A 57,671-nucleotide genomic window follows, 5' to 3' on the forward strand; every position below is an offset into this window, starting at 1 on the left:
GTTCAATTCTAATCTTCCTACATCTGTATTAGCAAGCGCTGCAGCTTTTTTTACAACTGCGAACGCTCTAATTAAACCTTCATGGATTTTGTATCCTGTAATTGGGAAGTTTTCAACTGCACGCATTGTTTGTACACCGTAGTATGCATAGTTTGGTACTTCTTTTTCACCTAAAAAATCTTTTTCAATTCGAACACCATTTTTAACTTCAGTTAATGTTGCCATGATTATTCACTCCTTAACGATTTCTTATGCTGCTTTTGTTTCTTTGACTGTTTCTACATATTGTTTTGCTTTCTCATTATCGAATTCGCCTTCCCACTTCGACATAACAATGGCCGCTAATGCATTTCCTAATACATTGACAGATGAGCGAATCATATCTAAAATGCGGTCAATTCCCGCAATTAACGCGATACCTTCTAGTGGTAACCCCATTGAACCTAACGTTGCTAATACAACAACGAACGATGCACCTGGAACTCCCGCCATACCCTTGGATGTTAACATGAGAACGAATAATAACGTTATTTGCTCTGTCAGTGACATGTGCACACCGTACATTTGTGCAACAAACAATGCCGCTAACGCTTGATAAATAGCCGATCCAGTCAAGTTAAATGTATAACCTGTCGGAATAACGAAAGAAGCAACTGCCTTTGGACAACCGAACTCTTCCATTTTTCTCATTATATTAGGTAAAACAGCTTCTGAACTTGCTGTCGTAAATGAAAGAATAAGTTCTTCTTTTAAAATTTTCATTAACGTAAAAATGTTTACGCCAACCATTCGAGCATTAATACCTAATACAATCACAACGAATAGTATAACAGTTACGTATACAGCTAGCACTAGTTTTCCTAAAGGAAGTAGTGTTGCTACACCAAATTTTGCAACCGTAACCGCAATTAATGCGAATACACCAAATGGTGCAAATTTCATAACTTGATTGGTAACCCAAAACATCGCTTCGAGTACACCTTCAAAGAAGTTAAAGACAGGCTTTCCTTTTTCCCCAATTGCCGCAACTCCTAAACCGAATAATACTGAGAAGAAAATAATCGGTAATAAGTCACCTTGTGCAATCGATTCAAATACGTTTTTCGGTACAATATGAACAATTGTCTCAGCAAAACCTTTCTTCTCTGTAGCATCAGCTGTTTGTTTATAAGAAGAAATATCGCTTTGCTGTAAGTTATTCATATCAACGCCAGTACCTGGTTGGAATATATTTGCCGCAAGTAATCCCATTAAAATAGCAATTGTCGTAATAATTTCGAAATAAAGAATTGTCTTCCCGCCTAGTTTCCCAAGCTTCTTCATATCACCTACACCAGCTACCGCAACAATTAATGCTGAAATAACAATCGGTACTACAATCATTTTAATTAAGTGAATAAATATATCCCCAATTGGTGTGATATAAGAAATCGCCGTTTTATTACCATAGAAGATTGCCCCTACTACAATCCCTAAAACAAGTGCAACAAAAATTTGTGTCGCCAATCCGAATTTTTTCATTTATGTTCATCCCCTTTATGCGAACGCTTTCATTTCGTATTTATAAAAGCTTACTCACACATCATATAAGTGAACCTACAAAATCATACAAAAACCTACAAGTTCGTCACAAAAAATTCGAAAATTTTTCTTTTCTTTTTCATTGACACCTTTTTATTAAAAAGAGATAAAATATACTTGATAAGTAATCAGATTGTTTCGTATAATCAAAAAGATATATACTTACAACAAATTGAAATGAAAAGGAGTCGATAGTATGAAAAATTATGTACAAAAATCCGTCTTATCTTCTTCTTTTCTTTTTCATTTTCTTAAAAAGGAACAAAGGCATTCGCCTTTGTTCTTTTTTATTGCGATCTATATAGGGGGAATTGTTATGAGGCCATATAAAAGAGTCTTAATTAAATTAAGCGGCGGTGCACTTGCCGATCAAACCGGAAATAGCTTTAACTCCAAAAGATTAGAACATATCGCAAACGAAATTTTATCCATTGTTGATTTAGGTATTGAGGTATCCATCGTCATCGGAGGCGGGAACATTTTCAGAGGTCATTTAGCTGAAGAATGGGGAATTGATCGTGTAGAAGCTGATAATATCGGTACGTTAGGTACAATCATCAATAGCTTAATGCTACGCGGCGTTTTAACAAGCAAAACAAATAAAGAAGTGCGCGTTATGACTTCCATCCCATTTAATGCTGTAGCCGAACCATACATTCGCCTACGTGCAGTCCACCATTTAGATAACGGTTATATCGTTATTTTTGGAGGCGGGAACGGGCAACCATTCGTTACCACAGATTATCCAAGTGTTCAAAGGGCTATTGAAATGAATAGTGACGCAATATTAGTTGCAAAACAAGGAGTAGATGGTGTCTTTACCAGTGATCCAAAACATAATAAATCAGCGAAAATGTACAGAAAACTAAACTATAACGATGTTGTTAGACAAAACATACAAGTAATGGATCAAGCCGCTTTATTACTTGCCCGTGATTATAATTTACCAGCACACGTCTTTAATTTTGATGAGCCTGGAGTAATGAAAAGAATTTGCTTAGGTGAGCATGTGGGGACATTGATTAATGATGATGCTTCATTGCTTGTGCATGAAAAATAAATATTTTTCATTAAAAAAGGGTGTCTATAAAAGACACCCTTTTCCATTAACCTTTATAAATAAAAATCCATCACCCCTGAAAATTTCTCCTTACAACGCTCCCAAAAAGATAACTTCTCAAAAAATTCTTTCGTCATTTCTTTTGAATCACGAAAATCCTCTGTTAACGTCTTATTCACTTGCCCTACAATAGGACCACCATGAATATAAAAATTCATTTCATCATTTATATTGAAGCTACGCGAAGTAAAGTTTGTTGTACCAATAACGGTTAATTCATTATCAATAAGCATTAATTTGCCATGGAACATTCCTTTTTTATAACCGTATACAGTAATCCCGTTATTAACAGCTTGGCGTATGTATGGATACGCCGCTTCTTTTATAAGAGGTAGATCTGGTTTATATGACCAAAGTATTGTTACTGTAACACCACGCTTTTGCGCCGCGATTAAAGTATTCATTAGTTCTTTATTTTTCGCTATAAAATACGGCGTTGCAATTACAATTGAGTGCTGAGCTTGTTTTATTAGCTCTATATATTTTTTAGCAACGTAATGCCCATTGTAACTGACCATAGTATGCAATGTATTCCCTTTACTAGCCTTATTCGTACTCCTCTTTATATCTTCTTTCGTATCTCGTTTCCAATCTAAAGCAAATTGTTCCTCTAAATCTTTTGCGCCTTCTCCTTTTATCCGTACATGATAGTCTCTCCAGTACCCAAAGTGCTTATCTTTCCCTAAATACTCATCTCCTATATTAAAACCACCCGTATAGCCAATCTCTCCATCAATCGTCGTAATGCGGCGATGATTACGATGATGAAGGGAATAAAACCCGAATGGTAATTCCTGTTTTCTACTATATGTAAAATGCACGCCATTTTCCTGTAATTCTTTTTTCATCTTTCTTTCAAATGATAAATCGTTAAGTAAATCGACAGATAAATATACGTTTACTCCTTCTCTCGCCTTTTCTTTTAATAAATTTAAAAAAGTATGGCTGCTTTTATCATCCGATAAAATAAAAAAATAAGTGTAAATAGATCGTTTCGCTTCTTTTATATCAGTAAATAACTGTTTATAAAATGACTTTCCTTCTACATATAATTGAAAATCACTATGATGAGGTGCATATTCTATCGGCATGTTTTTCCCGGTTTCCATTTTCCGTCCGAGCGTAACATCGATATGCATACAAATTAAAATAAAAGCGAAAATAGCAATAATAATAGAAGTAACTCGCAATATTTTTTTGATCATTTTAATTTCCTTCCGCTCGTTTTCTTTCCACCTTTCTATTTTGTCATTCCAATTTAGATTTCATGCTTCATACAAAAAAGGATGTGACTTAACGTCACACCCTTTTCATATTAAACAAAGTTCCTTGCATCATTATTTCTTCCAAACTTATAAATTGCAATTAAGAAGAATGCTATTGCAAAAGCAAATAAAATTAAAATATTTACATACAACTCTGAAAATGGAATTCCTTGTTGTAGTTTTGATACTGTGTCTAATAGCCATCTCTGCGGAAGAAAATCGGCTACTTTTTGCACTGCTTTCGGCATAATTTCATATGGGAAATAACATCCAGACAGTAAACATGTCGGTACAATAATCATATTTTGCATTGCATTTGCTGATGCTGAGTTTTTCGAAAAAGCAACAAGAACTAACGATATTCCAATCGCTATTAAAGCAAATAGCATGAGTACACCAATCATCACTATGAAAGGCATATTGATATTCGTATGAAAAATTTTCGTTAGGAATAGGATTGTAATTAGAATTTGTACTGTGAGTACCATCATATTGACCCCGACATTAGATAATATGAATTTCTTCCCATCTATCGGCGTTGATAAGAGTCTAAAATACGTTCTATTTTCTTTTTCTTTTAAAATATATCCTGATAAATTCGCTGCTGAAAACAGCATAAACATAATAAGATAGCCCATTGTTTGATTTGTCATATCTTTATTTTTCGAAGTATCTTCTAGCGTCTCAGTTTTCATTTTAAATGCACTTTTTTGGTACCCTGCGTACATATTATCAAACGTACTTTGATCTGTTCCTGCCACTTTACTAATAGCTGCTACGTTATCAATATAGTTGTATAAATATGATTTTATAAATCCTGTTACTTGATCACCTTTAATCGATGAAATTTCAATATGATCTGGCTTCCCTTCTCGAACACTTTTTGAAAAACCAGATTCTAATGTAATAACTCCATCAAGTTTTTTGGAAGTGAGTTTATCCTCTACTTCAGACTCCTTAACCTTACTCACGTTCACATTGTTTAATCCTTCTAAAAACTTTATCGTATCATTTGCTATCGGCTCATTTTCTTTATTTACAATCCCGATATTTAACGTTCCTTGCCCTACATTTCCGTATATCGAAAAAGAGATGAGCGTTCCGATTATCGGCAAACTAATAATAATGAATAACCCTTTTTTATTTTTCAAAAGTACAGATAACGTTTTTTGTATGAGCCATAAAATATCTTTCATACTATAGCCCCTCCCGTCTACGTAATGCAATAATCGCAATTAATAAAAAGAGTGCTGATATTCCAAGGTTTAAAGAAATGACTGGTAGTGCTGCTCCTACATCATTTGCATAAATAATTTTCATAACAGCTGTATTTGCCCACGTTAATGGTGATAAATTCGTAACGAAATTTTCTTCTACTACGAAATATGCACCACCAAAAATAGAAGCTAATTGTACAACTACAAGAATAATTGCTCTCGATGATTCTGCTGTTTTCGTAATATAGCCAATCCCTAAACCGAAGCTAATTGCTAGAAAGACTTGTGTTAATAAAATAATAAATATGATTCCAAGATGCTCGCCCCAATTCGCTTGAAAAACAAATTTACTAAATAACATGACGAGTAATATACACAGGGCATTTGCTACTAGACTACCAAGTATTTTTCCAATGAATATTTCAGCCTTACTTATAGGCGCAGCAATAAGGCGATCTCCTGTTTTACGTATTCGTTCTTCTCGAATTAAAGAACTCGCTCCCATCGCAGCATATAGTGCGATCATCGTTGTCATTACAACCGCATAATAGTCCATAGAACCTGGCTTTTTCGCAGCTTGTAAAGATGTTTCTTTTATATAATTATTATGATTTCCATTTGAAACAACTGTGCTCACCTTACTAGGATCTACTTTTGCAACTTCGGCCGCTACATTGTACTTATCAATAAATGTTGTAAGCATGCCCTCCACAATACTTCCCTCAATACTACTTTTGTCACTTCCGTAAAATTTTGCACCATCTTTATTTAATTCTACATAAGCAGCATATTTATTTTGCTTCACTTCTTCTTTCCCATCTATACTGTCGGAAGCTTTTTTAAAATGAATACCCGATTTATCGATTTCTTTCGTAAATGCTTCAAACGATTGAGAAAATGTGCTACTCGCTTCATCTTTATATAGCACTTGTATATCCTTAATCGATTGACTATCGCTATTAAATGCATTCGTTAATGCTGTCCCTAACACGAGCATGAGCACAATCGGAAATGCTAACATAAAAACTAAAGTTCTTACGTCCCTGAAATCTCTTTTAATATGCATAATTGCAATATTGAAGATGTTCAATTGATGAACCTCCCTTTACCTTTTCTTCATTTACCCTTTATTTATCTCGTAAGTTTCTTCCAGTCAACGTAAGGAATACCGTTTCTAAGTTTGGTGCCTGCTCCTCTAACGAACGAATTTCAATGCCATGATTAATGAAATGCTGAATAATTTTATTTAAATTATTTAATCCTGCATCCGAGTTTACCTTAATTACGTTCTCTTCAATTTGAACAGCTTTCACACCATTTATCTCTTTTAACTGTTCTACATCTAAATTTTCTACTGACTTTACTTCAATCCAAATGTCTTTCGTATCGGTAATAATCGCTTTTAACTGTTCTTTCGTTCCTTCTGCGATCACTTTACCATGATCGACAATTGCGATTTTCGTACAAATCTCTTCCACTTCTTCCATGTAGTGGCTCGTATAAATAATCGTGCTACCCATTTCATTTAATTTACGTACTGACTGCAGAATATAGTTTCTTGACTGTGGATCAATTCCAACTGTCGGCTCATCCATAATAATTAACTTCGGTCTATGTGCGATTGCACAAGCGATATTCAGTCTTCGTTTCATCCCTCCAGAAAAGTTTTTCGGGTAACTTTTATGTTTATCGCTAAGCCCCACAAATTGAAGTGCTTCCTCTACTCTTGCTTTTAGCTCAGCTCCTCTTAGCCCATACAATCCAGCAAAGAATTTCACATTTTCATAGGCAGTTAACTCTTCATAAATCGCAATATCTTGCGGAACGATACCGATATTCATCTTCGCAAATCGATTATGTTTCTTAATATTTTTTCCTAGTATACTAATTTCACCTTCATTGCTTCTTAACAACCCAGCAATCATATTAATCGTTGTACTCTTACCAGCACCATTTGATCCTAAAAAGCCAAATATTTCTCCTTCTTTAATAGATAAAGACATATTATCTACCGCGATGAAATCACCAAATTTTTTCGTTAAATTTTTTATCTCTAATGTATTCATCATTTCACCCCTATTTCGGTTTCTCTGCTTTTAGTATAAACAAAAAAAATGAACCTGCTCAGTGCAGAAGTTCACTCTTTTCACATGAGAATATTCACTTTTTTCCTATGAGATGATTCATCCTCATATTGGCAACAACATTGTTACCGAAAAACCATTTTTTCCATCTACAATAATTTTCCCGTTTACAGACGCTGTTCGCTCCTCCATCCCCATAATACCGAGACCTTTTTTCACAAGCGCTGCACCTTTTCCGTTATCCTTCACTTGTACTTTAACCATCTTGTTAAGCACATGAATATCTATGGAAATCACTGTTGCATCAGCATATTTCATTGCGTTTGTAAGTGCCTCTGTAACATTTTCACCGATAATCTTCCACTGAATCGGTGAAATCAAATCTAAGTTCCCTTTATATACGAAAGGAATATTTATATCATGCTTACTGGAAAATTCCTCTATGAATAATTTCATACGGTGAATACCAATTTGCTCAGTAGGTGGCTTCATATTTTTTAATGTAATACGAATGCTTTCAATTCCATCTTTAGAAATATGAATAGCATTTTGTAATAACTCCGCAGATTTTTCTTTATCTATTTCCATTAACCTCTTTGCTGCTTCCATTTGAATAAGTGCGCCCGTCATTGAGTGGCCAATTTTATCATGAATTTCTTGTGACAACCGATTTCTCTCTTCTAACTTAAATGTGTACTCTGATTGTCTTATGTACTCTTTATTTTCATTTAAACTTTTCGTCAGTCGTTGCAGATCTTTTCGCATCTTATCATTTTGTGATTCAAGCTTTACTACACGCGATATATACCGTTCTGCCATAGTTAATACGATGAAAGAAAATGCAACAATTAATCCATACGTCATTCGAATACTTTCATCTGTAAAGATAATAGGAATCATCATAGTGATAAAGAGCTGCCATTTCTTCTCTATATAACGAAATATAATTTCATATAAGTTCAATGGTAAAAACAAAATAAAAAACGGATGAATCTTCCATGTAAATAACATAACTACACCGATTGACACAGAAGTTAATATGTTTTTGTACGTGTTATTTTTAAATATAGAGATCAGCACGTTTACAGAAAGATATAAAAGCAAAGTAAGTATAATCCATGGTAAGTTTGCAACATTTAAATAAATGTAACTAAACACAATATATATAAAAACAATTAATTTACTTACAATTAACCAAAATTCCATATCTTTAATCTACTTTCCCTGTTAAATAATAAATCGCAATTTGTGTACGATGTTCAAGTCCAGTTTTCCCTAAAACTGATGTAATATAATTTGCAATCGTTCCTTCTGATATAAAAAGTTGCTTTGAAATTTCTTTATTCGAAAAACCTTTCGCAATTAATGCGATAATACTAAGTTCTCTTTCTGTAAAAAGACTTTTATCTATTTTACATTCTTCCTCTTTGCTTTCCATTAAATTGCACTTAATTTTATCAAGCACTACATCTTGCATAACTGTTTGACCGTTATATACTCCTTTTATCGCATCACGAATACGCTCTGGATCATTATTTTTTAATAAATAGCCTTTCGCTCCGTTTTTCACTGCGTCCAAAATATATTCATCATCATCGAATGTCGTTAAAATAAGCGGTTTCGTTCTCGTCTCTTCACAAATAAATTTCGTTGCCTCTACCCCGTTCATGTTTGGCATACGAACATCTAAAAGTGCAATATCGACTTCATGCTTCTTACAATATGCTACAGCTTCTTCCCCATCATTTACAGTATCTAATACTTCGAATTCTTCGTATGTATTTAAAATAATCTTCATGCCTTCTCTAATAAAAGAATTATCATCTGCTATTAATATTTTAATTTTCATGTTTGTTAGTATGGACCTTCTCCTACTAACATTCACATCCTTTCTCCGCGTAACATTTCCTCTTTGCTCATTATATACTTCTTTTTACCATTTTTTCACAATTTTTTTCATATAGCCTCCTTCCTAAAAATATATTATTCTTTTTTTACAACATGTGTAGGGTGACTTACCATTTCTTACGTCTATATAATAGAATGCGTCAAAAAGGAGGGAGAGACCCATTGAGGAAAAACAATTAATTGAAAAAGCACAGCAAGGAAGCGAACATGCCTTTCGTATTCTTGTACAAACCTATCGTCATTATATTTTTCAAGTTATCTTTTCTATTGTAAGACATGAAGAAGATGCGAAAGATGTTACACAAGAAGTATTCGTAAAAATTCACGCCTCTCTCCCTAATTATCAATTTCGCGGATTGAAAACATGGATGGCTCGTATTGCCACTAATCACGCTATTGATTATAAGAGAAAGAAAGCTAGAGAAAACGAAGAACTCTCCTTATGTAAAGAAACTGAGGAAAATATAAAATCCTCTCATAATATTGAGGCTTTATTATTGACGAAAGAGCAAAAATTACTCATTGCTCAAAAACTGCGAGAACTTCCCGAAAATTATCGTGACGTCGTTCTCGCACATTACTTAGAAGAAAAAAGTTATCAAGAAATTGCTTTACAGGAAAACATCGAAGTGAAAACAGTCGAAATGAAACTGTATCGGGCAAGAAAATGGATTAAAAAACATTGGAAGGAGGAAGAGTTTCTATGATGCATTATTCAAAAGAAGATTGGCGCAATTATACATTAGATCTTATAGAAAGCAATGAACGTGAATCTATGGAAGAACACCTTTATGAATGTGATCATTGTTTAGCACTTTATATGGAAAGTATTGATGAACAACAGGAAAACCTTCCAATGATAAATGATGATTCATTTACGAACGAAGTTATGAAACAAATTAATTTTGAAACACTACAACCTAATGAAAATATAAAAACAAACTCACTAAAGCGCACCATTATTCACTACATAATTGCGACTGCGGCTACAATTATTTTTATGGTAAGTGGTTTATTCCAATATATTTTCACAGCGACATCAAATTTCGAGAAATCTTCAAAACATAACGTGTCTTCTATCTCACAACAAATTGTAAACAAATCGGTAGACACATCAAAAAAGGACGGAGGTTCAAAGCATGAATAAAAATCCCTTTTTAGCACTTGTATTAGGGCTAATCCCCGGGCTTGGTCATTTATATGTAAAGAAATTTGGACGGTTTATTTTATATAGCGGAGGGGCTGTATTTCTATTTATCTTTGCAGCATTTTGTACAATAGCATTAGGAGAGCGTGATATTGCTTTTCTTTCTCTGTTTTTACTAGTCGTGTTATGGGCAATCAATTTATTAGATTTAGTTATCACTATTATTAATCAATCGAAAAAACAAGCAGCTGGAGAATTGACAGAGTCCTCTAAAGAGAGCGAACGTTTTTATATCATTCTCCTATCAATCATTCCTGGTCTTGGTCATTTTCAATTAGGACTTATGCAACGTGGACTTACATTTTTAGTAGCTTGTACAGGGATCGGGAGTATGATCATTTTCGTTGCACTTTTAACATCCCAAGAAAGCTTCCTTATCTTCCTTATTACATTACCTGTTTTATGGATTTATAATTTCTTCGATGTTGTTCAGCAACTACAGAAAAAAGAACGTGGTGAGCAATTAGTTGATCGTACTATTTTCGAAGATTTTGAAGAGCACCGTGAACAAGGAAAGAAAAGTAAAACATTCGCTTCTATTTTAGCGATGTTCCCCGGAGCAGGACATATGTATTTAGGCTTACAACGCCGTGGCCTTCAGCTTATGGCAGCCTTTTTACTTTCAATATATTTACTTGACTTATTAAGGCTATCTGCGTTTTTATTTTTAGTACCAATCATTTGGTTCTATAGCTTTTTTGACGCTTTACAGCAAACTTCAAAATACGGAAAAGAACGTGTAAATGACGAACCTATCATTGATTATTTTATCAATCATCAAAGATGGATCGGTATTGGGTTAATTACACTTGGTGGTTATTATTTATTAGATCAAACACTCCTTCCTATTTTGGACAATTATTTTGCAACTATATTTAACATTCATCTTAGCGAGCTGTATTATCGCTATTTCCAAACATCTATCGTTGCACTCCTCTTAATTGGCGGCGGCTTTAAATTGTTACTTGGAAATAAAGAAAACAAAGGTGGTACAAAAGAATGAGAACATGGCGCGTTGGAACATTTTCAATGGGGCTTTCTATTATTGCATTAGGTTGCTTCTTACTATTTTCAGTTATGAGAGGGACTCAGGTATTAGATTCCTTAACAGCATGGTGGCCTGTTTTACTTATTATACTTGGCGTAGAAATTTTACTATACCTTCTATTTTCTAAGAAGGAACAATCATTTATTAAATATGATATTTTTAGTATTTTCTTTATTGGCGTTTTAGGAAGCGTCGGAATTGCTTTTTACTGTTTATTATCAACTGGATTACTAGATGAAGTTCGTCATTCTATTAATACCACTCGCCAGACGAGTAATATTCCAGGTGGACAACTTGATATACCTGAATCTATCAAAAAAATTGTAGTGGATGCAGGGCATCACCCTCTGACAATAGAGGGAAATAATACAAATCAAATTCACCTTCTTGGAACATATGAAATGACGACGAAAGCTAATGAAAAACTTAATTTAAAACAAGAAGATTTCCTTTCCATTCAAACAGCTGGTGAAACGATGTATGTAACATTAAAATCATTACCAGCTCAACATAAGTTCTTTAACTCAACACCAAAAGTGACACGGACACTTGTACTTCCGCAAAATAAAAATGTAGAAGTTCGTGCTTCAAATAACGAACTATCTCTTTATCCAGGTCAATTACAAAATAATTGGTTTGTACAAGAAAGCTCAAGGGTGTCTGTCCATCTTGCAAAAGAGAGTGATGTATCTTTAACAGCAGTAACAAATCAAAAAGAAACACATGGAAACACACCTTGGGAACAAGTTGAAGATGTAACGAAAAAAGAAGATACTACTTCAGAAGAAAATCCAGAATTCAACGGGCAAGAACATTGGTATAAAAATTCGATTAAAACCGGAAATGGGACACACAAATTAAACATTGAGAAAGCTTACAATTTAAATATGAGTGTTATTGAAAAATAAGAAACCTTCCACAATTGTGGAAGGTTTTTCTCATATAATCGCTTTAATTCCTTCTAACACTAATCCAATCATAAATCCGCAAACAGCCCCGTTTACTCGGATCCACTGTAAATCTTTACCGACGTTATTTTCAATCATTTCGATTAACGTTTTATCATCTAACTTATCAAGGTTTTCTTGTACAAGTTTTCCGATTTTCGAATGATTCTTTTCAACAAGTGTGACAACTTGTTTTTGTAACCAATCTTCTATTTTTTGAACAGTCACTTTGTCATCTTTTATTTTATTCATCTGTGTTTGTAAAAATGGAATAACATATTTATCAGTAAATTCTTCGTTATTTACAAAGGTAACTGCTCTTTGTTGTACTTGCTCAAGCATTTCTTTTATTTTGTCAGTACCATCCCAATTTGCAATCCATTTTTCTTTCCAATTTTCTAATTCTTGTAGTAACGCTTCATTTTCTTTTACATTTATAATTTCTTGACGGATTTTCGCTAATATAAGTTGTCTTGTGCTATTATCAGCGTCTTGTAAGCTGTTAATATTGCTAATAATAAACTTCTGCAAAATGCCACCAATTTTATCTTCATCTACAATATTCATAAATGATTTCAAAGTAAACTGCAAGAATCCATCTACTTTTATATTTTCCATCGCCTTCATACCTAAGCTTCCGAGCTGATAACGCGCTTCATCTTGCGCTGTCCAATCTTTCACTTTTACTAATATGTAATCAAGTGTCTTTTCATCATATTCTTGCACAACTAATTGATCAACAAGCACTTGTAAAATGTTACTTGTATTAATTGTATGCAAATATGTTTTTAATTCTTTTTCAATAATAACAGCTAACTTTTCTGTATCTATTAAAACAATCGCTTTCTCAGCAATCGTTACAATCCCCTTTTTCACAGCATCAGACTGCATTTCTCTCTCAGCAATTTGCAGCACCATTTGTGCTAGCTGCATTTCTTTTACTTTATTCGTAATACTTTCTTTCGTTAGCCACTCATTTTCTAACGTATTGATGAGCCCTTTCGTCACTCGTTTACGATTTTTAGGTAACAAAGCTGTGTGTGGAATTGGAATTCCCATCGGATGACGGAATAATGCTGTAACTGCGAACCAATCCGCAAGTCCACCAACTAACCCAGCTTCAAATCCCCCTTGTATAATCTCACCAGCTACCGTTCCTTGAAAAGGGATAGAAGCCGCAAATCCTACTCCCATAACCCCAAGCGAAATACCCGCTATATATTTAGTCTGTAATGACATCGTATACACATCCTCTTATTATGTAAAATAAAGCTTTTTGTTGTATTTATTTAATATTAGTTATCCTTTATATATACTATAAAGAACTATTGTGAAAATAACAAAGATTTTTATGCACATGAAAAAATGAGGCTACAACTAGCCTCATTTTTCTAATATTGTTAATGCCTCACCTGTTTTATAATACCCATTCATCACATCTTCTGGAACCATACTACCGCCCGTTCCCCACACAATATGAGTACCTTTTTTCATCTTCTCCGTTAACTGTTGCTTTTGTAAATACTCATCTTCTTTACATACTTTCACTGGCCCTAACATACCCGCTAATGCAGAAGGCTCTAAATAAATATTTTCCGTATCTGCTAGCTCTTTTAATAATCTATATAACTCTTCATCACTTACTGTGTAATTTCCACTCAAAAATGGTTCCATCGTTTTCCCAACAAACCCAGAAGGTCTTCCTACCGCTAGTCCGTCTGCGTCTGTTACATTATCAATCTCGATATCTTGAACGGCAATTTTATCATGAAGTCCTGTCATTAACCCGAGTAACATACATGGTGAATGTGTTGGCTCTGCAAAGAAACAATGGACGTTGTCTTTATACAATAACTTTAAACCAAATGCTACTCCGCCAGGTCCGCCACCTACTCCGCACGGAAGATAAACGAATAAAGGATGTTCTTCGTCTACTACAATCTCTAACTCTTCTAATTGTTTTTGTAAACGCGATGCTGCGACTGCGTATCCTAAAAATAAATCATGTGAGTTTTCATCATCTACAAAATAACAGCGAGGATCAGCATCTGCTTGTCTTCTTCCTTCTTCTACAGCTTTACTATAATCAGCTTCATATTCAATAACGTTTACACCTTTACTTCTTAATAAATCTTTTTTCCATTGTTTCGCGTCTGCTGACATATGAACAGTTACGTTAAAACCTAGTTTCGCACTCATAATCCCAATGCTTAGCCCTAAATTTCCTGTTGAACCGACCGCAATTGAATATTTTGCAAAAAATGCTCTACATGTATCACTATCTAAAATGGAATAATCATCTTCTTCTGTTAACATACCGTGCTGCAAAGCTAATTGTTCAGCATGTTTCAACACTTCATAAATGCCGCCTCTAGCTTTAATTGATCCTGATATCGGAAGATGACTATCACATTTTAATAATAATTCTCCTAAAATAGGTTGCTTGTAATTTTTCTCTAGAGCTTGTTTCATAGAAGGGATTTTCAATAAAGGTGATTCAATTATGCCTTTCGTCTCTTTCGTTTCAGGAAAAACTTTCACAATGTATGATGCAAAACGCTTTAACCTCTCCTCCGCATCTTTTACATTCTCTTCACTGAGTGGCGAATCTTTTATTGCCGTTTCATACTTTTCCATGTTCGGATTCACCCAAAACACTTCTTCCGTTGCGATTAATTTATTTAATAGTGGATATCGTTCTTTTAATTTCTCTATTTCCTTCATTCCTCTTCCTCCTCATCACCTTGTAGCTTACGATTTAATAAACTATAATTAAATTAATTTTAATATAGTTTAACACAAATAATTAATTTAAGTTAATTTTAATTTAATTTATTTAAATATAATTTAATAATAATCAAGGAGATTTTCAATATGGAAAATATAGATATTGGTAAAAAGATTGAAAAACAAAGAAAAGAAAAGGGCTTAACTAGTAAAGAACTAGCAAAGATGGCCGATATTACACCATCTATGTTAAGTCAAATTGAACGCGGATCTGCTAACCCTTCTATCCAAACATTAAAAGTTCTCGCTAAAGCTCTTGATGTTCCAACATTTAGCTTTTTACTTGAAGATACAAATACAGACGATTTAATTGTACGTTCTCATAAACGCAAAAAAATGATTATCGATAATTTATCATATGAAATGCTATCACCCAATTTCACAGGAAATTTAGCAACAGCGATTATGACCATCCCGCCGAATACAGCTTCATCAGAAAATGTACTAGAACATAAAGGTGAAGAATTAGCATTTGTATTAGAAGGGAAAATCACATTACATTTAAATGAAGAAGAATACATATTAGAAACGGGTGATAGTGTAAAAATACCCGCTTATTTAAAACATAAATGGGTAAATCAATTCGAGAAAAATGCTATTGTTTTATTTTCTGTTACTCCACCGATTTTTTAATAGATGTAATAAAAATAGCCACGTGCGGATTTCTCCGTACATGGCTATTTTTATTTTTTCGGCACGAACAAAATCCCTAAACTCATAACACAAAAACTGAGTAATTGCTGAACTGATAAACCAAATAGAACCGAATTCTGTTCACTAACAAGTGAAATAATGATATGAGCTAACCCCTCAACAATTAGAAAAACACTTATATTCTTTCCATTTCCTAGTCTTTCATCTTTCATCCATAGCAAGCCCATGATACAAAGGGCAAGGATGATCTCGTATGCGAAAATGGGGTGGTATAAAAATTTAGATTCATATATTTTCATTCCCCAAGGCAATGTCGTTTGTACACCTACTTCTTGGTGGAATAGAAAATAAAAAATAAGACTCATACATAGTCCATAAGGCAATGTATCAAGTAAAATACGAAGCGAGAATTGCTCCTTTTTACTTCTCCAAACAATGTATACAATCGTAAGTATGCATCCTACTACAATGTGTTGCATACTGCCTACAGCTAATAACGCTTGCATTGGTGACCTAATAGCCCATACTGGATTTAATATTGCCGGTGCAAATTTCCATACAAATACGATGATAAGAAAAGCATTTGTTACTGCATCCATCATTTTTTCATATGGTACACTTTGTTTCTTCATCTTTCGTTTCATCAACATAAATCCAAATAAACTTCCAATTATAAGAGATACTGGTTGTAACCTCACGATCCACTCCATCACTATGAAATCCCTTCTTAACTCTCAATTAATTTCTTAAATTTCTCTTCTAATTGATCTGGAGGTAATACGCCTCGTACTTGCTCTACGATAATTCCATCTTTATTAACAAAAAATGTCGTTGGTAAAGAAAATACTTTATAATCTAATCCAGCTACTCCGTCCATATCTAATAAAACAGGAAACTTAAATCCGTGACGATCTGCAAATGCGCTCGCTTCTTGTACTGGATCTCCAATAGTTGCATTTACCGCAAAAATTTCAACATCTTTTTTATATTTATCATACATATGAACTAAGTCAGGTGCCTCCATTTCACATGGACCACACCATGATGCCCAAAAATTAATAAGATACGGTTTTCCTTTTGCATCATTTAACGAATGCAGCTTCCCGTCTAATCCTTTTAACGTTATGTTTGGTGCTTTAAATCCTACTTGTGGTAGTATTTCTGTTTCTTGTAACTCCGCTTGTTTTGCTTTTCTTTCTTTTTCTTCTTTCTTTGTATTATAAAAGTTAACTCCGGCCCAAATTAGTGCCCCGGCCAGTATAATCGCAATTAGTTTCTTCACTTTTCTTCCTCCTCATTATTAAAAGCCTGTAAATCCACCGAATAGACGAATAAAGAATGCTGTAATCTTCGTCATTTGATTTGTATACAATAAAATACCTGTTACAATCATCATTCCACCGCCAATTTTCATCATGACATTAGCATATGTAACAATCCATTTCACCTTCCCAATAAAGAATGCCATCACGAAAAATGGAACCGCAAACCCAAGAGTATACGCTGTAATATAAAGAAGTGCCCCTTCAGGATTCGTTGCGCCAAGCATGAGTACAGCTGAAAATATCGGTCCAACACATGGCGTCCAACCCGCTGCATATGTCATACCGACTAAAATCGAGCGAATATATCCAGTCGATTTACTTCTATACTGCACCTTTTTCTCTGCCATAAGCCACTTAGGCTGAAACAAGCCCGTCATAAATAGCCCCATTAAAACAATAAAAATCCCACCAATTTGTTGAATCAATTTTTGGTTAGATGAAAATGTTATTCCAATCCAACTTACCGATAAACCTAACGCGTAAAATATAACCGAAAATCCAATCATAAAAAATATGGTATGTATAATCGCTGATTTTTGCATAATCCCACGATTTTCTTTTAAATCTTGAATAGACACACCTGTAATATAAGATAAATAAGATGGATATAGCGGTAAAGAGCACGGTGATATAAATGACAATACTCCCGCCCCAGCCACAAGCCAAATTGTTAAATCTGCTGCATTCATTTTATTCCCCCTAAAACACTACAATAAGTAGTGTTAATTCTTAAAAAAAGAGGCTATATGCACTCTCCGACAATAAGTACAACCGACATACAGAATAAACCTGCTGTTACATATACCGAATTCGTATGTAACGGAATAGTAAGCTTAACAACCTTTTCATTTAACACTTGCTCGATTCGTAAATTTATTGCTGTTTTTGCAAATGAAGCTGTAACACATCGATTTTCCATTGTCTTTATTTTAATTAATTTTAATAACGCGCTACCTAACTCAAATGAAGATTCCATTTTTTGCATCGCATATTTATCAGCAGCTAGCTCCTGATACGTGTGATACCGCTGTAACAACCCTTTTAATATCGGTATGTACATCATTCCTTCTGCTAATAGCGTAAAACAAAATAATTTTAAAGGATCACGATTATTTTGATGATATTCTTCATGGAAAATAATTGCATCCATTTCTTCATCTGAAAATGTTTGAAGCATCCCTTCTGACATGACAACTTTCGGACGAAATAACCCAATTGTAAATGCCGCAACTTCTGCGGTCGGCAATATATATATGTGTTTTCCTTTTCGAACGCAAGGGATAAGTACTTTTTGTAATCTTTTACTATAGAAAAATTGTCGCCAAATTCTTTTGCACACGATTAATACAGTAAGTAATAATAATCCAGCGATTATAATACGAATGAGCGATAATTCTTTCATATGTTTTTCTAACTGGAACAAGCAAAAATTTGAAAGAAAGAGCATCTTATTTTGAAACAGAAATGGATATGTAACGTAATACACTAACATACTGAAAAAGAGGGTACTAACAATTACTGCTAACAATACGATTTTACGCATTTGCCATTTCATTTCATGAATCCTCTTTTTTTAACTGACTCAATTTATCTTCTAACTTTTTTATTAAAGTCGGATCAGCCTGCTCTAACTCATCTAGCATATGATTTACAACTAAATCTCCAAATTCCCCCATCAATTCCTGTGTCATTTTCTTCGTTTGATTGGATAAGAATTCTTCTTTTGTTTGTACAGCACGATATATGCCACTTCTTTTTACAGTCTGTTTTTCTAAGTGTAATTTCTCTACTAACCTGTTCATAACTGTCATAACAGTGTTAAAATTCACAGGTGATTCTTCACTTAATTTCTGCTGCACTTCTTTAATCGTAATACCTTCGTTAGACCAAACAATCTCCATAATTTTCGCTTCAAGCGGTCCAAAGAAATGATTTAACCCTTGCTCATTTAACTTATAGTTTTGAGTAAACATAGTATAGCTCCTTTCACACTACGAATTGTAGTATAAATTAAATGAAAGGTCAAATGTGAATGAGATACACTAAAATTCACTACCTATAAATACATAGGCCATTCCATTCATTTTAAACCTAATTTTTCTCCAAATGTATCAAAGAGATACTGCTCTAATATTTGTACACTAAACTTCTCATTACGCCCAAATGCAAACAATTCCCGATCTTTCGCTACGATAGTATCTAACGGGATAACGACATTATCCACTATTTTTGTAATTTCAATGATGTTACTTTTTACATTTACCTCTGTTTTAAATTCAATGTTTTCTAATACGATATGCGAGCGTCTTCCTGATGCAAAAAAAGTAAAGTTAGGATTTTTATAAATACCAATTTCACTCTCTAGCGGATATAAATACTGAAAAATGATATCTCTATGTCCATCTTTTATTATTTTTTCATCCTTCTCATCATCCAAGTATTCTTTCACCTTCGTTGTAAATTCGAATCGAAAATCCACTTTTTTCACGCTCCCTCTTTGTATTTTTATATTAAATAAATATATTGAAATAATTTTACCATATTGTAATACAAGTTCCTATTAAAAGTAAAAACTCATTTGTAAAATCTCTATTATTTCCCATTCCTTTTTAAAGTATAAGCACTCATTCAATATGAATTCAAGCTTCTTTATATCCATTTAAACATATTGTTTCCATATTTTGAAACAATAGTATGAAGTGTTATATATCGATAAAATGAAACTTTAATCATTGGGGGTTTTTGATCCCCCGTCTAACTCCTTTACTTTCACTGAATTTTGAGTTGGGGGTCTTACTGCCCAGCAAATAGCGGGATAAACTGTTTCTAATTCATTTTTCTATATAGCTATCCCCCCTTTACTATTCCGATATATTTAAACTATATTTTCTACTTAATCATTACATCACAGAAGGAATGTAACTCTCTTCTATCGAATTTTTATATAACAAAAATGATTAGGTGGTGCTTTACTATGAAATTAGCTGTCATTGGTGGCGGTGATTTACAAGATTCAAATCACTTGCCTATTAATGAGCGACTTATAGAATTAACAAATAAACAGTATCCAAAAGTATTATTCATTCCAACAGCTAGTCATGATGATGAAAGTTATATAACATTATTTTTAGACACGTTCGAAAAACAATTACACTGTGAAGTACAAATTTTACGTATTATAGCCGATACACCTTCTAAATATGAACTAGACGAAATGATTCAATCAGCCGATTTAATTTATCTTGGCGGCGGGAACTATATTCAAATGATTACAGAATGGAAAGAACATAAACTCGATGAAAAATTACTATTGGCTCTGCAGCAAGGAACTCTCATTGCCGGGTACAGCGCTGGTGCTATGTGTTGGTTCACCTCTAGCATCCGATCAGATTATGAAGGTTCTGGTTATATAGAGAGCAACGGCTGGGGGATTGTGAACAAAAGGTTTTGTCCACATTATAATCAATTAAATAGAATGAACGCCTTCCATTCCTTTTTACAAAATCATCAAGGTAATATAGAAGGAATTGCACTAGAGGATAATTGCGCTTTATATATTACAGAAGAATCTTTTGAAATTATCGGTGAACCAGAGAAAGCGTGGGAGTTTTATATGAGTGATAACAAACTCATTAGACAACATTTTGATATTACTTTAAAAAGCTATTTATAAAGATACCTTTACAAAAAATGTCCCTAAGTAAAATAACTTAGGGACATTTTCAATGTTTAACTCACTAATCGTGTAATTCGTTTCTTCTGCCATGAAAGCTTATAATATGCATATTGTAGTATTAAGCTGACAATAAACGCTGCTGGGTACCCAATCCATATTCCTTCTATGCCAAGACTTGTATGGTAAGAAAGGTAATACGCTACAGGTACTTCAACAAGCCATATTGATACAACGCCGATAACAGTTGGCCATAATACTGTACCACTTGCTCGCATTGTCGCACTAATAATTTGCGCATGACCGAAGATTAAATAACTCCATAATGTAATCATAACTAGGCTATGAGCAATTTCAATTGTAGTTTGACTCGTTAAAAATAGTGATAGAATGTCTCTTGAGAACAAGTAAATAAGAGATATTAGCACACCACCGATGACGTAGTTCATAATAATTCCGGCCTTCACAACTTTCTGCAATCGATCAAATTGATTCGCCCCAATTGATTGTGCCGCAAAAATGGAAACTGTAATACCAAGGCTAACTGCTGGCATTTGTACATAACTTGCAACTTGGTTTACAACGCCATATGCCGCTGTTGCATCCGAACCGTAACGATTTACAAACGCGATTACCGCAATTTCAGATAATGAAACTAATATCATATTAATACTTGCTGGAATACCAAGTCGTAGCAATAACTTTAATAACTCCCCATCCATTCGAAGATATTTTCTAACCGTGCCATCTAGTTGTAATGGGTGATTTTTCTTCTTTAAATACATCAGCATAACAATAAACGTAATAACTGTAGATATAACAGAAGCATAGGCTGCCCCATACACATCTAATTTCGGAGCTCCTAACCATCCAAAAATAAGAATTGGTAATAAAATCATATTTAGCGCTGTACTTACAATTAAAAAGTAAAATGGCGTTTTAGAATCTCCTGTACCTCTCATAAATGTTGTGTATGCGAAATATAAAAATAATACTGGCATCGATATAAATAATATACGTGCATAATGTACACTTATCTCAATAATATTTTCTGGCGTTCCCATAAGGCGCATAATATCCATCGCAAAAATACTGCCTATTATCGCCAATACAACTCCAATAATAAAGGTAAATGTCAGCGTCGTACCAACGATAGCTTTTAAACGATCTTCGTTTTTAGCACCAAACGCCTGACCAATTAAAATAGAACTTCCTGAACCAATACCAATTACAAATGAAACGAGTAAGAAAAATAGCGGAAAGAATGCTGATATGGCCGCTAAATCATTAACTCCAAGCCATCTTCCTACTACTACCATCCCAAATAATTGTCCAACTGATTGTAATACATTACTTAATAGTAACGGTACTAAAAACATGGACATCGATTTCCATATCGGTTTACTCTCACTTTCTAACTTATGTGACTCCGCACCTTCTTTATTGTTATCTGTAGGTGGTTTCAAATTTCATTTCTCCTTTTAATAAAAATCTGTTTTTCAACTTCCATCTCTTTGTATAGTTGTTATTATAATGTGCTTCTATTCATTTTTTTCCGTACTATTATAACTTCACCCAATATTGGCTTCCATCAGCTGTTCTATCTAAAAATCCATATTCAATTAAATATCTTCTTAAAGTTACGAAATCCGGGTATACGCTTTCTATGACAGTATTTACTTCTTTTTCAGTGTACTTTTTATTACTATCAAACTTCGTCACTAAATGGCGTAATATAATTAATTTACGCTTTTGCTTTTTCGGGAATTTAGAAAGCGGTCCATCTAATCCTTCTGTAAAATGAGCTTTTAATACTTCATCATTTTCTTCTTCTGTAATATTGTAACGATCATCTACCATCGTTGCTGTTCTATGAATAGATACAAATTTCGTTTGTACTTTTGATTTTTCTTCTGACAGTTCCATTAACGCTAAAAACACTTTCGCTTGTTTCATTTTCTCTCGAAGTGTAAATCGATGATTGCGAATGGTTGATGTACTTCCGCCATCCATCTCTTTTACAATCTCTTTATCATTCAGCCCCATATGGAAAAACTGAACCATCTTCTTTTGCAAATCAGTTACACCAGTATACTTCTTATCAAGATTTATTAAATAATCAAACATAGACGTATGTTCATTTTGCACATGCACTTGTACAAACTTCTCTGCATCATACAAAACTTGATTATCTTGATAAATAACTCCCTTAATAAACGTTTCTCCACAAGCTAAACAAATATACTCCTCTGTTTCCTCATCAAACACATACCCTTTTTTCAATTCCTCCACCGACGCATCCCAAAACTTCTCTGAAATATCACTCATACTAAACACTCCTTCAAAATGTTTATCTAAAAACAAACAAATTTCAACATCGTTTATTATCACTTCATCATCTTAACACAATCAAAATAAACATTTCAATGTTTCGTTTACCTATTTTATAAACTTTTATAAAAACATCTATTAGATATTCTTTAAAAAGGAAATCAAGCAACAAAAAACGAATGTATTTAATGAATGAATTACGATAGGATGTGAAACAAAACATGACTATTTTACAAGACCCATGGTTTACTGTTAAACAAATTGCCCAAAATACATATGCGATTAGTGAATATGGACATTGGGAGAAAGTACATTCCTTCTTACTTGTAGGCGATACTACCGCACTCCTTATCGATACTGGACTAGGTATCGATAATCTGAAGCGTATAACTGACCAACTAACAAACTTACCAATTACTGTTGTCACAACACATGTCCATTGGGATCATATCGGTAGTCACGCACAATTTGAAGAAATCTATGTACATGCTTTAGAAGCGGATTGGCTCATTAATGGCATAAAAGGACTTCCTATTACTCAAATTAGGCACGACATCGCTCGTGATATTACTTTACCTACACCTAAAACATTTCAACCTAAAACATTCAAACCCTTTCAAGGAACACCAATAAAATTACTACAAGATGGAGATATGATTGATATCGGAAATAGGAAAATTCAAATTATACATACGCCAGGTCACTCACCGGGGCATATTTGCCTATACGATTATGAAACTGCTTTTTTATTCACAGGAGATTTACTTTATGAAGGCACGATTTTTGCATTTTATCCATCAACAAACCCTGTAGATTTAGTTCAGTCTCTAAATACAATTACAAACCTCTTTCCTATTAAACAAATTTTTGGTTCACATCATACCCTCGGCCTTTCACCTGTTATATTGAAAGAAGTGAAATATGCTATTCAATATTTAAATGATAAAGAGCTGATTAAACATGGGACTGGTATTCACACATTCCAAAACTTCAGCCTTCAATTTTAACTACAAAAAGGTGTTTTCGTATACGAAAACACCTTTTACTCATTATATATTCTATTTACAACCTCTACTAAAGCTTTACTTACCTGTACAAATGTATGCTTTCGGTTTCCATCCTCAATAAATTTATTAGCACAACTACCCATAATTATCATACAACTAATTATGACTAACGCTACCTTTCTATTCTTGTAAGTCACTTCATGCCACTCCACTATTACAAAACTTCTTTTGAATTTATCCCATCAAGAAATTTTACATGAATAATAAGCCGAAGGAATATGCAATTCTGCATATTTACACGTTTTATCAAGATGTTATGATTTAATTTAGCTAAAGAACACGTATACCGGGGTGACTAACTTGAAATTTAAAGCGAAAAAAAATCCATTTCACGTCATTTTTATTTCATTATTTATCATAATTTTTTTCATTTCGTTATTCTTCCAAAATGAAAATTCTATTTTTTTCACTCTCATGATGGTGCTAAATGTCGTTAATCTTGCTTCATTCTATTTTTCTCACTACCATATAACCGCGTCATCTCTTATTGTAAAACACGGTTTCATATTTCATACTGAAATTCCTTTTGAAGACATTCGTCATGTTAAATACTCTGGTAAAAAACTTCATTCAAAAAAATGGACTAGACAGCAATTAGAACTACATTACAATTTATTTGACTCAGTAACTGTTTTTGTACCCCAAAAAGAAGAAAAGTTCATTTCACTCTTAAAAGAAAACTGTCCACATATGAAAGTATTGAATATACCTACTAACAAATAATATAGTTTGGCACTTACAGTAATACAAATAGAAAAGATAAATATTAAAAAAGCCAAGATTCTATACTAAGAACCTTGGCTTTTTCTATTATTCTTTCGGAGCAATCATTTTTTTCGGATCTACAATTTCATCAAATTGTTCTTCTGTTAGTAACCCAGAGTGCAGTGCTGCTTCTTTTAAAGTTAACCCTTCTTTATGAGCATGCTTCGCAATTTTCGCTGCATTTTCATATCCGATGTGCGGGTTTAATGCTGTGACAAGCATTAATGAACGATTCACATTCTCTTTAATTACTTCTTCATCTGCTTCAATACCAACTGCACAATTATCATTAAATGAAACAATTGCATCTGCTAATAAGTGAGCGGATTGTAAGAAGTTATATGCAATAACTGGTTTAAATACGTTTAACTCAAAATTACCTTGGCTAGCAGCAAATCCAATTGTTGCGTCATTTCCCATCACTTGCGCTACAACCATCGTTAACGCTTCACTTTGTGTTGGATTTACTTTACCTGGCATAATAGAGCTTCCTGGCTCATTTGCCGGAATAATAATTTCTCCTAGACCACTACGTGGACCACTTGCCAACCAGCGCACATCATTCGCGATCTTCATCAAATCAGCTGCTAATGCTTTTAATGCACCATGCGTATATACAACTTCATCATGGCTCGTTAATGCGTGGAACTTATTTGGCGCAGAAATAAATTGCTTACCTGTAAATTGGCTAATTTCCTCTGATACCATCTCACCAAATTTAGGGTGAGCATTAATACCTGTTCCAACTGCAGTACCACCAATCGCAAGCTCTTTCATATATGTATTGCTCTCTGCAATCATACGCTCTGTTTTTTCAAGCATACGGTGCCATCCGCTAATTTCTTGTCCTAATGTTAACGGCGTTGCATCTTGCAAATGTGTGCGACCAATTTTTATAATATGTTCAAATGCAGTTACTTTTCCTGCTAAAGTTTCTTTTAATTTCGTAATTGCTGGTAATACGTGATTTTCTACTGCGATTACACACGCTACATGAAGCGCCGTTGGAAATGTATCATTTGAACTTTGAGACATGTTCACATCATCATTCGGATGAATATGTACATCAGATCCCTTCTCTTTCAAAATTTGATTCCCACGGTTTGCAATTACTTCATTCACATTCATGTTTGACTGTGTACCACTACCTGTTTGCCAGACGACAAGCGGAAAATGTTCATTCCATTTCCCTGCAATTACTTCATCTGCTGCTTCCACAATTGCTTCTGCTTTTTCTTCTGATAGCTTTCCTAATTTTTGATTGCTAAGCGCTGCACTCTTCTTTAAAATTGCAAATGCTTTTACAATTTCAAGCGGCATTTGCTCTGTTCCAATTGGGAAGTTTTCTTTACTACGTTGTGTTTGTGCTGCCCATAATTTATCAGCTGGAACTTTTATTTCTCCTATTGTATCTCTTTCAATTCTGTACTCCATTTTTTCATCCCCTTGAAAATAAAATACCTACATCTCTTATAATAACAGACTTTCTCTTAAATGATAAGGATTCTCACTCTTATATATAGATATTCTGTATTTATTTTTAAAAATTCCTCTTGACCTAAACTTAAGTTTAGGCTGTATCCTTTCCTTTGTAACCTACTATAACAATACTGGAGGAATTCAATATGAAAAAATATGCTTTCATAACAGGTGCGAATAAAGGAATTGGATATGAACTTGTTCGTCAATTAGCCGAAAAAGATTATCACGTATTTTTAGGCGCTCGCAATAAACAGCTTGGACAACAAGCTGTACAATCTTTACATGTATCAAACGTTTCCTATATTCAAGTAGATATTTCAAGTTCACAATCCATTCAAGAAGCAAACAAGAAAATTCATGAAACGACTGACCACTTAGATTTATTAATCAATAACGCAGGCATAGCACTAGACTTCAACACGCTACCTAGTGAATTAAATATTGAAACTTTACGTCAAGGATTTGAAGTTAACTTTTTTGGAACATTCCAAATGGTGCAAGCCTTTTTACCATTATTAAAGAAATCAAGCAACAGTAAAATTATCAATATAACAACTGACATGGCTTCATTAACAATGTTTGCTAATGGTGAAACACATCCAATTAATGCGTTAGGGTATAATTCTTCAAAAACAGCTATTAATGCTTTAATATTAGCTTTTAGTAAAGAATTTAGTACAAACGGCCCAGAAATTTTTGGAGTAACTCCCGGTTTTACAACTACTGACCTTAATGGTAATTCCCCAGGTGGCCATACGACCAATGAAAGTGCTAAAATTATTATTAAATATGCAGTAAGTGAAACAAACTATAATGGTAAAATATTAAATAAAGATGGAATTATAACTTGGTAGTAAAAGGATGAATTCTATGTATTATACGATCGGTCAAGTCGCCAAAATGCAACACTTAACTATTTCTCAAATACGTTATTACGATAAACAAGGACTGTTCCCTTTTCTTCAAAGAAATGAAAAAGGGGATCGAGTTTTTGACGAAGAAGCACTGAAATATTTAGAAATGATTTTATGCTTAAAAAACACCGGTATGCCAATTCAAAAAATAAAACAATTTATCGACTGGTCTATGGAGGGAGAACCTACTATCCTTCAACGGTTGGAATTAATGAAACAACAGGAGACCAATGTCTTACAGCTCATTCAAGACACTGAAAAAAACTTAAAAAAGATACAACAAAAAATTGCTAATTATGAGAACGAAATAACTTTAGCAAATACTATTACCAAATAAAAAAATCACCTTCTACATGTTGTAGAAGGTGATTTTCATTTTATGATGCTTGCTTTCCTTTATCTGCATCATCCACATACCAAATGAATTTGCCTGTATATCCATAAATAACTGCTAAGATTAATGAAACAAAGCTTAACCACATAAATGGAACGTATGAGAACGTTGCTACACCTAAAATACCAGCCATAAAAATACCATTATCAGACCATGGAACCATACCTGAAGTTAGCGTTCCACCTACTTCTGAGTTACGTGCTAATACACGACGGTCTATTTTTAATTTATCATAGCTATCTTCCATAATTTTCGGTGTTAAAATTAGTGATACATACATCGCACAACCAAATATATTGGCTAAGAATGCTACGATTAATGTAGACAATGTTACATTACCCGCAGAATTTAATTTCTTCTCAAATTTTGATACAATCACTTTTAAAACACCTAGTTTTTCAAGTAATCCACCAAATCCTAAACCGAAAATGATAACGGCTACTGAGCCAAGCATACCGTTAATTCCACCACGGTTTAATAACTTGTCAACAAACTCAACACCAGATTGAATTGAGAATCCGTTATACGCTGTTCCAATCGCATCTCCAAAGTTCATTCCTTGGAAAAGAGTTGCCCAAATTGCACCAATTAATGCTCCCATTGCAATTGTTGGCATAGACGGTTTCTTCATTGCTAATAGTGCAATGACAATGATCGCCGGAACTAACATCCATATTTTAATATCAAAGTGTTTTAATAATGATTCCTTTAAAAATTCTACTCGATTTAAATCTACGTTATCTCCGCCATACATCCAACCAGCTACAGTAAACATAATGCTAGTGATAATATACGCTGGAACGTCTAATACGAGCATAGCTCGTACGTGTGCAATAACATCTACTTTTGCCATAGATGCTGCAAGTACTGTACTATCAGAAAGTGGTGATAATTTATCTCCGAAATAAGCTCCTGAAAGAACTGCACCAGCAACAAGTGGTAATGGTAACCCAAGACCTTCACCAATTGCCATCATAGCAATACCTGCTGTTCCAACTGTTCCCCATGATGTTCCTGTCGCGATAGAAGTTATCGAACAAATAATTAATGTTGCTAATAGGAATATGCTAGGATGAATAAATTCTAATCCATAATAGATTAATGTTGGTACAACACCACCAGCAATCCATGTTCCAATTAAAGCACCTACTGCAACTAAAATGAGTATTGCTTCTAATCCGTTAGAAATCCCTTTCGTAATTGCATCTTGCAATTCTTGATAACGAAATCCTAATCTTAATCCAAGCGCAATTACTAAAAACCATGAAATAAATAGCGCTAATTGAATTGGGAGATCAAAAATCGTTTGGAAGGAAAAGACAACAGCAAGAAATAGTAATAAAAGAACTATGATTTCTAGCATCGATGGTAATCTTACACTTTTCATTTTTTTCTCTCCTTACAAGTCGATAACATGACGTATGTCGTCTTACATGTATGTAATATACAATTAGCGAAGACAAAACAAAATTTTCATATTATTTCGATTTATTTTTCCAGTATAATATATGGACACCTTTTCTATTGTAAAAGTAGATGCTACTTTTCGCAATGGAAAATATAAAAAATGTTACATTTTTTATATTTAACAATCAAAGAGTAACTTTTTTTATATTTGCTACCATAAAACTTTTTACTATTATGCTCACCGTTTTAAGGTCTATCATTATTCCCCACATAAAAAAAGCACACATCATTCAAATGATGCGTGCTCCACTTTTATTTATACATATCTTGTATTTCTTCTTTATTTTTAAGGATTTCCACAAAATTATCGCTACAACCTTTCGGAAATAACACTCCAAGCCCATATGAATGCTCAAACTGAAAATGAGGATACTTCGCTTTGACCTCATCCCAAAATTTATACACACCGAAGTTTCGATCTTTCACCTCAATATCGTGAAATAGCACGATACCGTTATTCGCAAGTTTCGGTAACCATGTTTTATAATCATGAGAAACTGCTTCATACGTATGATAGCCATCAATGTGCAACAAATTTATCGTTCCATCTTGAAACTGATCCACAGCCTCGTCAAAAGTAGACCGAATTAAATTACCTATATTTGGATAACTCATATTTACCACTTTATCTACGATTTGGAAAACACCTTCTCCATATGGACCTGTATGCCCGTCTCCTGTCCAAGTATCTACAGCAAAACATTTTGTAGCTAATCCCCCATCCTTTACCCCTTGACAAAAACTGAAAAAAGAAGCGCCTAGATGTGTACCTAGCTCAACTAATATTTCTGGTTTTTCAAATCTTACTAAATCGTATGCGAACTCCAAATGCCCAAGCCAGGCAGTATTCGCACGAATAAATGGACTAAAATTATCAAATTCAAATGTTGGTTTATGAGTAACCCAGTTCATCGCTTATCTCCTTCTACACATATTTTTAACAAACCAAATTACTCTTATCTTTATTTTTTTATCGTCATGATTATGATTCTATTTCATGAAAATATGAAGAATTAATCCTTTTTTATTGTGGTAAAGCATCATATACATATGGGTCTGTTGGCTTATTAATTTTCTCCACTTTACTAATTTTCACAAGTGGAAATAGCGTTCTTTTATATGTCGTTTTATCTAATATCCCTGTTACTTTTACCCATGTTTCTTCTGAAATTTTTTCAACATCTTGTCCCGTAACAATCATCCCCCAGACCGATGCATCTGCAATGCAACAAGTTATGCCATATCGAGCCACTACTGCTTTATTCCCCGTCACATCTCTATCCTTATATATGAACCCTGCGAATGTAATTTCTTTCCCTTTAAATCCATTAACATCTTGACCAATTATACTCATTGTTTGAACATAGTCCTTATCCTCTACTTGTATTTTACGCTGCCCTAACATACTTTTTGTTAATTGCTCTTCTGTTTGATAATTTGTTGATAAATTCGAAATTTCATCTTGATCAACTAATACTTCTCGCCAATCTGAATTAACCTGCCTTCCTTCTATTTCGTTCTTTTTCATACTTATCGCTTGGGCACTTTGATTCATACCCCTTTTTCCTGCTAAACTTCCATCAATTGTTACACTTCCAAAGAGAAAAGCGCTAATTATCGGAACAACAAATAAAACATATACAAACAAACTTTTCATCCCTAATTTTGATTCTGTATGATGCTTACAACAATTACAATCATCCTGTTTTTCTCTCCCATCTCTCCAAACTTGTAAAGAACCAAGAAGTAAGATCACTACAAAAGCTATATACATAAATTTAATCATTTTTGGAGCGATAAAATTATATATATTTCCGGTTACAAGTAATTTAAATAAGAGCATTGCTAAACCAATTAAAATAATGCCACGGATATAACGATGATATGCTTTCTGCTCCTCTTTCTCCATTGTCTCTCACCTCCTATAACATTGTAATTTGCACGACTGTGTACACCGATAAAATAATAATTCCAATCAAAAAGAATACAAATCTCCTTTGAAAATATGCAAATAGCATGAACGTATTTTTCATATCAAGCATAGGTCCAAACACAAGAAATGCGAGAAGCGCCTTTACCGAAAAAACATGTCCAAAAGATGCGGCTATAAACGCATCGGCTGCAGAGCAAATTGATAAAACATAACCAAATCCCATCATTATAATTGGAGCAATTACTTCGTTATGTGCTACTGTATCCAGTACATTCCGATCGAAAAACGTTTGAAATACACTTGCTAAAAAAGCACCAATTAATAAATACTTACCAGTATCAAAAAACTCATCTACAGTGTGATTTATAACATCTTTCCAACTCTTATTTTTGCTTTTTTGAACGGAAACCTCTACGTCTTTTAAAACATTTCTCCCGCGATAGCAATAATACACAATTAGACCTATGAATAGAGCAACAAGAATTGTTATCCCAAAGCGTGCATATACAACGTAATCATTTTTTTGAAACGCATATATGGTAGATAAAAGAACAACTGGATTCATTATAGGTACACTTAATAAAATAACAATGCCAACATGAAGAGGTAACCCCTTTTGAATGAGCCTTCTTACAATTGGTATAATGACACATTCACACATTGGAAAAAGAATCCCCACAAATACTGCTGGAATCATTGCAACAATTGGAGATTTCAGCATTACTTTTTGAATCATATCTTCTGTCACAAACACTTGAATGAGTGAAGAAACGATTACGCCTAATAAAATAAAAGGTACTGCTTCAAAAATAATACTTAAAAAGAGTGTGTTCACATTCAACCATACTTGTGGCACACTTTTGTGTAAATTTGCTAGGCTTGTAAAATCTACAAAAAATAATAAAAAGAGAAAAATAACAATAAGTACTATGCCTGCTAATTCTTTTGAAACTCTATTAAAAACCAACCTTCTCGCCTCCATTTTATTTATACGTAAACATGTGCTTGTCCAAATGCTTCTGCTACTACAACACAAATTTTATAGTCTATTCCTATTCTTAAATCGTAATTATTATGATTTATTATTGATTTTTTCTTTTTCATCACTTATTATAAAACGTAATCATTACGATTTAAAGGAGAGAGAGAATTTCATGAAAAAAGTACCTATCACTGTATTAAGTGGGTTTTTAGGAGCCGGAAAAACTACCTTACTACATCATATTTTGACTAATAAGAACAACTTAAAAGTAGCTGTTATCGTTAATGATATGAGCGAAATAAACATTGATGCCTCCCTTATAAAAAAAGGTGGTTTTTCACGTACGGAGGAAAAACTAGTAGAAATTCAAAATGGCTGTATTTGTTGTACACTACGAGAAGATTTAATAATAGAAGTGAATCGTCTTGTTGAAAACGGAGATATTGACTATATTGTAATTGAATCTTCTGGTATAAGTGAGCCTATTCCAGTTGCTCAAACGTTTACTTATACAGATGAAGTTCTTAACATTGATTTAACAACAAATTGTCGCCTCGACACGATGGTTACCGTTGTAGATGCAAATAGATTTTGGGATGATTTTGCAGATAGAGAAAGTTTATTAGATCGAAAACAAGCAATCGATGAAAATGATACTCGGGAAGTTATTGATTTATTAATAGATCAAATTGAGTTTGCAAATGTAATTATCCTTAATAAGATAGACCTACTAGAAAAAGAAGATGTGATAGAACTTCATTATTTACTAAAGAGACTAAACCCTAGTGCAAAAATTATTGAATCTTCATTTAGCAACGTACCACTGCAAGAAATTTTAAATACAAATTTATTCAATTATGAGGAAGCCAGTCAATCGGCTGGCTGGATACAGGAATTAAACAGTGAACATCATACACCCGAAACGGAAGAATACGGTATCAATTCCTTTGTGTACCGTCGTAAATACCCTTTCCATCCTGAACGTCTTATGAATTGGTTAGAAAAATGGCCTGTTGATGTTGTAAGAGCGAAAGGCTTTTTCTGGCTTGCATCTCGAAATAATATGATAGGACTTCTATCTCAAGCAGGTTCCTCTATTACAATTCAAGGAGCTGGTGAATGGATAGCAGCATTACCTGAAACTGAAAGAAATCAAATGATTGCAGAAGAACCGGAAGTATTAAAAAACTGGGATGAACAATATGGAGATCGAATAACTGAGCTCGTATTTATCGGAATTGACATGAATTGTTCTTTAATTGAACAATCATTAGATAGTTGTCTACTAACAGAGAAAGAAATGAAACAAGATTGGGATATATTTATTGATCCTATTCCAACTTTTACTTACAGTTCATAATAAACAACAAGAAGGCTTCCTTAAAATGGAGCCTTCTTCACTTTGTCGTACTCTTATTTAGCAGATTCGCTTTAATAATAAAAACAATTGTCCCTAAAACAACTAATATAGTATATACGATCGCAACCACATCACCTATTTTTTCTAGGCCAAACGGTAATATGATTGTGGAAACTCCGACTATATAAGAAAACACCCCTGAAAGCTTCGCTAATTTATTTTTATCTCCAACAAACGTTTCTTCCTGATAACCTGCCAACAAAAACAATCGCTTTTTCACCTGTATTTGATATCCTAAAAAGATAATAAGTAATCCAACAAATAAACAAACCAAAAATCCCGCTTGCATACCATCCCCCCTTTACAATATTTTACTACACACAAAAAAGTTTTTAATAAGAAATTTCAGTTTATTAATACTCCATTTCGTGATATATTGCATATTGTATCCAATATCTATTTTCAGAAAGGCGGATTTTAAATCATATGAATCCCAATCGATTAAAAGGAATTATAATGGTCATAATCGGTGCTTGTTTATGGGGCTTGTCCGGAACAGCTGCACAACAACTTTTTCAATATGACAATGTTTCTACTGAATGGTTAGTTACAATTCGATTGCTTATATCCGGCGTTATCTTGCTCATTATTTCATCATTCGGAACGAGAAAAAAAGAAATATTCGGCATATGGAAACAAAGATCGGATGCTTATAAAATGATATTGTTTGGCCTATTCGGTATGCTTGCTGTACAGTACACATATTTTGCTTCTATTAAAGAAGGAAATGCCGCCGTCGCAACATTATTACAATATTTAGCTCCTATATTCATCACTGTATACTTACTTTTTAAATGGAACGTTCGTCCATCAAAAATTGATTTCATTTCAATTACCCTTTCATTAGTAGGCACTTTTCTTTTATTAACAAACGGGTCTGTTCATAACTTGGCTGTTTCTACACCAGCTATTATTTGGGGCATTTTATCTGGATTATCTCTTGCTTTTTATAGTTTATATTCAAAGGAATTGTTAGAAAAATGGTCTTCCTCTGTTATCGTTGGATGGGGCATGATTATTGGGGGTATTGGTGTAACGATTCTACACTTTATTTCTACAAACGAATTCATTTTATTATCGACTATGAAATATGTAAAACTAAGTACCCTACCACTCATCACATTTGTCTTCATTTTCGGAACACTTATTGCCTTTTATTTATACTTAGACAGCATACGATACCTGACTCCGAAAGAAACAACATTATTCGGTTGCACAGAACCACTCGCAGCTATTATTTCTTCTGTACTTATATTGCACGTGCCATTTCAATCTTTTCAGTTATTAGGCGCTTTTTGTGTCATTGTTATGGTACTCATCTTAAGCCAAAAACCGGATGAAGGAAAACAAAAATTAAAGCTTGTTAATGCCAAAAAGGAAACTATACAATGAAAGGATTGAATTCACTATGCCTGTCCCTCAAAATTATAAAAAACCAGGAAGAGTTTCGGCAAAATCACTCGTTTTAAATCAACTACAAGATTGGATTATTGAAGGTGTACTGCAACCTGATGAAAAAATCAATGATGGGGAATTGGCTGAAGCACTAGGAGTAAGCCGAACACCTGTAAGAGAAGCACTTCAAATATTAGAACTTTCTGGTTTAGTGGAAATGGTACCTGGACAAAAAACGAAAATTGCTCCTATTAAGTTAGACGACATATCTATCATTTATGAAACGATGGCTGGTCTTCACTCTATTATAGGAAAGCAAGCACTTCAAAACATTACAGACGTTGACATTAAACTACTTTCTGAAATAAATAATGATTTTCAGTGCTCTATAGAGAAAAAAAACTCAAAACAAGCTTTAGAATTAGATATACAATTTCACAATACAATTTCTTCTATTGCTAAAAACCAATATATTGAACCCTTTTTAGAAAATATGCAACTTCACGTTTTACGCCTTGAATATTTGTTTTTCCAAAACTTTGTTCCAGCAAGTCAATCTATTGAAGAACATTATTCTATTATTCAAGCATTGCAGAAGCAGGACGAAAAACAAATAGAACAAATGATGTCTCAAAACTGGCTCCGCCCAATGAAAGAAATACAAAGAATAATTTCTACAAAATAATAAAAGAGCTGGCTACACAAAATCGTAACCAGCTCACCTTTTACTAATCTATATAGCTACGCCTGAATATTTGCATAATCTTCCATATCTTCGTACTCTTTTTCCAATTCCTCTAAAGACAGCTCGTATAATTGTCGTTCGCGAATTTTAAACACACCTGCTCCAATTAACTCATCAATTAAATGCCTCTTACGATTTTCAACAGCAAAACGGAGTTGACTACTCATCTTTTAAAAAACTCCTTTCCACAATCATTGAAAATGATAATCTTTATCAATTATCATTTTTGATTATAAAAGATGACTCTTTATAAGTAAAGTAATTTCATGAAATATTTACCTTACAAAGTATTTGTGGCCACATTATATATATGTATGCCGTGCGAAAAATGTTATGACACTTTTTCTTATCCTTTTTCTTTCATACTTTGCAAGTTGTCTCACTATGATGAAATTCACCATCTATTTCTACTTGAATGGTGACATGTTCTACATGAAACTTCTCCTTTAATACATCCGTAGCCTCTTTTAATACATTTTGCGTTTCATTACCTTCAATAATTAAGTGGCAAGTTAATACTTGAAAATCCGATGTGACAGACCATATGTGCAAATCATGAACTTCTTTTACAACCGGAATATTTAATAATGTACTTTTTACCTCTTTAACATTTATATGCTGTGGTGCACCTTCCATTAATATATGAACCGTATCACGTGTGACACGCCATCCACTAATAATGACTAAAATAGACACAAGAATACTAGCAATCGCATCTGCAGCAGTCCATCCGAAAAATTTAATAAATAGCGCAGCAATAATCGCTCCAACTGATCCTAATAGATCGCCTAATACGTGTAAGAAAGCACTTCTTAAATTCAAATTACCTTTCACATCGCCGCCTCTCATTAATATCCAAGCTGATAAAATATTAATAAGCAGACCAAGTACAGCAATAATGAGCATTCCATTACTAGCAATCTCAACTGGTTCTTTAAAACGGCGAATTGCTTCAATAAAAATGTATACTGAAATGACAATAAGAACGACACCGTTGCATAATGCCGCTAACATTTCGACTCGCTTATATCCATATGTTTTCGCAATTGTTGCTGTTTTTTCTCCGAGCTTAAACGCCAGTAAACTTAAAGCTAAAGATACTGCATCACTTAGCATATGCCCCGCGTCAGATAGTAGTGCTAAGCTATTTGTTACAAATCCCCCAATAACTTCAGCAATCATAAAACTTGTTGTTAGTAAGAATGCAAGTAGTAACGCCTTTTTATTTTTTGAATGACCATGATCATGTGAATGTCCCATACAAATGCTCCTTTAAGTGCAATATCTGTACATTAGTATGAAACAAACTCCCCGTCTTTATCCCGTATTAACTGCCCGTAAACGCCCGCTTCCTCTGTATACACACTTCGCTACTTTTTAAATAAGTCCTTTTTCTCAACAAAAAATAAGACTACTTCTTTTTCAACTTCATATTGTTTACTAATGAAAGAATTTTTAAGGAGGTTACGAAAATGAAACGTTTATTTCTCTGTATGGAGCGTGAACTTGTTGTAGTGAAAGAACAATATGGTAACTATGAAACAGCGTATCACTTACAAAATATGCAACCTACCTGTATCGCTGTTGATCCATTTCAAAAGAATCGTATATATTGCGGTACATTTGGACGAGGCCTCTGGTTAAGTGATGATAGTGGAGATTCGTGGAGACCGATTGGAGATTCTTATCGTTACTTTGATTTTCCAAAAGAAGATGGTATTTTACATTCTTCGATCACTTCCATTACGATAAGCCCTAATGAACAAGTTAACGGATATGGCGTTGTTTATGTTGGCACAGAACCGAGCGCTTTATTCCGCTCTGAAAATGGTGGTGAAACGTGGACGGAACTTAAAAATATGAAATCATTATTATCTTCTTATACGTGGGCTTTCCCGCCTAGACCTTTTACTCATCACGTACGCTGGATTACAGTTGATCCAAACAATCCAAATACAATTCATGTTTCAATTGAAGCTGGTGCTGTTATTCAAAGTAACGATAAAGGACATACATGGATTGATAAAAAATTCGGTGCTCCTATCGATGCTCATCAATTACTCATGCACCCTGAAGCCCCAAATCGCCTTTATGCATCATGTGGTGATGGGTTTATGGGTGGACCTGATCGCGCATACCTTGAAAGTTATAACAGCGGAAACAACTGGATTTCATGTAGTGACGGACTGGAGCATCATTATTTATATAGCATGGCTATCGATCCAGCTGATTGCGATACAATTCTCGTTTCTGCTGCACCGAGTGCCGATCTTGCTCATCACCGTATTCCTTATGAATCTTATATTTATCGTAAAACGAAAGATACTCCGTTCCAGCAAGTACAGCAAGGACTACCATCAGCAATCGGTACAGTCATTTCGATGCTTGCGACAAACGAAGCAGAACCACATACATTTTACACTTTAAATAACAATGGCGTGTTTCAATCCACTACTAGCGGCGAATCGTGGGAACAACTAAACATTCCGTGGAAAGATGAGTATAAAACGCAGCATCCGCATGCGTTGCTCGTTACTAGTTCTTAACGAAAAAAAGACTGCCTAATGGTTTTAGGCAGTCTCTCTTTTATTTCTTTAAATCAATAACGATATCATCTAATATAATATCTTTCTTTTTCGCTTCTTTATTCGGCACTTCAATTTTCTTCTCTTTTCCATTCACATACTCCACTCCACCATGATTTTCAGGTGTATGCACTCGCAAATTCACATGAGGTGTAACGATAAGCTTTGTTGCATTTTCGTTCAACTTTTGGAATGTGGAACTCCAACTACTTTTATGTGGCTCTGCTACTGTACTAGTTCCACCATTTCCTTCACCTGCATATTTATTTCCTAAATCATCTTTTATTTCTAATTCCACATCAGCGCTATCCCATATACTTCGTAACGCCTTAGATTCTTCCTGATTAAAAAAAACGATAAATGACATCGGGGTTACTTCCATTTTGTCTATATTTACTTTTATTCCTTCTTTTTCAGAAATTCCTTGAAGCTTAATTTCTTTACTATCCATTCCCTTAACAGTAAGGGCAAAATTCCAATTCCCTTTTATAGATTTCTTTTCCTCATACATATTTATTGCCTCTATATCCCACCAAACATTTGCAACATCTAACCTTTCACTACGATGACCACTCATCGTAGTCATACCTACATATTTTCCCTCTCCAACTTTTGTCACGTCCGAACTACCTCCTCCACCATTAAAGCCCATCACTTGCGGACTTCCAAATGGGAACGGTTTCTCTCCTAAATCTTTATCACTCTCAATAGAATATGTGATTGTGATTGTTCTACCATCGAACACAGCATCATTAATTGTAACCTTAACCCCATTACTCTCTCTCGTCATATTCAATTCAGTCGAAAACTCTTTATAATTTTCATATAACCCTGTTCTACCATTATCTAAAAATCGGAATATGTCCCCTACTATTGGTAATCCTCCAGCGTATGTAGGAAATCCGATGCCAAGCATGGCAACCGATACGCCGACTAAAATAGATGCAGCAGCGACACCCTTTTTCCAACTTTTCATCTTTTTCTTCGTACGTATCGATTGTTTTAAGTTACGCTTCACTTTTTCTTTTTCAATTTCAGAAGTCTCAATTTCCTTAAGTTCTTTTTCATCTATATCAATATCATTTAATAGTTCATAAATGTCTTTCATATTGCACTACCTCCAAAACTAATATTCGTAGCATTTTGTTGTAGTTTCTTTTTCCCCCGGTACACACGATTATCGATCGCTGCCCTAGTTAACCCTAACTTGTCTCCTATTTCCTCTGTCTTCATACCGAATAAATATTTCATAATGAACACTTTTTGATCTAGCGGTTCTAATTGATTAATAAGCTTCAATAATTCTTCTCTATCTTCCATAACGATTAATTCGTCTTCCGCTGATTTCTCCGTACTGATATGAAACTCATCCGAGATAATTTCTACTTTTTTAGTCGCTTTCCGGTAATAATCAATTGCTTTAAACTTCGCAATTGCCGCAATCCATTTTTTAAAATCACTCGGCTCTCCATGAAACTTATTTGCATTATTCCAAATGGATAGGAAAATATCATTTACACATTCCTCTATCAATCCATCATTTTGAACTGGAAAAAGAACTTTGTGCGTGATTCCCTTTATGAGTGGTAAATATGTATCGACAACAAATTCTAGCGCATCTTCTTTTTGCCGCTTTAATCTTTTTATATAATTTTTCTCATTTGATTTCATGTAGCGATTCCCCTTATTTTTTTGTAAAAGCTTTTACACCCTATATAACGTCTAAAAAAATATTTTCTCTCATCTTTTTATTATTTTTTGTATGTAATGGAATACTTTCCCTTAGCCATTGTCTCACATAACTATGCGTTTAAAGAAAATTTTCTCAAGTCTGCAATTTGATTCATGTAGTACACTATTTATATAGTCATTCTTTAACTTAGTGTACATTTTATTTCGTTAACCTACTATTTAAAATTAGGAGATGAGATGTGTATGTGTGGAATTACAGGTTGGGTAAATTGGAATAAGGATCTTTCTAATGAACATGTTATTTTAGAAAAGATGGCAAATAGTATTCAGCATCGTGGTCCTGATGCTGAAGGCTTTTGGTTTTCACCTCGTGCGGCCTTTGCACACCGGCGTTTAATTGTAATTGATCCAGAAGGCGGAACACAGCCGAAGACATTTCGTACTGGTGATTATACGTATGCTCTTACTTATAATGGGGAAATTTATAATTTCCGTGAGCTGAGGGAACAACTTCAAAAATGTGGTCATACATTTGAAACGCATTCAGATACAGAAGTGTTACTACATGCTTATTTAGAATGGAAAGAAGACTGCGTACAACATTTAAACGGCATTTTCGCTTTCGCCTTATGGGATGATCAGAAGCAACAACTGTTTTTAGCTCGTGATCATTTAGGCGTAAAACCACTCTTTTATACAGAAAGAAATGACAGTATTATTTTCGGCTCTGAAATAAAAGCATTATTAGCTCATCCATCTGTCCCTGCTGAAATTGATGCGAATGGCATAAATGAAATATTTGGATTAGGCTTATTTCGAACTCCAGGATGTGGCGTCTTTAAACATATTCAGGAAGTGCGTGCCGGACATTCTATAACATTTACACGTGATAAAAAAGTGGTTCAAAAGTATTGGAATTTAGAAAGTAAGATCCATACAGATTCTATAGAAGATACATCATCACATATTTTATCTATTTTACAAGATACAGTAAAAAGACAATTAATTGCCGACGTCCCTCTCGTTTGCATGTTATCAGGAGGATTAGATTCTAGCGGTATTACTGCACTAGCGGGGAAAGAATTTGCTGCTGAAAATAAAACACTTCATACGTATTCCGTTGACTTCGTAAATAGCGCAAAAGATTTCGAGCTGACATTTGCTCGCACTGGTTTAGACGCTCCTTGGGTAAAACGCGTTTCTGAACATGTAGGGACATCTCATCATGATATTATTGTGAATGCTGAAGAATTAGCAAAACACTTATTCGTTCCCCTTCGTGCAAAAGATTTACCGAGCGCTGGTGAAATGGAAACTTCACTATATTTACTATTTTGCGAAATGAAAAAAGATGCGACCGTAGCTTTATCCGGCGAATCTGCTGATGAAGTATTCGGTGGATACCCTTGGTTTCATCAAGAAGAATTACTATATGTAGATAAGTTTCCTTGGCTAACAAATTGGAAGAATACATCTCCTCTTCTACTAAATGAAGTAAGTAACCAATGTAATCTAGAAAACTATATTGATACACGATTCCAAGAAGCGATACTTGAAGTACCTACTCTTGAAGGCGAAAGTAAAAAATCCGCGAAACAACGTCAAATGTTTTATTTATTTTTAACGAGATTTCTCCCATTCTTACTTGACCGTAAAGACCGTATGAGTATGGCTGTAGGATTTGAAGTTCGTGTACCATTTTGCGATTATAGATTAGTTGAATATTTATGGAACGTTCCTTTCAACATAAAAAGCATTGATAATATTGAAAAAGGCATTTTACGTAGAGCACTGAAACCTGCTTTACCTGACGATGTACGCAATAGAAGAAAAAGTGCGTATCCAACTTCACAAGACCCATATTATTTACAAACAATCCGTCATTTATCACTCGACATGTGCAGTAATAAAAACAATCCTATTTTCTCACTTATTAATCATTCCACATTACTTGCCATTGCCGATCAGAGTAATAAAGAAATTAACAATTTCGAAGCAAGAAGTGCTATGGAATATATGCTTCAAGTAAATGAATGGTTAAAAACGTATCACATCCATATCGCTTAACAAAAAGGAGTTCAAGGACAAAAAACTTGAACTCCTTTTTATATTAATTAGCACATTGTTTATTTTCAGTGTCAATGGACCATCCAATAATTGTGGCGCAATCTCTACCTTTCCACTGCAGTACATTTGTTAATACTGGTTCAATCTGCAAGCAACTTCCGTCGTGCAATATTTCTATTAAAGATTGCTCATCATCAAACCTTCGTTTATCACACTCTAAAATACCGTCCGTTGCCATTACAATGTGATTCATTCCTTTTTCTAATCCTCTTACACCTGACGTAAAGCAAGGTGTATTTGCTGCAAAAATATTTTTCCTACCAATATATTCGTAATTCTTTCGTTTATTTAATCGCCCTTTTCCATTTTTCGTTTTCTCAGAATGAAATAAATAAGCGAAGCAATCACCAACTGATAGCCAATATAAAAATTCACCTTTTCGTAAACATATTAAACATGCAAGTTCCTCATCCTCTTGATCACATTTTTCAATAAACAACTCATCTGTAAATAACGCTAATAAGTACATATGTGTATGATGAAAAGCTAAATGTATCGGGTAGGAAAATAACTCTTTTAGTTTCTCTTTTCTTTCTGAAATTGCTTCTATTATATAATCTATATTTTTTGTTTTGTGGTGTGTATCAAAAATCATAACAAATTCAAATTGTAATTCAGGATCCCACCAAGCAAGCACCGCATCTCCTCGTTCAAATGCATCACTCTCTTGATTCCCCCCATATACGCCGACTGAAAGAGGACCACATTTTTCAACATGTATTTCATCTACATACATCTGTTCATGACTCATCCATTTGAATGTATTCACAGCTATCATCCTCTCTCTTGCTAAATGTATACCTTTACACATAGATTACCTTATATTTCAATAAAAATAAACTTTTTCAATATTTTTTATCCAAATAAAAGGATTTTACTTCTAAGTTAACGAATATATCTTATTATACGATATAAAAACAGGGGGATATATTATTATGAAAGACATCAATGAACATTGGGAAAGCATTTATTATCACTTACGATATGAGTATGAAGACAACCTTTCCCACCAAGCTATTCGTATTTTACAAATCGTTTCTCGTGAGAAAGATATAACAATTGGAAAAGTTGCTACTGAGCTTAGTCTCTCTCATAACACAGCGTCTGAGCATGTAAAGCGCCTTATTCAAAAAGGATTTATCATAAAAGAAAGAAACAAACAAGATGAACGAGTGGTGAACCTTACATTAACGAAAGAAGGAATTGAAGTATTAGAAAAGCATACTTTACTAGATAAAGAAAAGATAAAAATATTAGAATCTCAGTTATCAAAAGAAGAACAACAATTAATAGAAAAAGCCTTTTCGTTATTAGCGAAGGAGGCAAAGTATGCATTTCCTCGTTAAAGTAATTGTTTCGGCACTTATTATCGGCGTTATTACTGAAGTCGCTAAACATTTTAGTACGATAGGCGGCTTTATTGCTGCCCTCCCTCTCGTAAGTTTACTAAGCCTATTTTGGATTTCTTTCGAAGGTGGGAACAAACAAGAATTGAGCCAATTTGCTATAGGCGTATTATATGGATTTCCTGCATCCGCACTACTATTATTTATCGTCTATATTGGTTTAAAAAACTCGTTTTCACTTAGTACATCTGTCCTATTCGGTATAGGTGTTTGGTGCATTGTTTTTGCTTGTCAAAAATTATTTCAAGCTTAGGTGGGGATTATTATTCGTAAAATTGTAGAGGTATTAGGAAAAAATATAGAAGTAAATATAAAAGGAAGTAGTAAACAAACTGTAGTCATTCAAACCGGAATGAGTTGCTCGTTTTATGATTGGCTTCCTATTATAGAAAAGCTTTCACAACATTTTACAGTCGTTTCATACCATCGCCCAGGTTACGGAAGAAGTCAATTAGGGAATTATTCGCGTACTACAAGACAAGTGACAAAAGAGCTACATATGTTACTACAGAAATTAGCTATTCACGAGCCTATCATTCTCATTGGTCATTCCTATGGAGGCTTATGTGCACAACATTTTGCGATGTTACATGAAGATAAGTTGCAAGCACTTATTTTAGTTGATTCTACTTCTATGAACTTACACCGATTAGATGAACTTCATTTACCAATTTCTGATCAGACTGATTCTGATGATATGTGGCTGCAAAAATATAATACATACTCCCAAATGGATGTAGACATGCTTTATAATGAACTAAAACCAATGCTAGCCGATCAATCAAGACAGCAAATTGAATTTTCTACCTCTCCTTCATTATATAAAGCGACAGCTTCTGAACTATCGGAGTGGAAAAACTGTGCTCTTTCACTAAAAGAGCTATATAAAACATTAGACATACCATTAATCGTTATCGGTAGAGATCCTCAATATTCTATTACTCAGTTGATCGAGGGCGGCATGCCGCAAGAAGAAGCCACACAACTTGAATCAACGTGGCAAGAGCTAATTCACGAACAATTAAAACTCTCGATGAATAGCCAATATATACTTGCTGAACACGCTGGTCACGGAATAGAAAATAATCGACCAGATATTATCATTGAAGCCGTTCACTCCCTAAAAATAAAAAAAGGAAGCAACTAAAGCTGCTTCCTTACTTATCTATTCATAATCTTCTTCATCATCGATTTCTTCGTAATACGAATTCCCATTACTTACATATATAGGGCCATTCGCAACATCAATACGTAATACCCATGCCCATGGCACAGCTAAACGCTTATGTATTGCTCGCCAAAAGCTCATTGATTTTCTTTCGTACTCCTGGAACTCCTGAAGTAACTCTTTGTAGGAGGAACCGTCTAACTGAATATTTGCTTCTAACAAACGAGAATGGGCATAGTACTGCAGCTCTAGTTCAGCAGCAATTTCCATTTCTTCTTCCGTTGCCATACCAATAATTGTTCCATCTGCTGGTGCAATTTCATATACGTTGTGAACTTCAATAAGCCCTTCTTTCTCTTTCTCAAACATGTAAACAGCCTCCTTTAACATATATTTTTTATGTTACAAAGTCATACTTCTACAATAACATCTCTCTTTCCTCTTTTTTTGATAAACTTTTACAAATTATTTATCTGATAATCTGTAGACTCTAATCTTTCAGCAGAACTGAAACGATTATTATCAAAAACTAATTTATACACATCAGGCATATGAATGGTTTTCCGAAACTGAAAATCATATTGCGAATCAAAATAATTCATAAGTAATACCATAATATTCCCATGCGTACCTATTACAATATTCTTACCTTTATATTTTTTTAATATACTTTGCATACATATTACAGCCCGTCTTTGTGCTACATCATTTGATTCTCCGCCTTCGTATGCAAAACTCCAATCTTCCCACACATTCTCAATAGCATCATTAAAATCTGCTACTGGCTCTGAACTTAATAACCTTTCTCGTAAATCTTCTTCTATTTGTATCGATATATTATATGTATTCGCAATTCCTTGTACAGTTTGAATTGCTCTTTTGTACGGGCTAGAGATCACAACATCTATATGTTTATCTTTTAATAAGCGCGTTACATTCTCTGCATCACAATGCCCTTTTTCAGATAAAGGCCGTTCCCGTTCTTCTTTTGTATATATAGAATGGGCATGGCGAACGAAATATATTGTCGTCATTTATTCATCCCCCTTTTTTATTTCTATCCAAATTCAATACATTACCATCAAATCCCTTTACCTTTATAATAAGTGCTGTCAAATTTAAATGTTGATTTTCATATTAATAAAAGGGAAACACCTCATATGGTATTTTCCTCAATTAAAATAGACTACATTCAATTAAATACTTTATCGATTTTATTTCTATCGTATTCTAATATCCAATCATTATATGTATGATAAATATCCCTAATTGTATTGGGGGAGGTAGCTAATACATCACAACCTCTATCATCATAAACGTGAAATATAGTATTCTTGTTAACATTTATAAAATACACCCTATGAAAAATACTCGGTTTTATTCCCATATCTTGATTACAAATTGCTTTTAGCATAGGAATGTATTTCAAGTCTGAAACTTTACATTTCAAAGTATATCTATGCGTTTTATATACCCCGTCTTCATCGTCTTCTGGAAAAATATAAGGGATTGTATTTTTCTGTAACTTAAACAAATCGGACTTCTCTTTGACATACTTAGAAAAGATATTCAATTTGTGTTTGAAAGTTTCACCGTCTGCATAGTCATTTACATCCACTACGATATAAATATCATCTTCTGTTGCATGTAAAGACTGAAATAAAGTAATCGCTCTATTATAAACGCCTTCTAAATATGGGCAGTTTTCATAAATGTTATTGCAATCATAATTCACACCTAGTCTAAAGCGAATACCAATATCCCCATTATAAAATAGAGGTGGTCTAAGTTCTAAATTTGGAAACGTTTCAAGCATATACTCATTCAACCTCATCTCAACACCTACCTTTAATAGCATCTTGTTTACATAATAAAATTATTCTATTATAATTTATTTTTGAATTCCTCACTTGTTATAATGTCTCGAATAAAATAATCTACATTATTTCTCAGCTTTTGATATGCAACTTGATCTTCTATATCGTTAAACATAATGACAACTTCTACTTTATTCCCTTTCTTATCTGTAGTATACAAGCTTTTTGTCAATACGAATGCGGTAGAACCACCTTTTTGACCAGCATATTCGAACTTACTATTTTTAACTGTTCCTTTGAAAATGTTCTCGATTTCTTCTTGCATTGATTTTGGAAAATACTTTCTACTATTTATTTTTTCCATTATACTCATATAATCTTTAGCGTTTGCACCCACTAATCGATCTGACCAAATTCGCTGAAATTCCATATCTACCTTTAATGGGATATCCCGTTTTTTCCATTCTTCTTCGTCTTTCATCCATTCATGAATTTGTAATACATGTTTATTATACTCATCCTTTGATATGTTACGTATCATTTCTAACGATTGATTTTCTGGCTCATGAAGCTCTTTTTCTACATACCCTCTCATATATAATGAAGCAGTATACGAAGAGAACTTGTCATGACTAGTAAGCTCTAACTCTTTTATACTTTCATTTACTCTTTCTATTCCAAGCTTATCTAACAAATATGTTGTATTTGCATTAGAACTATAATGAATCATCCCTTTAGCGACTTCTTCTAAAGCGATCTGTCCATTTTTCACTAATTCTCTCGCTTTAGCATCTTCTAACCAGTCAGGATGCGCTCCACCATCAGTGTTTTTAACGTAATATTTTTCTAACTCGTGCAATGAAATTTGTTCATCTCGACTTATTTTTCCTTCTGACACTTGCTTAGCAAATTCAACTGCTATGACGATTTTCGCCGTACTCGCTAATGGTAATTTTTTATTTGTATTTATAGAAGTTAATACTTCTCCATTTCTTTTAATAAATAATGAGCATGTTTCATCATCTTTATGTTCTTTTATGTACTTTAATACATAACCAGGATCTTCTTTTGAAAAATAGTACTTCATAATGACAAAGAAAGCTATAACGGCTACTATAATCACTCCTGCAACAATTCCTATAATCTTTAATATGTTCACAATATGCCCCCTCTAATAAATCCGCTTCTATATAATCATTATAACGAATTAAATTACAAATTTATACAAAATAGAGTAACTCTTCCTAAAAAAGAAAGAGTTACTCTATTTCACATGATGTTATTTGTCCATTTAACGTAACGACTATATTTGAGTCGTCACTTTCTTTAACACTTTTTAGTCGATTTGAATTAGGAGGACCAATTACAACTGACTCCTTAATTGGCGAAAGTTCCTTCCCTAATTTTTCTGCACTTACACCGTATGCAGCTTGAAATACTTCTGGTGGTGTTAATCTAAGTATGTCTGACCCTTCTGCTGTTTCAAACTGATCATTATTGAAGAACAAATGTAATTGTACTTCTTCTGTTACCGCTGTGATCCAATGCCACCATCCCATTGGAATAAATACAGTTTGCCCCGCTTTTACATGATAATTTTGCAATTGATTCGTTTCGGGATTTAAGATAGATGTAATTGCTTCTCCTGATACAACAACATCCAATTCCCACGCATTCGGATGCCAATGCGGTTCTCGCATATGCCCTTTTGTCATAAACAAATCAACAAACGCTCCTCCTATCATCGCTGGTAACTGCGTTGACGTAACTTCATATGCAACGTTTTTCTCATCCCTTTTAAAAAAGATATTTTTTCTTGAATCAAAGAAAAGATTTGGAGTTCCTGAACTTTTCTTTAAATTTTTATTATCTGGAACATAACCTGAACTACTCATTTTATCCCTCTTTTCCACTCCGAACATTTCGAGTTTCACACTGTATCGTATGGAAAAAATGTATGAATGTGCCTAAGCATTGATATAACAAAAAAACATGCCTTCATAAGGAGAGCATGTTTTGTGATATTCTTCACATTAATTAGCTAAAAATAAACTTTTTACTTACCATGATGTAACATTAAATCACTAAGTTCTTCTTCAATGTGATTTAATTTCGCAACGCCTTCTTTCCATTTATGAATATAACGTGAAACCCCAACGAAAAATAAAACGATAATTGTGGAAAGAATAATACCATACACGATTGCTACAGTACTCATAGTTACACTTCCTTGTAATTAGTAATGTGGTTATTAGTTATATTTTTATTATAAACCTTTTTCTTTTAAAATACTTCGATTTCAACTTTTTGTAACAAAATTGATTTTTCTAATATTTCGTTCGTGAAAATAGCATATTTTTCACAAATTATACAAAACTTCACCATATGTACTATTACCATATGAGTTATATTATTTAATAGGAAAAAGGGGATGATATAGTATGACGACTTGGTTTATTGTAATGTTAGTTGTATTTGGGGCATTTAAAATTATTGTTTCTAGCCTTCCTAACACTGTTATTGAATCCATTATTAGCAAGTACGAAACACATCCACAACTCGAAGAAGAGAATGTGACTGTTACATTCCATGGAAATAACGTAGAAGGTGAAAAGAAATCCAAAATTATTCATGATTTTAACGAAGGTTTATTTTTAGATCGCTATTATGCACCGCCACACAATGAAGGTACTCCTTTAATTATTCATGCAAAACGTGGCAAAAAAGATTTTACATTTTATATTTATAGTCATGAAGAGCATGTTGATGTTGTTAAGCAACATAAAAAGAAAGTAGTTGCTTATAGTTTACGCTCTAAAAATCTTCAAAATAGTGATATGTTCGTGTCAGCTGATTTAGCTTAATACTCATATATTTGAAAAAGGAACCCATGACATATGGATTCCTTTTTACTATTCACTGAAAAATAAGCTCTGTCTTCAAACTATCTTTCGGTAACAGCCATCCTTTTTGTTCTAAACTCTTCATTAATAATTCTCTTTGTTCTTTCGCAATACTTTCCTCATTTGTTTTAAACGACACTTCTATTACGAAATCATCTTCTATTTTCCCTGTATTACTTAGTGGCCAAACTTCAATATTCGCTTTACTATTTTGAAATTCACCTGTATACCTTTTCATTAATACAGGACCATAAATACGAGAATTCCTTAACATCTCTTCTCCCCAATTCGTATACAACCATTTGTTCATTTTCCCTGGTAACTTCTCTATTAACATGTTTTGAGCAGCTTGTTCGTTTGGTAAATCAAGTACTCCATATCCTTTAGCACTATAACTTTTCTTATTTGAAATACTTAACGTTTTCTTCTCAAATCCCCAGTCTATTTCTGCCTCATAATTATCCGTTTTACTATCAAATCCATCTTCTTTAGCTACTTCTAGTGCATCTTGAATTACACCATTTTGAATCGGATATCTTTTTTTATATGTTAGCTCAAAATCTTTACTAAATTCTTTCTTTCGAATTCTCGCAAACCAACCTTCATTACTTAAATTTTTATTTGCCGTATCTAAAAATTGCACTTGTATCCTTTCATAATTTGTAACCGCCTGGAAATATTCTAGTACTTCTTGCTTCATCTCTTTGTTAGGACCTAGTACTTGTTCTGGTTTTACTAATAATTTCACTTCAAAACTAGGTTCCATTGGACTAGCAGCAAACCCTTCCTTAACGTTATAAAGGAAACAACAAAAGAAAATGCTTACGAATACAAATACCTTTTTCATATACCTATCTCCCTTACATTTTAAATGACTTCTATACGTTCCATAGTAAGTGAATATATATTTTCATACCCAGCTACGCTAAGTTTTTTTTGTAATCGATCCGTATCCTCTTTCAAAGCATGTACTAACACCGTATGTTCCGGTAATAATGTATTTAACATCTCTTTCACATCTCTTATACTTTGATGAACTTTATATGGAACTCGCTTCACCCTACATTCTTTGCCTACACGTTCTTTCAAAACTTTTTCTGCAAAACTCCCTTTAGCAATATGTCCAGTAAAGATAATGGAATTTCGTTCTTCATACTGAATTTGTTCATAATATAATTGAGCTCGTTCCGTTTGCATATTCGCATCACTCATTACAACTATTCCATAACTATGTTGCGTACCGATGTCATCATCCATAACTATTACGTTTCTTTTTAAACTCTCCATTAGCTCTTCAAGTTCTTCATTATTTTTAATCCAATCTTTATATACGATCATCTCTTCGAATCCAGCCAAAATTTCTTGATCTACTATAATGGGAAGTTCTTTATATTTTTCATATAAATACAATACGATATCTTGCGCCCTCCCAAGCGGTGGCAATGGTAATAATGCTATTCCCTTCTTTTGAGCAACTCGTTCAATTTCTGCACATAGTTCGTCTACTCGTTCATGTTGCGAAACATCATCAGTGTGATACGCGGCATCTACGATTGCAACTTTTATATCGACATGCAACTTCTCAGGTAAATTAGCTCGTAATATGTTAGACTCTGCTGAATAATCGCCAGAATAAAATACATATGTATGACTCATATCCACTAAGAACCAAACAGCCCCTAATACATGCCCACTATACCCCCATTGAAACCGCAATGTAGGAGTAATTTGTATCCATTCATTTGGATTACTAATCTCATCAATATATACATAATTTAAATCCTTTATGTTTTGATCACTATAAGGTACATTCCATCCTCGCGTCAGATTGTAGTTTCTCCATTTTTCATAATAAGTTGGAAGTTGCACCTTCGTATAACGAGTCGTCCAAATTTTTTTCTTATATCCATACTTCGCTAATAAAGGTAAACCCATCGTATGATCTTCATGAATATGTGATAAAAATACTGCATCTAAAAACGGCACAACTTCCCTCTCTATTTTTGGATAACTATCCTCATATGATCGATTAATACCACAATCAAATAATATTTTCGTCTCTTTATTTTTCACAAAATAGCAGGAACGACCGTATTCTCCCGCTCCTCCCCATACTTCCATCCTCATCATGCTACCCCTTTTCGTTTTCGCTCCATATGTTGCAGAAGTAATAAGCACGTTGTTGTAAGTCCAACAGAAACGACAGCCATCGCCATTCCTATAGATACTTCCCCTTGTTCAAATTGAGCAAAAATAAATGTTGCTGACGTTTCTACTGATGGAGGTAGTACGAGAAGCGATGCTACTAACTCTCGTATCGATATCGTAAATGTCATCGCCCATCCAGCAAGAATGCCTGGGATAATAAGTGGTAATATTATTTTTCTAAAAATATAAATATAATTTCCAGAAAAAATACTTCCTGCCTGTACAAGAGAATCATCAATTTGTCCGAGCGATGCTTTTACATACTGCACCGTATAAGGTAAAAAAAGAACAACATACGTTACGATAACCATAACTGGTGTATTGTAAATGGACAGAGGCATATAGGGTGAGTTCCAAAATAATATAAGACCTACAACCATCACAATTCCTGGTACCATATTCGGTAACATACCGCACATATCAAGCCATTTTTCAGAGGACTTTTTCCCCCTTCGGATCATAAGTGCCAAAAACACTCCAATCATAACAGCAATAATTGCTGTTATAAGTGAAAAAAGAAAACTGTTCCATAAAGCTTCTAATCCTGGGGATCCCATTGTAAACAATGCTTCATAATGACTCGTTGTAAAGTTATTTACATGTAAACCGCCGCCTCTTAATTTTGACAAAGAAGCAATCAATATAGAAAAGTATGGGATTCCAATTGATACGATTAATAAACCAATTACATAAATCCATGCTACAACACGTGTAACGATGGACAAAGTATACCTTTTAGATTTCACACCTTTCCCACTAACCATTGCATATGAATATTTTCGATTTAATACATTTTGCATATACCAAATGAGCATACACGCGCTAAGTAATAAAGAAGACAATGCTGTTGCACTACTAAAATCAATCGGCCAACTCGAAATAAATTTATGAATTTCTGATGTTAGCACATGGAACCCTATTCTCCGCCCGAATGTAGCCGGCGTTCCAAATTCAGCAATCGTCTTTACGAAAATGAGTAAAGCACCCATTACATAACTTGATACTAATAACGGCAATATTATTTTTCTTAAACGATAGAAGAAGCTTCCGCCATGAACTGCTGCTGCTTCTTCTTTACTACTCCCAATTTGAAGTAACGTGTTTTTCAACATGAAATAAAGAAATGGGAATAAATGCAGACTCATAATTAAAACCATACCTCCTAAACTAAAAAATGAGGATGATATCGTCTTTAGCATCGGAAAAAACTGTTCGAAATAGCCGTTCGGTTGCATGAACAAAATCCAGCCCATCGATCCAATATACGGCGGAGTCATAAATGGAATCATAAAAACAATATCTAGCTTGCTATACTTTCCGACATCTGTTTTGCTCATAATGAAAGCCAATGGAAATGCAAATACAGTAGCTCCTATTACTACAAGTACACCGAGAAGCATCGAGTTTAGAAAAATCCCAGCTAATCCACCACTCTGCATCACTTCAAAAGGCTTTAAAAAATCCCAACTACTATTTTCATATACACTAGAAAGTAAAATGAGAAAAAGCGGAATGACGATTAACATCGCCACAAGTAACAACGCTACCGTCATTCCAACTTGTCTTACTGATACGAATCGATTTACCATGTAATCACCATCTTATTGAAATACTTTCTTAAATTGTTTTCCTATTTCATCTTGTTCCTTCTCAACTGTTTTCCAATCAATATTTAATACTGGAATCTCTTCCACATTTGGTCTATTTTCAGCTTTTATATCTGTTCTACCAGGCAATAAATATGCTTTAGAAATTTGTTTTTGCACATCATCTGATAATAAATAATCAATAAACTCTTTTGCACCTTCTACATTTTTACTATCCTTCATAATACCTGCTGCGCGTGGACTAATGACTGTTCCGCTTTTTGGATATACGATATCAACTGGTTCACCCTTTGCTTTTGCACTGTACGTCATATAATCAACACCCGCAATGACCATATCTTTTGCACCTGTTACAACTGGATCTAATGCTTCTTGGTTTGCCCCCGCTACTGTAACTTCATTTTTCTTAAGTTGTTCAAATAAGTTCCATCCATCTTTTCCATTCTTTTTCACGTATCCTGTTACAAAGTCTAAAGCCGAACCTGAAAGTGCTGGATCTGGAAGATTCACCTTCCCTTTCCATTCTCCTTTTGTTATATCGCTCCAATCTTCAGGTGCTGTCTTCACATTTTTTGTATTGTACACAATTCCTAATGCTGAAGCACTATATCCAAAATAATGTCCTTTATCATCCGACCATTCAGAACGAAGTTTATCAGCTTGTTTCGCTTCTTTATAAGCTAACGTTTGACCATCTTTCTTTAATCCTTCCATCGCTGGTAAAGAAGCAAGTACCACTACGTCAACGACTGGTTTTTTCTTTTCAGCTTCCATTCTCGCTAAAATTTTTCCAGTTGTCCCTTGAAACATTTCCACTTTTATACCCGTTTTCTTTTCAAAGTCCTTTTGAATTTTTTCTGCTAATCCTTTTGGCCCTGCACTATATACAACAATTTTCTTTTCATTAGTAGTTTTACTTTTTGCATCTGCATTACCTGTCTTTGAGCTACACCCTGTTACTACTGCAGAAAACAGTAAAGTACATACAAATAAAGACTTAAGCGAACTGAATTTCTTCATACGATTCTCCCCCTATATGATGAATACATTTTTCCGGTACATATAACGATACTGGTTTCCCGATGCTTAGCTTACTAGTGTGATAAGCTGTCCATACACCGAGTGTCCCCATGTCTACTTTCACTTCATAACGTTCTCCTACATATGTAACGTGCTGAATTTCACCTGTATACATTTCACACACTTCATTTTTCGTCCAGCTCACATGCTCTGGACGAACCATTTGTTTACCCTCTACAAGCCAATTTGCCTTACCAACAAATTTTGCAACAAATTCATCAGATGGCTTCACATAAATATCTTCTGGTGTTCCTTTTTGTAATACTTCTCCTTGTTTCATAACAATAATTTGGTCTGACATTGACATAGCTTCTGTTTGATCGTGCGTTACATACAATGCCGTTAAACCGATCGAATGAACGATATCCATAAGCTCTACTCTCATTTCTTCTCGTAAAATTGCATCGAGTGCACTGAGCGGTTCATCAAACAAAATAAAATGTGGCTTTGTTACAATCGCTCTAGCAAATGCGACACGTTGCTGCTGTCCGCCAGAGAGTTCATGCGGATATCTTTTCTCCATTCCTTGCAGGCGAACTCGCTTTATCGCATCTTCTACTTTTTCCCGTAATTGATTCGTTTGCTTTGTAGCCCTTAAACCAAATGCGACATTTTCAAATACAGTCATGTGTGGCCATAAAGCAAAATCTTGAAATACCATACCGATATTACGTTCATGAGGAGATGTTTTTATTTTTTTTGCACTAGAATACATGCACGTATCTCCGAAATATATTTCACCTTTATCTGGCTCTTCAAGTCCTGCAATCATTCTAAGTAAAGTCGTTTTCCCGCATCCCGAAGGTCCTAAAAGTGTGGTGAATTCACCTTGTTTCATAACAATTTGTAGCGGTTTTAATGCCTGTGTTTTTCCAAATGTCTTTTCTAATCCAATAATTTTAATGTCCATCGTTTCACCTCTCTCCCCTCACTCTTAACCTGCTTTCATTCTATATGGAAGATTTATACTGAATGTTAATGTACTGTAAAGATTAAATTAAAAAACTTCTAATAAACTATTTATTTCTATAGATTTTTTCTATAGTTAAAATAAAAAAGGCGGCAATTCATAATGAATCTCTTAAAATTGGAAATTGTAGTGCTTATTAAGAAATACAAAAAGCTTACGATCGTTGCAGAAAAACTAGGTGTTAAACAACCTACTATTACATTCCATATAAAAAGCCTAGAAGAGGAACTCGGTGTATCTTTATTCGAATTACGTTCGGGAAGGTATTTCTTAACAGAGGCTGGTGAGGCATTACATCATTATGCTTGTAAAATAGATGCACTCATGAAAGAAGCTAGACGGGTCACGCAGGAGTTTAAAGATTTTCATAAAGGCGCTATAACAATTGGCGCTAGTTATGTACCAGCGACTTATCTTTTACCAGAAATTGTTCATCAATTTCAACGCGAATTTCCAAATATAAAAATGACACTTATGGTAAAAACAGCTCCTGAGATTCGAACGATGCTACAAAATCATGAAATTGATCTCGGTGTAATTTCCGCAGCACCGTTTGATGAATTACTTTTAAAACAGGCAAATGTAATGCCTGATACACTTGTTCTTGCTTTCTCCAAAGAACATCATTTTTCGAAAAAAGAAAATGTATCACTACAAGATATTGAAAAAGAACGTATACTATTGCATCGTAACCCATCTACAACGAGAGATTTACTTACACAATGGACGTTAGCACATAACATTATATTCCAATGTGAAATTGAATTAGATTCACTAGAAACGATGAAACAAATTTTAAAATATGGTAATGGCGTCGCTTTTATTTCTAAACTCGCTATTGAACAGGAAGTACAACGAAATGAACTATGCTATATGCCCATCCCTGGATTTGAATTTCAGCGTAACATTTATACGATTCATCATGAGGACAGATGGAATTCTAAGATTATTTCTTTTTTACTACACAGCATCACTTCTTATACAGCAAAAAATTAAAAGGCTGTCGTTATACACGACAGCCTTTTAAACTATAACTCTATTTATTTTTCTTCGCTTCAATTTTTGCTTGCGCCTCTTCAGCCTTATCTAATGCTTCTGAAACTTTTTTCTCTTTTTCTTTCACGTCATCTATGCTATCGACAGCTTTAATGAGTTTATCAATTCCTTCTTCTTCTACTTTTCTACGTTTGGCTACTCTTTCATTTACTTTCTCTTCTACATCTTTTGCTTTTTGAAGCAAATTCTCTGCATTTGATGTTACAGCTTTTTCAAGTACATCGTCTTTTTTCTTTTGTAACACTTCATTTGCAATATTTTTCGCTTCTAAATACTTACCGTCTTTTAATGCTGTTGCCCCGTGATCCATTCTCTCTGCAACTTCTTTATATGATTTCGCTTCATTTCCTGATTTCTCTTTTTCTGCTTTTTCAAACCACATTGTTGCATCACTATATTTTTCATCTTTCAATGATTGCATACCTGTTTCAATATATGTGTCATAATTGCTGCATCCAGCCATTACGACTAATAGAAAAAGCATAACAAAACTTAATTTTTTCATGCTGTTGTCTCCTTTTCTTTGCCTGCTCACTATACTGTAACATACATGAAAAAGAGTTTCAAAAACTAAAATACTAATTCGGTCATTTTTATAATGATACGTCAAATTTTTATTATTTTCTTATTTTTAAGCCGACACATCTACTTGTTTTTTCGCCATATGTTGCTTTACTCCAACTAATACAACTAACAATAAACCTCCGCCTATTGTCATCATAACAATGCTAGTTGGCAACATATCTAATAATAATCCATATACAATCATACCAAGCGGTGCGATTGCAGTAGCAATTGTTTCAAGTAGGCCAAACACACGCCCTAGGTAGCTCGGATCTGTCGTTTTTTGCATATGTACTTGCATCGGGATGTTTACAATCATAATTGCTATACCAGTTAACATCATGAAAGCAATATAGTAAATAAAACTTGCTACTTTTGGAATGATAACTAACAACGGAAAGACTGTACATAAACTTAAACTCGCAAATAAAAACAGTCCAGTATAAATAGAACGAAACGGATTATTCACTTCTTTACGCACTGATAAAGCAATCGCACCCATTAGCATCCCAACTGCTAACATTCCCTCTACAGTACCGAGTTGCTTTGAAGATAAATGCAATGTATGTATGATAATGTATGGAAGTGCAACGGTTAGCCCACACGCAAAAAAGTTTACCCACAATGCTATTTTCATTAAGCTATATATTTCATGCTGTCGTTTTACATATAAAAAACCTTCTTTTATACTCGTCAAGAAATGCGCTGTACTCTCAGCTACTTCTTTTTTATATAAATCAAATACAATAAATAATTGCAAAATAACCGCTAAAAAGA

63 protein-coding genes and 1 pseudogene (1 of these 64 running past the window's edge) are annotated in these 57,671 nt (G+C 33.9%); 21 read left to right on the forward strand and 43 right to left on the reverse strand.

Annotated elements, in window-relative coordinates:
• Together V7S50_RS03305 and V7S50_RS03310 are read right to left on the reverse strand one after the other, a co-directional pair.
• Nucleotides 1–225, reverse strand: a pseudogene (locus V7S50_RS03305) (lyase family protein); the annotation flags it as partial.
• Between the two features lie 24 nt (nt 226–249).
• Complete coding sequence (locus V7S50_RS03310) at nt 250–1,521, reverse strand: cation:dicarboxylate symporter family transporter (protein WP_063224003.1); 1,272 nt, start codon at nt 1,519–1,521, stop codon at nt 250–252.
• A 376-nt stretch (nt 1,522–1,897) separates the two neighbouring features.
• On the opposite strand from V7S50_RS03310, the gene pyrH reads away from it, so the two are divergent.
• Nucleotides 1,898–2,641 carry a UMP kinase gene (gene pyrH, locus V7S50_RS03315; RefSeq protein WP_001982970.1) on the forward strand — a complete coding sequence of 248 codons (744 nt, stop codon included), beginning with the start codon at nt 1,898–1,900 and terminating at the stop codon, nt 2,639–2,641.
• 53 nt (nt 2,642–2,694) lie between these two features.
• Here pyrH and V7S50_RS03320 read toward each other — a convergent pair whose 3' ends face one another.
• The 6 genes from V7S50_RS03320 to V7S50_RS03345 all read right to left on the reverse strand — a co-directional run bounded on the left by V7S50_RS03320 (nt 2,695) and on the right by V7S50_RS03345 (nt 9,116).
• Nucleotides 2,695–3,906, reverse strand: coding sequence for a phospholipase D-like domain-containing protein (locus tag V7S50_RS03320; RefSeq protein ID WP_242251371.1), 1,212 nt, complete (start codon nt 3,904–3,906; stop codon nt 2,695–2,697).
• Between the two features lie 110 nt (nt 3,907–4,016).
• Complete coding sequence (locus tag V7S50_RS03325; protein ID WP_242251370.1) at nt 4,017–5,162, reverse strand: ABC transporter permease; 1,146 nt, start codon at nt 5,160–5,162, stop codon at nt 4,017–4,019.
• 1 nt (nt 5,163) lies between these two features.
• A complete protein-coding gene (locus tag V7S50_RS03330; protein ID WP_242251369.1) occupies nt 5,164–6,273 on the reverse strand; it encodes an ABC transporter permease in 1,110 nt (369 codons plus the stop codon).
• 37 nt (nt 6,274–6,310) lie between these two features.
• Nucleotides 6,311–7,249 (reverse strand): ABC transporter ATP-binding protein, encoded by a 939-nt coding sequence (locus V7S50_RS03335; protein ID WP_242251368.1) that lies wholly within the window; start codon nt 7,247–7,249, stop codon nt 6,311–6,313.
• Nucleotides 7,250–7,372: 123 nt separating this feature from the next.
• Nucleotides 7,373–8,473: a sensor histidine kinase gene (locus V7S50_RS03340; RefSeq protein ID WP_242251367.1), complete on the reverse strand. Its 1,101-nt coding sequence runs from the start codon at nt 8,471–8,473 to the stop codon at nt 7,373–7,375.
• A 4-nt stretch (nt 8,474–8,477) separates the two neighbouring features.
• Nucleotides 8,478–9,116 carry a response regulator transcription factor gene (locus V7S50_RS03345; protein WP_242251366.1) on the reverse strand — a complete coding sequence of 213 codons (639 nt, stop codon included), beginning with the start codon at nt 9,114–9,116 and terminating at the stop codon, nt 8,478–8,480.
• Nucleotides 9,117–9,393: 277 nt separating this feature from the next.
• Between V7S50_RS03345 and V7S50_RS03350 the strand changes: the two genes are divergently transcribed.
• Genes V7S50_RS03350 through exsE form a run of 4 tightly spaced genes read left to right on the forward strand, consistent with a single transcriptional unit; the run spans nt 9,394 to nt 12,338 of the window.
• Nucleotides 9,394–9,882: an RNA polymerase sigma factor gene (locus V7S50_RS03350; protein WP_080449825.1), complete on the forward strand. Its 489-nt coding sequence runs from the start codon at nt 9,394–9,396 to the stop codon at nt 9,880–9,882.
• On the forward strand, nt 9,879–10,322 hold the full coding sequence (locus tag V7S50_RS03355) for a hypothetical protein (protein ID WP_242251365.1): 444 nt from the start codon (nt 9,879–9,881) through the stop codon (nt 10,320–10,322). Before V7S50_RS03350 ends, V7S50_RS03355 begins: the two co-directional genes overlap by 4 nt.
• Entirely contained in the window at nt 10,315–11,385 is a 1,071-nt protein-coding gene (locus V7S50_RS03360) for a hypothetical protein (RefSeq protein WP_242251363.1), read from the forward strand. Before V7S50_RS03355 ends, V7S50_RS03360 begins: the two co-directional genes overlap by 8 nt.
• Entirely contained in the window at nt 11,382–12,338 is a 957-nt protein-coding gene (exsE, locus tag V7S50_RS03365; RefSeq protein WP_242251361.1) for an exosporium protein ExsE, read from the forward strand. The genes V7S50_RS03360 and exsE overlap by 4 nt, the downstream gene beginning before the upstream one ends.
• Nucleotides 12,339–12,368: 30 nt before the next feature.
• Here exsE and V7S50_RS03370 read toward each other — a convergent pair whose 3' ends face one another.
• Both V7S50_RS03370 and dsdA read right to left on the reverse strand, forming a co-directional pair.
• A complete protein-coding gene (locus V7S50_RS03370; protein ID WP_242251359.1) occupies nt 12,369–13,616 on the reverse strand; it encodes a DUF445 domain-containing protein in 1,248 nt (415 codons plus the stop codon).
• A gap of 144 nt (nt 13,617–13,760) precedes the next feature.
• Complete coding sequence (gene dsdA / locus V7S50_RS03375; protein WP_242251358.1) at nt 13,761–15,101, reverse strand: D-serine ammonia-lyase; 1,341 nt, start codon at nt 15,099–15,101, stop codon at nt 13,761–13,763.
• 150 nt (nt 15,102–15,251) lie between these two features.
• Here dsdA and V7S50_RS03380 point away from each other — a divergent pair, with 150 nt between their 5' ends.
• Nucleotides 15,252–15,797, forward strand: coding sequence for a helix-turn-helix domain-containing protein (locus tag V7S50_RS03380; RefSeq protein ID WP_242251355.1), 546 nt, complete (start codon nt 15,252–15,254; stop codon nt 15,795–15,797).
• Nucleotides 15,798–15,847: 50 nt separating this feature from the next.
• On the opposite strand, the gene V7S50_RS03385 is transcribed toward V7S50_RS03380, so the two are convergent.
• The 6 genes from V7S50_RS03385 to V7S50_RS03410 all read right to left on the reverse strand — a co-directional run bounded on the left by V7S50_RS03385 (nt 15,848) and on the right by V7S50_RS03410 (nt 19,622).
• On the reverse strand, nt 15,848–16,528 hold the full coding sequence (locus tag V7S50_RS03385) for a prolipoprotein diacylglyceryl transferase family protein (protein ID WP_242251353.1): 681 nt from the start codon (nt 16,526–16,528) through the stop codon (nt 15,848–15,850).
• 17 nt (nt 16,529–16,545) lie between these two features.
• A complete protein-coding gene (locus tag V7S50_RS03390; protein ID WP_063224016.1) occupies nt 16,546–17,100 on the reverse strand; it encodes a TlpA family protein disulfide reductase in 555 nt (184 codons plus the stop codon).
• Nucleotides 17,101–17,118: 18 nt separating this feature from the next.
• Complete coding sequence (gene ccdA / locus V7S50_RS03395; RefSeq protein WP_000990435.1) at nt 17,119–17,832, reverse strand: cytochrome c-type biogenesis protein CcdA; 714 nt, start codon at nt 17,830–17,832, stop codon at nt 17,119–17,121.
• A gap of 53 nt (nt 17,833–17,885) precedes the next feature.
• Nucleotides 17,886–18,698 (reverse strand): M56 family metallopeptidase, encoded by an 813-nt coding sequence (locus tag V7S50_RS03400; RefSeq protein WP_242251351.1) that lies wholly within the window; start codon nt 18,696–18,698, stop codon nt 17,886–17,888.
• A 1-nt stretch (nt 18,699) separates the two neighbouring features.
• Nucleotides 18,700–19,116, reverse strand: coding sequence for a BlaI/MecI/CopY family transcriptional regulator (locus V7S50_RS03405; RefSeq protein ID WP_063224018.1), 417 nt, complete (start codon nt 19,114–19,116; stop codon nt 18,700–18,702).
• A 107-nt stretch (nt 19,117–19,223) separates the two neighbouring features.
• Complete coding sequence (locus V7S50_RS03410; protein WP_242251350.1) at nt 19,224–19,622, reverse strand: DUF3942 family protein; 399 nt, start codon at nt 19,620–19,622, stop codon at nt 19,224–19,226.
• 495 nt (nt 19,623–20,117) lie between these two features.
• On the opposite strand from V7S50_RS03410, the gene V7S50_RS03415 reads away from it, so the two are divergent.
• Nucleotides 20,118–20,816, forward strand: coding sequence for a peptidase E (locus V7S50_RS03415; RefSeq protein ID WP_242251348.1), 699 nt, complete (start codon nt 20,118–20,120; stop codon nt 20,814–20,816).
• Nucleotides 20,817–20,872: 56 nt separating this feature from the next.
• Here the strand turns inward: V7S50_RS03415 and V7S50_RS03420 are convergent, their stop codons facing one another.
• Together V7S50_RS03420 and V7S50_RS03425 are read right to left on the reverse strand one after the other, a co-directional pair.
• Entirely contained in the window at nt 20,873–22,282 is a 1,410-nt protein-coding gene (locus V7S50_RS03420) for an MATE family efflux transporter (RefSeq protein WP_242251347.1), read from the reverse strand.
• 97 nt (nt 22,283–22,379) lie between these two features.
• Nucleotides 22,380–23,144, reverse strand: coding sequence for a DUF2087 domain-containing protein (locus V7S50_RS03425; protein ID WP_242251346.1), 765 nt, complete (start codon nt 23,142–23,144; stop codon nt 22,380–22,382).
• 224 nt (nt 23,145–23,368) lie between these two features.
• On the opposite strand from V7S50_RS03425, the gene V7S50_RS03430 reads away from it, so the two are divergent.
• A complete protein-coding gene (locus V7S50_RS03430; RefSeq protein ID WP_242251345.1) occupies nt 23,369–24,154 on the forward strand; it encodes an MBL fold metallo-hydrolase in 786 nt (261 codons plus the stop codon).
• A 360-nt stretch (nt 24,155–24,514) separates the two neighbouring features.
• Nucleotides 24,515–24,937 carry a PH domain-containing protein gene (locus V7S50_RS03435; RefSeq protein WP_242251344.1) on the forward strand — a complete coding sequence of 141 codons (423 nt, stop codon included), beginning with the start codon at nt 24,515–24,517 and terminating at the stop codon, nt 24,935–24,937.
• Between the two features lie 87 nt (nt 24,938–25,024).
• On the opposite strand, the gene fumC is transcribed toward V7S50_RS03435, so the two are convergent.
• The gene (fumC, locus tag V7S50_RS03440) at nt 25,025–26,413 is read right to left on the reverse strand and encodes a class II fumarate hydratase (RefSeq protein ID WP_242251342.1); all 1,389 of its coding nucleotides are present in this window, start codon (nt 26,411–26,413) and stop codon (nt 25,025–25,027) included.
• A 191-nt stretch (nt 26,414–26,604) separates the two neighbouring features.
• Here fumC and V7S50_RS03445 point away from each other — a divergent pair, with 191 nt between their 5' ends.
• Both V7S50_RS03445 and V7S50_RS03450 read left to right on the forward strand, forming a co-directional pair.
• Nucleotides 26,605–27,315: an SDR family NAD(P)-dependent oxidoreductase gene (locus tag V7S50_RS03445; protein WP_242251340.1), complete on the forward strand. Its 711-nt coding sequence runs from the start codon at nt 26,605–26,607 to the stop codon at nt 27,313–27,315.
• Between the two features lie 16 nt (nt 27,316–27,331).
• On the forward strand, nt 27,332–27,712 hold the full coding sequence (locus V7S50_RS03450; RefSeq protein ID WP_242251338.1) for a MerR family transcriptional regulator: 381 nt from the start codon (nt 27,332–27,334) through the stop codon (nt 27,710–27,712).
• 40 nt (nt 27,713–27,752) lie between these two features.
• Here the strand turns inward: V7S50_RS03450 and nhaC are convergent, their stop codons facing one another.
• The 4 genes from nhaC to V7S50_RS03470 all read right to left on the reverse strand — a co-directional run bounded on the left by nhaC (nt 27,753) and on the right by V7S50_RS03470 (nt 32,136).
• Nucleotides 27,753–29,156 (reverse strand): Na+/H+ antiporter NhaC, encoded by a 1,404-nt coding sequence (nhaC, locus tag V7S50_RS03455; protein ID WP_242251336.1) that lies wholly within the window; start codon nt 29,154–29,156, stop codon nt 27,753–27,755.
• A 332-nt stretch (nt 29,157–29,488) separates the two neighbouring features.
• The gene (locus V7S50_RS03460; protein ID WP_063224028.1) at nt 29,489–30,148 is read right to left on the reverse strand and encodes a class I SAM-dependent methyltransferase; all 660 of its coding nucleotides are present in this window, start codon (nt 30,146–30,148) and stop codon (nt 29,489–29,491) included.
• 112 nt (nt 30,149–30,260) lie between these two features.
• On the reverse strand, nt 30,261–31,145 hold the full coding sequence (locus V7S50_RS03465) for a TIGR03943 family putative permease subunit (RefSeq protein ID WP_242251334.1): 885 nt from the start codon (nt 31,143–31,145) through the stop codon (nt 30,261–30,263).
• 13 nt (nt 31,146–31,158) lie between these two features.
• Complete coding sequence (locus tag V7S50_RS03470) at nt 31,159–32,136, reverse strand: permease (protein ID WP_242251331.1); 978 nt, start codon at nt 32,134–32,136, stop codon at nt 31,159–31,161.
• A 187-nt stretch (nt 32,137–32,323) separates the two neighbouring features.
• Between V7S50_RS03470 and V7S50_RS03475 the strand changes: the two genes are divergently transcribed.
• Nucleotides 32,324–33,511: a GTP-binding protein gene (locus tag V7S50_RS03475; RefSeq protein ID WP_242251329.1), complete on the forward strand. Its 1,188-nt coding sequence runs from the start codon at nt 32,324–32,326 to the stop codon at nt 33,509–33,511.
• Between the two features lie 37 nt (nt 33,512–33,548).
• On the opposite strand, the gene V7S50_RS03480 is transcribed toward V7S50_RS03475, so the two are convergent.
• Complete coding sequence (locus V7S50_RS03480) at nt 33,549–33,860, reverse strand: DUF3784 domain-containing protein (protein WP_063224032.1); 312 nt, start codon at nt 33,858–33,860, stop codon at nt 33,549–33,551.
• Nucleotides 33,861–33,997: 137 nt separating this feature from the next.
• On the opposite strand from V7S50_RS03480, the gene V7S50_RS03485 reads away from it, so the two are divergent.
• A complete protein-coding gene (locus V7S50_RS03485; protein WP_242251325.1) occupies nt 33,998–34,963 on the forward strand; it encodes a DMT family transporter in 966 nt (321 codons plus the stop codon).
• Nucleotides 34,964–34,979: 16 nt separating this feature from the next.
• Nucleotides 34,980–35,651 (forward strand): GntR family transcriptional regulator, encoded by a 672-nt coding sequence (locus V7S50_RS03490; protein ID WP_242251913.1) that lies wholly within the window; start codon nt 34,980–34,982, stop codon nt 35,649–35,651.
• Nucleotides 35,652–35,707: 56 nt separating this feature from the next.
• Here the strand turns inward: V7S50_RS03490 and fbpA are convergent, their stop codons facing one another.
• Nucleotides 35,708–35,878, reverse strand: a complete 171-nt coding sequence (gene fbpA / locus V7S50_RS03495) for a Fur-regulated basic protein FbpA (protein WP_242251324.1) — start codon at nt 35,876–35,878, stop codon at nt 35,708–35,710.
• Between the two features lie 193 nt (nt 35,879–36,071).
• The gene (locus V7S50_RS03500; protein ID WP_242251323.1) at nt 36,072–36,971 is read right to left on the reverse strand and encodes a cation diffusion facilitator family transporter; all 900 of its coding nucleotides are present in this window, start codon (nt 36,969–36,971) and stop codon (nt 36,072–36,074) included.
• 212 nt (nt 36,972–37,183) lie between these two features.
• On the opposite strand from V7S50_RS03500, the gene V7S50_RS03505 reads away from it, so the two are divergent.
• The gene (locus V7S50_RS03505) at nt 37,184–38,257 is read left to right on the forward strand and encodes a glycosyl hydrolase (protein WP_242251322.1); all 1,074 of its coding nucleotides are present in this window, start codon (nt 37,184–37,186) and stop codon (nt 38,255–38,257) included.
• Between the two features lie 40 nt (nt 38,258–38,297).
• Here V7S50_RS03505 and V7S50_RS03510 read toward each other — a convergent pair whose 3' ends face one another.
• Entirely contained in the window at nt 38,298–39,404 is a 1,107-nt protein-coding gene (locus V7S50_RS03510) for a DUF4179 domain-containing protein (RefSeq protein ID WP_242251321.1), read from the reverse strand.
• Nucleotides 39,401–39,967 carry a sigma-70 family RNA polymerase sigma factor gene (locus tag V7S50_RS03515; protein WP_242251320.1) on the reverse strand — a complete coding sequence of 189 codons (567 nt, stop codon included), beginning with the start codon at nt 39,965–39,967 and terminating at the stop codon, nt 39,401–39,403. The genes V7S50_RS03510 and V7S50_RS03515 overlap by 4 nt, the downstream gene beginning before the upstream one ends.
• A 264-nt stretch (nt 39,968–40,231) precedes the next feature.
• Between V7S50_RS03515 and asnB the strand changes: the two genes are divergently transcribed.
• A complete protein-coding gene (gene asnB / locus V7S50_RS03520; protein ID WP_242251319.1) occupies nt 40,232–42,055 on the forward strand; it encodes an asparagine synthase (glutamine-hydrolyzing) in 1,824 nt (607 codons plus the stop codon).
• A gap of 43 nt (nt 42,056–42,098) precedes the next feature.
• Here asnB and V7S50_RS03525 read toward each other — a convergent pair whose 3' ends face one another.
• On the reverse strand, nt 42,099–42,926 hold the full coding sequence (locus tag V7S50_RS03525; RefSeq protein ID WP_063224040.1) for a protein phosphatase 2C domain-containing protein: 828 nt from the start codon (nt 42,924–42,926) through the stop codon (nt 42,099–42,101).
• A 124-nt stretch (nt 42,927–43,050) separates the two neighbouring features.
• Between V7S50_RS03525 and V7S50_RS03530 the strand changes: the two genes are divergently transcribed.
• Genes V7S50_RS03530 through V7S50_RS03540 form a run of 3 tightly spaced genes read left to right on the forward strand, consistent with a single transcriptional unit; the run spans nt 43,051 to nt 44,668 of the window.
• On the forward strand, nt 43,051–43,461 hold the full coding sequence (locus V7S50_RS03530) for a MarR family winged helix-turn-helix transcriptional regulator (protein ID WP_063224041.1): 411 nt from the start codon (nt 43,051–43,053) through the stop codon (nt 43,459–43,461).
• Nucleotides 43,445–43,774, forward strand: a complete 330-nt coding sequence (locus V7S50_RS03535; RefSeq protein WP_242251318.1) for a DUF3147 family protein — start codon at nt 43,445–43,447, stop codon at nt 43,772–43,774. Before V7S50_RS03530 ends, V7S50_RS03535 begins: the two co-directional genes overlap by 17 nt.
• Nucleotides 43,775–43,831: 57 nt before the next feature.
• A complete protein-coding gene (locus V7S50_RS03540) occupies nt 43,832–44,668 on the forward strand; it encodes an alpha/beta fold hydrolase (RefSeq protein ID WP_242251912.1) in 837 nt (278 codons plus the stop codon).
• 18 nt (nt 44,669–44,686) lie between these two features.
• Here the strand turns inward: V7S50_RS03540 and V7S50_RS03545 are convergent, their stop codons facing one another.
• The 7 genes from V7S50_RS03545 to V7S50_RS03575 all read right to left on the reverse strand — a co-directional run bounded on the left by V7S50_RS03545 (nt 44,687) and on the right by V7S50_RS03575 (nt 48,906).
• Nucleotides 44,687–45,058 carry a hypothetical protein gene (locus tag V7S50_RS03545; RefSeq protein ID WP_000461767.1) on the reverse strand — a complete coding sequence of 124 codons (372 nt, stop codon included), beginning with the start codon at nt 45,056–45,058 and terminating at the stop codon, nt 44,687–44,689.
• 89 nt (nt 45,059–45,147) lie between these two features.
• A complete protein-coding gene (locus V7S50_RS03550) occupies nt 45,148–45,723 on the reverse strand; it encodes a histidine phosphatase family protein (RefSeq protein ID WP_242251317.1) in 576 nt (191 codons plus the stop codon).
• A 158-nt stretch (nt 45,724–45,881) separates the two neighbouring features.
• Nucleotides 45,882–46,523, reverse strand: a complete 642-nt coding sequence (locus V7S50_RS03555; RefSeq protein WP_242251314.1) for a DUF3885 domain-containing protein — start codon at nt 46,521–46,523, stop codon at nt 45,882–45,884.
• A gap of 50 nt (nt 46,524–46,573) precedes the next feature.
• On the reverse strand, nt 46,574–47,665 hold the full coding sequence (locus V7S50_RS03560) for a serine hydrolase (RefSeq protein WP_242251312.1): 1,092 nt from the start codon (nt 47,663–47,665) through the stop codon (nt 46,574–46,576).
• Between the two features lie 100 nt (nt 47,666–47,765).
• Nucleotides 47,766–48,401: a cupin domain-containing protein gene (locus V7S50_RS03565; protein ID WP_063224044.1), complete on the reverse strand. Its 636-nt coding sequence runs from the start codon at nt 48,399–48,401 to the stop codon at nt 47,766–47,768.
• Between the two features lie 161 nt (nt 48,402–48,562).
• Entirely contained in the window at nt 48,563–48,724 is a 162-nt protein-coding gene (locus tag V7S50_RS03570) for a hypothetical protein (RefSeq protein ID WP_000108701.1), read from the reverse strand.
• A gap of 65 nt (nt 48,725–48,789) precedes the next feature.
• A complete protein-coding gene (locus V7S50_RS03575) occupies nt 48,790–48,906 on the reverse strand; it encodes a hypothetical protein (protein ID WP_002011946.1) in 117 nt (38 codons plus the stop codon).
• A gap of 41 nt (nt 48,907–48,947) precedes the next feature.
• On the opposite strand from V7S50_RS03575, the gene V7S50_RS03580 reads away from it, so the two are divergent.
• Entirely contained in the window at nt 48,948–49,370 is a 423-nt protein-coding gene (locus V7S50_RS03580) for a YfmQ family protein (RefSeq protein WP_242251310.1), read from the forward strand.
• Between the two features lie 52 nt (nt 49,371–49,422).
• Here V7S50_RS03580 and V7S50_RS03585 read toward each other — a convergent pair whose 3' ends face one another.
• The 5 genes from V7S50_RS03585 to V7S50_RS03605 are packed head-to-tail and all read right to left on the reverse strand — an operon-like array spanning nt 49,423 to nt 55,214.
• Nucleotides 49,423–50,256, reverse strand: coding sequence for a hypothetical protein (locus tag V7S50_RS03585; protein ID WP_242251307.1), 834 nt, complete (start codon nt 50,254–50,256; stop codon nt 49,423–49,425).
• A 20-nt stretch (nt 50,257–50,276) separates the two neighbouring features.
• Nucleotides 50,277–51,539, reverse strand: a complete 1,263-nt coding sequence (locus V7S50_RS03590; RefSeq protein ID WP_242251911.1) for an MBL fold metallo-hydrolase — start codon at nt 51,537–51,539, stop codon at nt 50,277–50,279.
• Complete coding sequence (locus V7S50_RS03595) at nt 51,536–53,206, reverse strand: ABC transporter permease (RefSeq protein WP_242251304.1); 1,671 nt, start codon at nt 53,204–53,206, stop codon at nt 51,536–51,538. The genes V7S50_RS03590 and V7S50_RS03595 overlap by 4 nt, the downstream gene beginning before the upstream one ends.
• Nucleotides 53,207–53,218: 12 nt before the next feature.
• Nucleotides 53,219–54,244: an ABC transporter substrate-binding protein gene (locus V7S50_RS03600; RefSeq protein ID WP_000714691.1), complete on the reverse strand. Its 1,026-nt coding sequence runs from the start codon at nt 54,242–54,244 to the stop codon at nt 53,219–53,221.
• Complete coding sequence (locus tag V7S50_RS03605) at nt 54,222–55,214, reverse strand: ABC transporter ATP-binding protein (protein ID WP_242251303.1); 993 nt, start codon at nt 55,212–55,214, stop codon at nt 54,222–54,224. The genes V7S50_RS03600 and V7S50_RS03605 overlap by 23 nt, the downstream gene beginning before the upstream one ends.
• 162 nt (nt 55,215–55,376) lie before the next feature.
• Here V7S50_RS03605 and V7S50_RS03610 point away from each other — a divergent pair, with 162 nt between their 5' ends.
• Nucleotides 55,377–56,270 carry a LysR family transcriptional regulator gene (locus tag V7S50_RS03610; RefSeq protein ID WP_242251302.1) on the forward strand — a complete coding sequence of 298 codons (894 nt, stop codon included), beginning with the start codon at nt 55,377–55,379 and terminating at the stop codon, nt 56,268–56,270.
• Between the two features lie 40 nt (nt 56,271–56,310).
• Here the strand turns inward: V7S50_RS03610 and V7S50_RS03615 are convergent, their stop codons facing one another.
• Both V7S50_RS03615 and V7S50_RS03620 read right to left on the reverse strand, forming a co-directional pair.
• On the reverse strand, nt 56,311–56,835 hold the full coding sequence (locus V7S50_RS03615; protein ID WP_242251301.1) for a hypothetical protein: 525 nt from the start codon (nt 56,833–56,835) through the stop codon (nt 56,311–56,313).
• Between the two features lie 126 nt (nt 56,836–56,961).
• Nucleotides 56,962–57,671, reverse strand: the 3' portion of a protein-coding gene (locus V7S50_RS03620; RefSeq protein ID WP_242251300.1) for an MFS transporter. 559 nt of this gene lie beyond the right edge of the window; only the last 710 of its 1,269 coding nucleotides appear in the window; its start codon lies off the right edge, out of view; its stop codon occupies nt 56,962–56,964.

The sequence above is a fragment of the Bacillus sp. CCNWLW194 genome (assembly GCF_037120585.1).
In the GTDB taxonomy this organism is placed as follows: Bacteria; Bacillota; Bacilli; order Bacillales; family Bacillaceae_G; genus Bacillus_A; species Bacillus_A basilensis.

Coding starts and splice junctions, on each gene's coding strand:
- V7S50_RS03310 (WP_063224003.1), bottom strand. CDS start 1,521: ATGAAAAAATTCGGATTGGCGACACAAATTTTTGTTGCACTTGTTTTA.
- pyrH (WP_001982970.1), top strand. CDS start 1,898: ATGAGGCCATATAAAAGAGTCTTAATTAAATTAAGCGGCGGTGCACTT.
- V7S50_RS03320 (WP_242251371.1), bottom strand. CDS start 3,906: ATGATCAAAAAAATATTGCGAGTTACTTCTATTATTATTGCTATTTTC.
- V7S50_RS03325 (WP_242251370.1), bottom strand. CDS start 5,162: ATGAAAGATATTTTATGGCTCATACAAAAAACGTTATCTGTACTTTTG.
- V7S50_RS03335 (WP_242251368.1), bottom strand. CDS start 7,249: ATGAATACATTAGAGATAAAAAATTTAACGAAAAAATTTGGTGATTTC.
- V7S50_RS03340 (WP_242251367.1), bottom strand. CDS start 8,473: ATGGAATTTTGGTTAATTGTAAGTAAATTAATTGTTTTTATATATATT.
- V7S50_RS03345 (WP_242251366.1), bottom strand. CDS start 9,116: ATGAAAATTAAAATATTAATAGCAGATGATAATTCTTTTATTAGAGAA.
- V7S50_RS03355 (WP_242251365.1), top strand. CDS start 9,879: ATGATGCATTATTCAAAAGAAGATTGGCGCAATTATACATTAGATCTT.
- V7S50_RS03360 (WP_242251363.1), top strand. CDS start 10,315: ATGAATAAAAATCCCTTTTTAGCACTTGTATTAGGGCTAATCCCCGGG.
- exsE (WP_242251361.1), top strand. CDS start 11,382: ATGAGAACATGGCGCGTTGGAACATTTTCAATGGGGCTTTCTATTATT.
- V7S50_RS03370 (WP_242251359.1), bottom strand. CDS start 13,616: ATGTCATTACAGACTAAATATATAGCGGGTATTTCGCTTGGGGTTATG.
- dsdA (WP_242251358.1), bottom strand. CDS start 15,101: ATGAAGGAAATAGAGAAATTAAAAGAACGATATCCACTATTAAATAAA.
- V7S50_RS03380 (WP_242251355.1), top strand. CDS start 15,252: ATGGAAAATATAGATATTGGTAAAAAGATTGAAAAACAAAGAAAAGAA.
- V7S50_RS03385 (WP_242251353.1), bottom strand. CDS start 16,528: ATGGAGTGGATCGTGAGGTTACAACCAGTATCTCTTATAATTGGAAGT.
- ccdA (WP_000990435.1), bottom strand. CDS start 17,832: ATGAATGCAGCAGATTTAACAATTTGGCTTGTGGCTGGGGCGGGAGTA.
- V7S50_RS03400 (WP_242251351.1), bottom strand. CDS start 18,698: ATGAAATGGCAAATGCGTAAAATCGTATTGTTAGCAGTAATTGTTAGT.
- V7S50_RS03405 (WP_063224018.1), bottom strand. CDS start 19,116: ATGTTTACTCAAAACTATAAGTTAAATGAGCAAGGGTTAAATCATTTC.
- V7S50_RS03415 (WP_242251348.1), top strand. CDS start 20,118: ATGAAATTAGCTGTCATTGGTGGCGGTGATTTACAAGATTCAAATCAC.
- V7S50_RS03425 (WP_242251346.1), bottom strand. CDS start 23,144: ATGAGTGATATTTCAGAGAAGTTTTGGGATGCGTCGGTGGAGGAATTG.
- V7S50_RS03430 (WP_242251345.1), top strand. CDS start 23,369: ATGACTATTTTACAAGACCCATGGTTTACTGTTAAACAAATTGCCCAA.
- fumC (WP_242251342.1), bottom strand. CDS start 26,413: ATGGAGTACAGAATTGAAAGAGATACAATAGGAGAAATAAAAGTTCCA.
- V7S50_RS03445 (WP_242251340.1), top strand. CDS start 26,605: ATGAAAAAATATGCTTTCATAACAGGTGCGAATAAAGGAATTGGATAT.
- V7S50_RS03450 (WP_242251338.1), top strand. CDS start 27,332: ATGTATTATACGATCGGTCAAGTCGCCAAAATGCAACACTTAACTATT.
- nhaC (WP_242251336.1), bottom strand. CDS start 29,156: ATGAAAAGTGTAAGATTACCATCGATGCTAGAAATCATAGTTCTTTTA.
- V7S50_RS03460 (WP_063224028.1), bottom strand. CDS start 30,148: ATGAACTGGGTTACTCATAAACCAACATTTGAATTTGATAATTTTAGT.
- V7S50_RS03465 (WP_242251334.1), bottom strand. CDS start 31,145: ATGGAGAAAGAGGAGCAGAAAGCATATCATCGTTATATCCGTGGCATT.
- V7S50_RS03475 (WP_242251329.1), top strand. CDS start 32,324: ATGAAAAAAGTACCTATCACTGTATTAAGTGGGTTTTTAGGAGCCGGA.
- V7S50_RS03480 (WP_063224032.1), bottom strand. CDS start 33,860: ATGCAAGCGGGATTTTTGGTTTGTTTATTTGTTGGATTACTTATTATC.
- V7S50_RS03485 (WP_242251325.1), top strand. CDS start 33,998: ATGAATCCCAATCGATTAAAAGGAATTATAATGGTCATAATCGGTGCT.
- V7S50_RS03490 (WP_242251913.1), top strand. CDS start 34,980: ATGCCTGTCCCTCAAAATTATAAAAAACCAGGAAGAGTTTCGGCAAAA.
- fbpA (WP_242251324.1), bottom strand. CDS start 35,878: ATGAGTAGTCAACTCCGTTTTGCTGTTGAAAATCGTAAGAGGCATTTA.
- V7S50_RS03500 (WP_242251323.1), bottom strand. CDS start 36,971: ATGGGACATTCACATGATCATGGTCATTCAAAAAATAAAAAGGCGTTA.
- V7S50_RS03505 (WP_242251322.1), top strand. CDS start 37,184: ATGAAACGTTTATTTCTCTGTATGGAGCGTGAACTTGTTGTAGTGAAA.
- V7S50_RS03510 (WP_242251321.1), bottom strand. CDS start 39,404: ATGAAAGACATTTATGAACTATTAAATGATATTGATATAGATGAAAAA.
- V7S50_RS03515 (WP_242251320.1), bottom strand. CDS start 39,967: ATGAAATCAAATGAGAAAAATTATATAAAAAGATTAAAGCGGCAAAAA.
- asnB (WP_242251319.1), top strand. CDS start 40,232: ATGTGTGGAATTACAGGTTGGGTAAATTGGAATAAGGATCTTTCTAAT.
- V7S50_RS03525 (WP_063224040.1), bottom strand. CDS start 42,926: ATGTGTAAAGGTATACATTTAGCAAGAGAGAGGATGATAGCTGTGAAT.
- V7S50_RS03530 (WP_063224041.1), top strand. CDS start 43,051: ATGAAAGACATCAATGAACATTGGGAAAGCATTTATTATCACTTACGA.
- V7S50_RS03535 (WP_242251318.1), top strand. CDS start 43,445: ATGCATTTCCTCGTTAAAGTAATTGTTTCGGCACTTATTATCGGCGTT.
- V7S50_RS03545 (WP_000461767.1), bottom strand. CDS start 45,058: ATGTTTGAGAAAGAGAAAGAAGGGCTTATTGAAGTTCACAACGTATAT.
- V7S50_RS03550 (WP_242251317.1), bottom strand. CDS start 45,723: ATGACGACAATATATTTCGTTCGCCATGCCCATTCTATATATACAAAA.
- V7S50_RS03555 (WP_242251314.1), bottom strand. CDS start 46,523: ATGAGGTTGAATGAGTATATGCTTGAAACGTTTCCAAATTTAGAACTT.
- V7S50_RS03565 (WP_063224044.1), bottom strand. CDS start 48,401: ATGAGTAGTTCAGGTTATGTTCCAGATAATAAAAATTTAAAGAAAAGT.
- V7S50_RS03570 (WP_000108701.1), bottom strand. CDS start 48,724: ATGAGTACTGTAGCAATCGTGTATGGTATTATTCTTTCCACAATTATC.
- V7S50_RS03575 (WP_002011946.1), bottom strand. CDS start 48,906: ATGGTAATAGTACATATGGTGAAGTTTTGTATAATTTGTGAAAAATAT.
- V7S50_RS03580 (WP_242251310.1), top strand. CDS start 48,948: ATGACGACTTGGTTTATTGTAATGTTAGTTGTATTTGGGGCATTTAAA.
- V7S50_RS03585 (WP_242251307.1), bottom strand. CDS start 50,256: ATGAAAAAGGTATTTGTATTCGTAAGCATTTTCTTTTGTTGTTTCCTT.
- V7S50_RS03590 (WP_242251911.1), bottom strand. CDS start 51,539: ATGATGAGGATGGAAGTATGGGGAGGAGCGGGAGAATACGGTCGTTCC.
- V7S50_RS03595 (WP_242251304.1), bottom strand. CDS start 53,206: ATGGTAAATCGATTCGTATCAGTAAGACAAGTTGGAATGACGGTAGCG.
- V7S50_RS03600 (WP_000714691.1), bottom strand. CDS start 54,244: ATGAAGAAATTCAGTTCGCTTAAGTCTTTATTTGTATGTACTTTACTG.
- V7S50_RS03605 (WP_242251303.1), bottom strand. CDS start 55,214: ATGGACATTAAAATTATTGGATTAGAAAAGACATTTGGAAAAACACAG.
- V7S50_RS03610 (WP_242251302.1), top strand. CDS start 55,377: ATGAATCTCTTAAAATTGGAAATTGTAGTGCTTATTAAGAAATACAAA.
- V7S50_RS03615 (WP_242251301.1), bottom strand. CDS start 56,835: ATGAAAAAATTAAGTTTTGTTATGCTTTTTCTATTAGTCGTAATGGCT.